48 protein-coding genes are annotated in these 41,525 nt (G+C 43.2%); 35 read left to right on the top strand and 13 right to left on the bottom strand.

The window, feature by feature from the left end:
- Window positions 1-147: 147 nt before the first annotated feature.
- Together RIN81_RS15285 and vrrA are read right to left on the bottom strand one after the other, a co-directional pair.
- A complete protein-coding gene (locus RIN81_RS15285; RefSeq protein WP_309091625.1) occupies window positions 148-1,104 on the bottom strand; it encodes a 4-hydroxy-3-methylbut-2-enyl diphosphate reductase in 957 nt (318 codons plus the stop codon).
- 61 nt (window positions 1,105-1,165) lie between these two features.
- On the bottom strand, window positions 1,166-1,531 hold the full coding sequence (vrrA, locus tag RIN81_RS15280; RefSeq protein WP_309091623.1) for a VrrA/YqfQ family protein: 366 nt from the start codon (window positions 1,529-1,531) through the stop codon (window positions 1,166-1,168).
- 139 nt (window positions 1,532-1,670) lie between these two features.
- Here vrrA and RIN81_RS15275 point away from each other — a divergent pair, with 139 nt between their 5' ends.
- Both RIN81_RS15275 and RIN81_RS15270 read left to right on the top strand, forming a co-directional pair.
- A complete protein-coding gene (locus tag RIN81_RS15275; RefSeq protein WP_309091621.1) occupies window positions 1,671-2,984 on the top strand; it encodes a DEAD/DEAH box helicase in 1,314 nt (437 codons plus the stop codon).
- A gap of 14 nt (window positions 2,985-2,998) precedes the next feature.
- A complete protein-coding gene (locus tag RIN81_RS15270) occupies window positions 2,999-3,901 on the top strand; it encodes a deoxyribonuclease IV (RefSeq protein WP_309091619.1) in 903 nt (300 codons plus the stop codon).
- On the opposite strand, the gene RIN81_RS15265 is transcribed toward RIN81_RS15270, so the two are convergent.
- The gene (locus RIN81_RS15265) at window positions 3,891-4,157 is read right to left on the bottom strand and encodes a DUF2624 family protein (protein WP_309091617.1); all 267 of its coding nucleotides are present in this window, start codon (window positions 4,155-4,157) and stop codon (window positions 3,891-3,893) included. The two genes, RIN81_RS15270 and RIN81_RS15265, sit on opposite strands and share 11 nt — an antisense overlap.
- Window positions 4,158-4,262: 105 nt before the next feature.
- Here RIN81_RS15265 and RIN81_RS15260 point away from each other — a divergent pair, with 105 nt between their 5' ends.
- From RIN81_RS15260 to RIN81_RS15250, 3 genes are read left to right on the top strand one after another with little or no spacing between them, the layout of a single operon-like run.
- Window positions 4,263-5,030, top strand: a complete 768-nt coding sequence (locus RIN81_RS15260; protein ID WP_309091615.1) for a metal ABC transporter ATP-binding protein — start codon at window positions 4,263-4,265, stop codon at window positions 5,028-5,030.
- A 13-nt stretch (window positions 5,031-5,043) separates the two neighbouring features.
- Entirely contained in the window at window positions 5,044-5,874 is an 831-nt protein-coding gene (locus RIN81_RS15255) for a metal ABC transporter permease (RefSeq protein WP_309091613.1), read from the top strand.
- A gap of 16 nt (window positions 5,875-5,890) precedes the next feature.
- Window positions 5,891-6,307, top strand: a complete 417-nt coding sequence (locus tag RIN81_RS15250; protein ID WP_242233443.1) for a Fur family transcriptional regulator — start codon at window positions 5,891-5,893, stop codon at window positions 6,305-6,307.
- Between the two features lie 29 nt (window positions 6,308-6,336).
- On the opposite strand, the gene RIN81_RS15245 is transcribed toward RIN81_RS15250, so the two are convergent.
- The 3 genes from RIN81_RS15245 to RIN81_RS15235 form a co-directional block, all read right to left on the bottom strand.
- Window positions 6,337-6,933, bottom strand: coding sequence for a hypothetical protein (locus tag RIN81_RS15245; RefSeq protein ID WP_309091611.1), 597 nt, complete (start codon window positions 6,931-6,933; stop codon window positions 6,337-6,339).
- A gap of 5 nt (window positions 6,934-6,938) precedes the next feature.
- Window positions 6,939-8,033 carry a flavodoxin-dependent (E)-4-hydroxy-3-methylbut-2-enyl-diphosphate synthase gene (gene ispG / locus RIN81_RS15240; protein WP_242233492.1) on the bottom strand — a complete coding sequence of 365 codons (1,095 nt, stop codon included), beginning with the start codon at window positions 8,031-8,033 and terminating at the stop codon, window positions 6,939-6,941.
- A 95-nt stretch (window positions 8,034-8,128) separates the two neighbouring features.
- Window positions 8,129-8,662 carry a DUF1189 family protein gene (locus tag RIN81_RS15235; protein WP_309091609.1) on the bottom strand — a complete coding sequence of 178 codons (534 nt, stop codon included), beginning with the start codon at window positions 8,660-8,662 and terminating at the stop codon, window positions 8,129-8,131.
- Window positions 8,663-8,889: 227 nt separating this feature from the next.
- Here RIN81_RS15235 and RIN81_RS15230 point away from each other — a divergent pair, with 227 nt between their 5' ends.
- The 7 genes from RIN81_RS15230 (at window position 8,890) to pstB (ending at window position 17,724) form a co-directional block, all read left to right on the top strand.
- Window positions 8,890-10,524, top strand: coding sequence for a Na/Pi cotransporter family protein (locus RIN81_RS15230; protein ID WP_309091607.1), 1,635 nt, complete (start codon window positions 8,890-8,892; stop codon window positions 10,522-10,524).
- A gap of 246 nt (window positions 10,525-10,770) precedes the next feature.
- The gene (locus RIN81_RS15225) at window positions 10,771-11,379 is read left to right on the top strand and encodes a superoxide dismutase (protein ID WP_050180865.1); all 609 of its coding nucleotides are present in this window, start codon (window positions 10,771-10,773) and stop codon (window positions 11,377-11,379) included.
- 159 nt (window positions 11,380-11,538) lie between these two features.
- A complete protein-coding gene (locus RIN81_RS15220; RefSeq protein WP_309091632.1) occupies window positions 11,539-13,683 on the top strand; it encodes a peptidoglycan D,D-transpeptidase FtsI family protein in 2,145 nt (714 codons plus the stop codon).
- 293 nt (window positions 13,684-13,976) lie between these two features.
- Window positions 13,977-14,945, top strand: coding sequence for a PstS family phosphate ABC transporter substrate-binding protein (locus RIN81_RS15215; protein ID WP_309091605.1), 969 nt, complete (start codon window positions 13,977-13,979; stop codon window positions 14,943-14,945).
- A gap of 96 nt (window positions 14,946-15,041) precedes the next feature.
- Complete coding sequence (gene pstC, locus RIN81_RS15210) at window positions 15,042-15,986, top strand: phosphate ABC transporter permease subunit PstC (protein ID WP_251271042.1); 945 nt, start codon at window positions 15,042-15,044, stop codon at window positions 15,984-15,986.
- Window positions 15,986-16,870, top strand: a complete 885-nt coding sequence (gene pstA / locus RIN81_RS15205) for a phosphate ABC transporter permease PstA (protein WP_242233449.1) — start codon at window positions 15,986-15,988, stop codon at window positions 16,868-16,870. Before pstC ends, pstA begins: the two co-directional genes overlap by 1 nt.
- Window positions 16,871-16,914: 44 nt before the next feature.
- Window positions 16,915-17,724: a phosphate ABC transporter ATP-binding protein PstB gene (gene pstB / locus RIN81_RS15200; protein ID WP_251271041.1), complete on the top strand. Its 810-nt coding sequence runs from the start codon at window positions 16,915-16,917 to the stop codon at window positions 17,722-17,724.
- A gap of 45 nt (window positions 17,725-17,769) precedes the next feature.
- Here the strand turns inward: pstB and RIN81_RS15195 are convergent, their stop codons facing one another.
- Window positions 17,770-18,201: an endolytic transglycosylase MltG gene (locus tag RIN81_RS15195; protein ID WP_309091602.1), complete on the bottom strand. Its 432-nt coding sequence runs from the start codon at window positions 18,199-18,201 to the stop codon at window positions 17,770-17,772.
- Window positions 18,198-18,566 (bottom strand): helix-turn-helix domain-containing protein, encoded by a 369-nt coding sequence (locus RIN81_RS15190; protein WP_309091600.1) that lies wholly within the window; start codon window positions 18,564-18,566, stop codon window positions 18,198-18,200. The genes RIN81_RS15195 and RIN81_RS15190 overlap by 4 nt, the downstream gene beginning before the upstream one ends.
- Window positions 18,567-18,720: 154 nt before the next feature.
- Here RIN81_RS15190 and RIN81_RS15185 point away from each other — a divergent pair, with 154 nt between their 5' ends.
- The 9 genes from RIN81_RS15185 (at window position 18,721) to RIN81_RS15145 (ending at window position 28,113) form a co-directional block, all read left to right on the top strand.
- Window positions 18,721-19,287, top strand: coding sequence for a DUF4912 domain-containing protein (locus tag RIN81_RS15185; RefSeq protein ID WP_309091598.1), 567 nt, complete (start codon window positions 18,721-18,723; stop codon window positions 19,285-19,287).
- A gap of 30 nt (window positions 19,288-19,317) precedes the next feature.
- On the top strand, window positions 19,318-21,585 hold the full coding sequence (locus RIN81_RS15180; protein ID WP_309091596.1) for a glycosyltransferase: 2,268 nt from the start codon (window positions 19,318-19,320) through the stop codon (window positions 21,583-21,585).
- The gene (locus tag RIN81_RS15175) at window positions 21,582-22,445 is read left to right on the top strand and encodes a nucleotidyltransferase family protein (RefSeq protein ID WP_242233455.1); all 864 of its coding nucleotides are present in this window, start codon (window positions 21,582-21,584) and stop codon (window positions 22,443-22,445) included. Before RIN81_RS15180 ends, RIN81_RS15175 begins: the two co-directional genes overlap by 4 nt.
- A gap of 51 nt (window positions 22,446-22,496) precedes the next feature.
- Window positions 22,497-22,646, top strand: coding sequence for a 50S ribosomal protein L33 (gene rpmG, locus RIN81_RS15170; protein ID WP_045850975.1), 150 nt, complete (start codon window positions 22,497-22,499; stop codon window positions 22,644-22,646).
- Between the two features lie 43 nt (window positions 22,647-22,689).
- Window positions 22,690-23,253 carry a 5-formyltetrahydrofolate cyclo-ligase gene (locus tag RIN81_RS15165; protein WP_309091593.1) on the top strand — a complete coding sequence of 188 codons (564 nt, stop codon included), beginning with the start codon at window positions 22,690-22,692 and terminating at the stop codon, window positions 23,251-23,253.
- Window positions 23,254-23,307: 54 nt separating this feature from the next.
- The gene (locus tag RIN81_RS15160) at window positions 23,308-24,852 is read left to right on the top strand and encodes a rhomboid family intramembrane serine protease (RefSeq protein WP_309091591.1); all 1,545 of its coding nucleotides are present in this window, start codon (window positions 23,308-23,310) and stop codon (window positions 24,850-24,852) included.
- Between the two features lie 16 nt (window positions 24,853-24,868).
- Entirely contained in the window at window positions 24,869-25,084 is a 216-nt protein-coding gene (locus tag RIN81_RS15155) for a YqgQ family protein (RefSeq protein ID WP_309091589.1), read from the top strand.
- A 1-nt stretch (window position 25,085) separates the two neighbouring features.
- Window positions 25,086-26,015, top strand: coding sequence for an ROK family glucokinase (locus tag RIN81_RS15150; RefSeq protein WP_309091587.1), 930 nt, complete (start codon window positions 25,086-25,088; stop codon window positions 26,013-26,015).
- Between the two features lie 229 nt (window positions 26,016-26,244).
- The gene (locus RIN81_RS15145) at window positions 26,245-28,113 is read left to right on the top strand and encodes an LTA synthase family protein (protein ID WP_309091585.1); all 1,869 of its coding nucleotides are present in this window, start codon (window positions 26,245-26,247) and stop codon (window positions 28,111-28,113) included.
- A gap of 31 nt (window positions 28,114-28,144) precedes the next feature.
- Here the strand turns inward: RIN81_RS15145 and RIN81_RS15140 are convergent, their stop codons facing one another.
- Entirely contained in the window at window positions 28,145-28,321 is a 177-nt protein-coding gene (locus RIN81_RS15140; RefSeq protein ID WP_242233461.1) for a DUF2759 domain-containing protein, read from the bottom strand.
- 169 nt (window positions 28,322-28,490) lie between these two features.
- Here RIN81_RS15140 and RIN81_RS15135 point away from each other — a divergent pair, with 169 nt between their 5' ends.
- Window positions 28,491-29,120: an MBL fold metallo-hydrolase gene (locus RIN81_RS15135; protein WP_251271031.1), complete on the top strand. Its 630-nt coding sequence runs from the start codon at window positions 28,491-28,493 to the stop codon at window positions 29,118-29,120.
- A 37-nt stretch (window positions 29,121-29,157) separates the two neighbouring features.
- On the opposite strand, the gene RIN81_RS15130 is transcribed toward RIN81_RS15135, so the two are convergent.
- Window positions 29,158-29,538 carry a Spx/MgsR family RNA polymerase-binding regulatory protein gene (locus RIN81_RS15130; protein WP_309091582.1) on the bottom strand — a complete coding sequence of 127 codons (381 nt, stop codon included), beginning with the start codon at window positions 29,536-29,538 and terminating at the stop codon, window positions 29,158-29,160.
- A 174-nt stretch (window positions 29,539-29,712) separates the two neighbouring features.
- On the opposite strand from RIN81_RS15130, the gene RIN81_RS15125 reads away from it, so the two are divergent.
- The 10 genes from RIN81_RS15125 to RIN81_RS15080 all read left to right on the top strand — a co-directional run bounded on the left by RIN81_RS15125 (window position 29,713) and on the right by RIN81_RS15080 (window position 34,636).
- Window positions 29,713-29,979, top strand: a complete 267-nt coding sequence (locus tag RIN81_RS15125; RefSeq protein WP_309091580.1) for a helix-turn-helix domain-containing protein — start codon at window positions 29,713-29,715, stop codon at window positions 29,977-29,979.
- Window positions 29,980-29,992: 13 nt separating this feature from the next.
- Window positions 29,993-30,253: a helix-turn-helix domain-containing protein gene (locus tag RIN81_RS15120; RefSeq protein ID WP_309091578.1), complete on the top strand. Its 261-nt coding sequence runs from the start codon at window positions 29,993-29,995 to the stop codon at window positions 30,251-30,253.
- A gap of 87 nt (window positions 30,254-30,340) precedes the next feature.
- Window positions 30,341-30,586, top strand: coding sequence for a DUF2626 domain-containing protein (locus RIN81_RS15115; RefSeq protein WP_242233465.1), 246 nt, complete (start codon window positions 30,341-30,343; stop codon window positions 30,584-30,586).
- 125 nt (window positions 30,587-30,711) lie between these two features.
- A complete protein-coding gene (gene comGA / locus RIN81_RS15110; RefSeq protein WP_375164559.1) occupies window positions 30,712-31,791 on the top strand; it encodes a competence type IV pilus ATPase ComGA in 1,080 nt (359 codons plus the stop codon).
- Window positions 31,718-32,785, top strand: coding sequence for a competence type IV pilus assembly protein ComGB (comGB, locus tag RIN81_RS15105; protein ID WP_309091573.1), 1,068 nt, complete (start codon window positions 31,718-31,720; stop codon window positions 32,783-32,785). The genes comGA and comGB overlap by 74 nt, the downstream gene beginning before the upstream one ends.
- A gap of 17 nt (window positions 32,786-32,802) precedes the next feature.
- Complete coding sequence (gene comGC / locus RIN81_RS15100) at window positions 32,803-33,123, top strand: competence type IV pilus major pilin ComGC (RefSeq protein ID WP_309091571.1); 321 nt, start codon at window positions 32,803-32,805, stop codon at window positions 33,121-33,123.
- Window positions 33,089-33,556: a competence type IV pilus minor pilin ComGD gene (gene comGD / locus RIN81_RS15095; protein WP_309091569.1), complete on the top strand. Its 468-nt coding sequence runs from the start codon at window positions 33,089-33,091 to the stop codon at window positions 33,554-33,556. Before comGC ends, comGD begins: the two co-directional genes overlap by 35 nt.
- Before the next feature lie 7 nt (window positions 33,557-33,563).
- On the top strand, window positions 33,564-33,854 hold the full coding sequence (locus tag RIN81_RS15090; protein ID WP_309091567.1) for a hypothetical protein: 291 nt from the start codon (window positions 33,564-33,566) through the stop codon (window positions 33,852-33,854).
- Window positions 33,838-34,278, top strand: coding sequence for a competence type IV pilus minor pilin ComGF (gene comGF / locus RIN81_RS15085; RefSeq protein WP_309091565.1), 441 nt, complete (start codon window positions 33,838-33,840; stop codon window positions 34,276-34,278). Before RIN81_RS15090 ends, comGF begins: the two co-directional genes overlap by 17 nt.
- Window positions 34,279-34,291: 13 nt before the next feature.
- Entirely contained in the window at window positions 34,292-34,636 is a 345-nt protein-coding gene (locus RIN81_RS15080; RefSeq protein WP_309091563.1) for a hypothetical protein, read from the top strand.
- Here the strand turns inward: RIN81_RS15080 and RIN81_RS15075 are convergent, their stop codons facing one another.
- From RIN81_RS15075 to RIN81_RS15065, 3 genes are all read right to left on the bottom strand, one after another.
- On the bottom strand, window positions 34,637-35,404 hold the full coding sequence (locus RIN81_RS15075) for a YqhG family protein (protein WP_309091561.1): 768 nt from the start codon (window positions 35,402-35,404) through the stop codon (window positions 34,637-34,639). It lies immediately after the preceding gene.
- A 9-nt stretch (window positions 35,405-35,413) separates the two neighbouring features.
- The gene (locus RIN81_RS15070) at window positions 35,414-36,994 is read right to left on the bottom strand and encodes a DEAD/DEAH box helicase (RefSeq protein ID WP_309091559.1); all 1,581 of its coding nucleotides are present in this window, start codon (window positions 36,992-36,994) and stop codon (window positions 35,414-35,416) included.
- A gap of 112 nt (window positions 36,995-37,106) precedes the next feature.
- Complete coding sequence (locus tag RIN81_RS15065) at window positions 37,107-37,427, bottom strand: rhodanese-like domain-containing protein (RefSeq protein WP_309091630.1); 321 nt, start codon at window positions 37,425-37,427, stop codon at window positions 37,107-37,109.
- Between the two features lie 218 nt (window positions 37,428-37,645).
- Here RIN81_RS15065 and RIN81_RS15060 point away from each other — a divergent pair, with 218 nt between their 5' ends.
- The 3 genes from RIN81_RS15060 to RIN81_RS15050 form a co-directional block, all read left to right on the top strand.
- Window positions 37,646-38,482 (top strand): lipoate--protein ligase family protein, encoded by an 837-nt coding sequence (locus RIN81_RS15060; RefSeq protein WP_309091557.1) that lies wholly within the window; start codon window positions 37,646-37,648, stop codon window positions 38,480-38,482.
- Window positions 38,483-38,678: 196 nt separating this feature from the next.
- Window positions 38,679-41,240 carry a vitamin B12-dependent ribonucleotide reductase gene (locus RIN81_RS15055; RefSeq protein WP_309091555.1) on the top strand — a complete coding sequence of 854 codons (2,562 nt, stop codon included), beginning with the start codon at window positions 38,679-38,681 and terminating at the stop codon, window positions 41,238-41,240.
- Window positions 41,241-41,371: 131 nt separating this feature from the next.
- The coding region (locus RIN81_RS15050; RefSeq protein WP_309091627.1) for a helix-turn-helix domain-containing protein at window positions 41,372-41,525 on the top strand (154 nt) is incomplete at its 3' end.

Below are 41,525 nucleotides of genomic sequence, written 5' to 3'. Positions count from 1 at the left end.
GAAAATGGGGTTTTCGTCTTTTTGTTTTAGCTTATTTAGTTGACTTGTAACTAAAACAACACAAAACCTTGATTGCTCATTCAATATTAAAAAGGACTGTCGACTTTGTCGACAGCCTGAAGCAGCTCCTTAAACGGAGCTGCTTTTTTAACGTGAGGTTAACGTCGATTTTTTTACTTTAGGCAAAATTTTCTCAAGCGGTACTTTTCGCTCGCGTACCCAGGTTGATTCATCTTCGGGGTCAAATGCTTCTAAAAACTGAATCACTTCTTTTACGATAGGTGTTGGTGTAGAAGCGCCGGCGGTGACAGCCACTGTTTCGGCATCTTTAAGCCAGTCAATATTAATTTCAGAAACATCAGACACCCGGTATGCACTGGTGCCGGCAATTTCAATAGACACCTGCGCAAGTCGATTGGAGTTATTGCTTTTCGGATCTCCTACGACAATCAGTACGTCTGCTTCACCGGCTTGTTCAGCCACTGCTTCCTGCCGCACTTGCGTCGCAAGGCAGATTTCTTTATGCATTTCTGCATGTGGATACTTTTCTTTGATCGCATCCATAATATCAATAACATCCCATTGGCTCATGGTTGTTTGGTTTGTAACGATAATTTTATCATTTTTCATGTCCAGCGCCTTAACATCGTCTGCATTTTCCACAAGGTGAACAATTTCCGGTGCCACACCAACGGCGCCTTCCGGTTCCGGATGCCCTTTTTTGCCGATGTAAATCACATGATAGCCTTCTGCTTTTTTAGCCCGGATTAAATCATGGGTAACGGTAACATCCGGACAGGTTGCATCGATTGTCGTTAAGTTTTTTTGGCGGGCAATTTCCCGTACTTCCGGCGACACACCGTGAGCCGTGAAAATGATTGTGCCTTCTGATACCTGCTCAATAATGTCTTTTCGGTTTTTTCCGTCAAGGGTAATGATGCCTTCCGCTTCAAAAGCATCTGTAACATGTTTGTTGTGTACAATCATGCCTAAAATATAGATCGGACGCGGCAATGTTTTATCAAGAGCGGCGTTACGGGCAATAACCATTGCATCAACAACACCGTAACAGTAACCGCGTGGTGAAATTTTTATTATTTTCATACAGCATCCTCCTCCAGCTTCTCACTTTATTATAAAGGAGAAAGCAGGGAAAACAAAGCGATCAATCAAGCCGGCCCGGAAACCAGGGCACAGACTCAGCTGTCCGCATTTTTTCACGCTGTGGAGGCAGAGTGCTTGCCGCTTCTTTTACTTCTTGCTGTGGATCGCTTTCAGGGTCCGGCATGGATTGTACGGTCCGGTAAAGCCTCCACATAGCCGGAAGGTTTTTAACAAGCGGGCCGTACTGTTCAATCAACGGCCTCATCTGTTCAGCAGTCGCCATGACCTGTCTGGCTTGTTCCAGCCACCGTCCCGATTTTGCGGCTGTACCGAAGAACGGAGGCATTGGCGGCTGAACAGGCGGGTGGGTAGGGGGAGGAGTATAAAAAAATCCACGTCTGGCATTCGGTGCATATCGAGGCAGCAACGTAGTCACCCTTTCCTTTTTCTCTATCGTATTCATATTGGAAAGATCATGTGCGTAAACCTTCTTTTGCTTTCTTGACGCTTTTAGTATATTATCGTAACGTGCATAAACTTTGAACGTGAAAGGAATTTGATGCCATATGGCAAACTATACATTTGAACAATACGGTCTAAAGCCGTTTATTTATAAAGGAATCGAAGCGTTGCGCTTCAAAGAGCCTACGCCGATTCAACGTAATATGATTCCGCTTATCCTAAAAGGAGAAAGCGCAATTGGACAATCCCAAACGGGCACAGGAAAAACCCATTCATATGTACTGCCTATTTTAAACCGTATTGAAATCGACAAAAAAGAAGTGCAGGCTGTAATTACAGCTCCAACGCGCGAACTAGCCACGCAGATTTATCAGGCATTCCAAAAAGTGGCAAAAGAATCAGAGGAAGAGATTTCTATCCGTCATTTTGTCGGGGGAACGGATAAAAAACGGGATATAGAGCGATTGAAAAACCCGCCACACATCATGGTTGGGACACCGGGAAGAATTGCTGACCTTATTGGCGATAATGCGATTTCTGTTCACAAAGCGGAAATGCTTGTTGTAGATGAAGCTGATTTAATGCTTGATATGGGCTTTATCAATGATGTAGATCGAATTGCATCCGGTATGCCAGAAGAGCTTGGCATGTTTGTTTTTTCTGCTACTATTCCGCAGAAACTAAAACCTTTTTTGAAAAAATACATGGAAAATCCGGAATACGTACACATTGAGCCTAAACGCGCATCTGCTGCTAACATCGAACATTTGCTTGTAGCGGCAAAGAGCCGTGATAAAGTAGACGTTGTGTATGATCTACTGCAAGCCTTTAATCCGTATCTGGCTGTTGTATTCACAAACACGAAGCAAAAAGCGGATGAAGTAGCGGATAAGCTAGCGGCAAAAGGCTTGAAAACCGGTCGTATCCACGGTGACCTGCCGCCTCGTGAACGGAAAAAAATGATGAAGCAGGTTCATGACCTTGAGTACCGTTATATTGTCGCCACAGACCTTGCTGCCCGCGGGATTGATATTGAAGGCGTCAGCCATGTGATTAACTATGAGCTGCCAGCAGATCTTGACTTTTACATTCACCGGGCAGGCCGTACAGCTCGTGCCGGTGCATCCGGCATTTGTGCAACAGTTTATCTTCCAGCTGATGAAGATGCGATCGCAAAACTGGAAAAACGCGATATTACGTTTTCGAATGGTGATATCAAAGGTGGAGAAATGGTTGAAACAGCCGATCGTAATCGCCGTAAAAAACGGGAGAAAAAAGAAGATACGATCAATCCGAAAGTCAGAGCGGTCACAAGCCGCCCGCAAAAAGTGAAGCCGGGCTATAAAAAGAAACGGAAAATGGAAGTAGCAAAAATTGAAAAACGCCAGCGCCGTATTGACGCCCGCAATAAAAAGTAACAGGGAGTTTAAGAATGTTGAAAATAGGATCACACGTTTCAATGAGCGGCAAAAAAATGCTGCTTGGTGCTAGTGAAGAAGCAATTTCTTACGGCGCATCTACCTTTATGGTGTATACAGGCGCCCCTCAGAACACGCGCCGAAAGCCAATTGAGGACCTGAATATCGAGGCCGGGCGCCGCCATATGGAGCAAAACGGAATCAGCGAAATTGTCGTTCACGCTCCTTATATCATTAACCTTGGCAATACCATCAAGCCGGAAACATTCGAGCTGGGAGTAGATTTTCTTCATATGGAAATCGAACGGTCAACAGCAATTGGTGCGAGCCAGATTGTGCTTCATCCAGGCGCCCATGTTGGAGCTGGAACCGAAGCAGGGCTGGAAAAAATTGCGGAAGGTTTGAACGAAGTGCTTCAGCAAAACCAGTCCGTGCAAATTGCGCTGGAGACGATGGCTGGAAAAGGAACAGAATGCGGCCGCCAATTTGAAGAAATCGCGATGATTATGGATATGGTCCATCATAACGATAAATTATCGGTCTGCTTTGATACGTGCCATACACATGATGCGGGTTATCCAATTCGAGAGGACTTTGACGGAGTTTTAGATCAATTTGATCGAATGATCGGTGTGGACCGCCTTAAAGTGCTGCACATCAATGACAGTAAAAATGAGCGCGGCGCCGGTAAAGACCGGCACGAAAATATTGGCTTTGGCTATATTGGCTTTGATGCGCTGTCTTATATCGTGCATCATCCTCAGTTGACCGATATTCCTAAAATCTTGGAAACACCTTATATAGGAGAAGATAAAAATACAAAAAAACCCCCATACCTTCAGGAAATTGCCATGCTTCGAGGCAAGCAATTTGATGAAGGCATAAGGGAAAAAATTGTAGCAGGCGTTATAACTTAAGGAAGTGCATATATGGACGGAGCATTTTTTCAAGCGCTGCGGCTTCTCGTTTGCCGAGAATCCTTTCAGCTGCTTGAAAAAGCTCGGTCCTTTTTGTTTCGGAAAACAAATCCACTTCGTGGCGGGCGAGCCAGTCGATAAACTGATTCGCCTGCTTTTCGGTCAAGGAAACTTGGAATTTTCTTGCTTGCTCCATCAGCTCAGCTTTTGTGATGGTTTGAACACGGCGATTGATCATTTGATGAAGAGGCTGCATACCGGGCTCCTTTCTTAAGGTCACTTCATTTACTTGAGAGCGGCCATCCTGTATACTGGATAGTGTTTAAATCGTAATCATTCTTACCTTAAAGGAGTTCTATATATGAAGGAAAAACCGCCTGTCATTGATATACGCGACGTGAACTTTCGTTATGACCGCGAAAATGTTCTCGAGCGGATCAATCTGTCGATTCCAAAAGGTTCCTTCGTCGGCCTGGTCGGCCCAAACGGATCTGGGAAATCAACATTATTAAAAATTATATTAGGCTTATTAAAAGCCAAAGAGGGGCACGTAGAACTTTTTGGTGTTCCGCAAGATAAATTTAGGGAATGGGACCGGATTGGTTTTGTTTCGCAAAAAGCGAATTCTTTTAATACCGGTTTTCCGGCAACTGTTTTTGAAGTCGTCATGGGCGGACTCGTAAAAAAAATGGGATTGTTCCGTCGTCCGGGTTCTAAAGAAAAGGAAGCGGTAGAACAGGCTGTTCGCGCTGTTGGAATGGAGTCTTTTTTAACACGCAATATCGGTGATTTATCCGGCGGCCAGCAGCAGCGTGTATTCATCGCCCGGGCTATCGTATCTAATCCATCTGTTTTAATTTTGGACGAGCCAACGGTTGGGGTAGACAGCCAAAATGTCGAATCATTTTACCATATGTTGACGCATTTGAATCAAGACCTGGGGATGACGCTGCTGCTTGTCACGCATGACATTGGCGCCATTACCGACAAAGTGACACATGTAGCCTGCTTAAATAAGTATCTGCATTTTCACGGCAGTATGCAGCAATTTGTAGAACTTGATGAGCAAGAACTGTCCGATTTATATGGACACGGCATCCGCCTGCTTGATCATCATCACGATCACTGAAGGGAAGACCATTATGATAGAAGCTATTTTCACCTATGAGTTTTTGCAGAATGCATTTTTATCCGGCGCAATTATTGGTATTATTGCGCCACTGCTCGGCGCATTCATAGTAGTACGCCGTTTGTCTCTCATTGCAGATGCGCTAAGCCACGTTACGCTGTCAGGCATTGCGGCAGGCCTGCTTCTTGGACAAACCTTTCCGGCGCTTTCCGCTGTAAACCCGCTTTATTTTGGAATGGTATTTTCCGTTGGGGGCTCCCTGCTGGTGGAACGGCTGCGAAACGTGTATAAACATTATCAAGAGCTGGCCATCCCGATTATGATGTCCGGAGGAATTGGACTTGGCGTTATTCTGATTTCCATTGCAAACGGGTTTAATACAGATTTGTTCAGCTACTTATTCGGCAGTGTCAGCGCGGTGAGCCGAAATGATTTATATGCTGTTATCGGAATCAGCATCATTGTTCTTGTTACAGTGTACTTACTGTATAAGGAATTGTTTGTTTTATCGTTCGATGAAGAGTATGCAAAAGCCTCAGGCATCCCATCTAAGGCCGTACATCTCGCATTTATTATTTTAACAGCTCTTGTGATTGCCGTTTCAATGAGAATTGTCGGTGTTTTGCTTGTATCGGCTTTAATGACACTTCCTGTTGCGGCTGCTATGCGGATTGCGAAAGGATTTAAGCAAACCATCTGGCTGTCTGTTTTATTTGGAGAAGTTTCCGTGATTGCCGGCTTAATCAGTGCTTTTTATCTTGACCTGGCACCGGGCGGTACGATCGTTGTAACGTCTATTATTATTTTGTTAGGAGTAATTTTTTGGAAAAAAGAGAAAAACTAGTAAAGAGGGGTCCATCATGAATTTAACAAAAGCGATGGAAATCATGAAAGAAAAAGGCTATAAGCAAACAGGAAAGCGGGAGGAAATGCTGGCACTGTTTGCAAGACAGGATAAATACTTAACAGCAAAGGATGTTCTCGAAGAAATGAAACATGACTATCCGGGCCTGAGTTTTGATACGATTTACCGTAATTTGGCTCTTTTTGCTGAAATGAATATATTGGAAGAAACCGAGCTGTCGGGCGAGCGTCATTTCCGCTTTGCCTGTTCTCACAATCATCACCATCATCACTTTATTTGCATGGAATGCGGAAAAACAAAAGAAATAGATATGTGTCCCATGAACGAAGTGAGGGAGCTCGCAGGCTGCGAGATCACCGGACACAAGTTTGAAGTATACGGCAAGTGTGAAAAATGCATGAAAAAAGCGTGACCAAAAGAATTTCTTCTGGTCACGCTTTTTTATGTGTGTATAAGCGGACGGATTTCGCCTTGCTCAAGCCACTGTTGCACCCATAAATCCGCTTCATGCCAATTGTTCACGCGAACGACATGATCAGGAACGGGATCTTGATTATAAGGTGTGTTAAATAAAACAACGGGAATATGCAGCTCTTCCGCCAGCGTAACGGCATTGTCGTGTTTATCCTCAAAGAAAATATCCACCTTGTGCCGTTTTGCTGCTTCCACTTTATCGTGAGAGCCGATTAATTCAATATGATCATAATAAATTTGCTTATCTTGAAACCACTGCTCGGTGACATCAAAAAGATGCTGGCGTCTTGCGCTTATAAAAAGCAGGTGAAACTGTTTCTGCCATTTTGCTAAAATGCTGTCCGCTCCCTCCGCCAAAGGGGAAGCGGCATAAATAGCAGGCTCTGTTTGATCAAACCAATCCCGCATTTTGTCTGGCGGAATGTTCAAAGCAGCCGATAAATCATACTGTTTGATATCCTCAAGAGTAATATTAAGCGAGAAAGCTTCGTTAATAAAAGGAACAAGGCTTGCTGGACAAGTGACTGTACCGTCAATATCTATACCGAACCGTTTTTGTGACATTGCAATCACTGCTCGACCGCAAGCGCTTGTTTCCGGTGATACTCTTCCGCAATCAAATCGATCTCTTTTTTCAATTCTTCAACCATTGTTTCTTCCGGTACTTTTCGGACTGTTTTACCGTGGCGGAACAGGAGGCCTTCACCGCGGGCGCCCGCAATACCGATGTCCGCTTCGCGTGCCTCACCTGGCCCATTTACTGCACAGCCAAGTACCGCGACTTTAATAGGTGCTTTAATCTTGGAAATATACTCTTCTACTTCATTTGCAATCGAAATCAAGTCGATTTCAATTCGACCGCATGTTGGGCATGAAATAAGTGTAGCCGCATTGGCAGCCAGGCCAAATGATTTCAGCAGTTCGCGTGCTACTTTCACTTCTTCAACCGGATCGGCACTTAGTGAGATACGGAGCGTGTTCCCAATTCCTTTGCTTAAGATGGCACCAAGGCCCGCCGCACTTTTTACAGTTCCTGCAAAAAGAGTGCCGGATTCTGTGATCCCCAGGTGCAGCGGGTAATCAAATGCTTTTGCTGCTTTTTCGTATGCTTCAATGGCTAAGTTTACATCCGATGCTTTCATGGAAACAATGATGTCATGGAAATCAAGATCTTCTAAAATTTTAATGTGATGAAGAGCACTTTCAACCATGCCGTCTGCTGTCGGATAGCCGTACTTTTCAAGAATTTTGCGCTCTAAGCTTCCGGCGTTAACGCCAATTCGAATCGGCACACCTTTCGCTTTTGCTGCGTTTACAACAGCCTCCACTTTCTCACGGCGTCCAATGTTGCCCGGGTTGATACGGATTTTATCAACGCCTGCTTCAATCGCCTTGAGTGCTAATTTATAATCAAAATGAATATCCGCAACGAGCGGAATGTTAATTTGGCTCTTGATCGCCGCAAGCGCGTCTGCAGCACGCTCGTCCGGAACGGCAACGCGTACAACTTGGCAGCCCGCTTCTTCAAGGCGGTTTATTTCAGCAACTGTTGCTTCAACGTCGTGTGTTTTTGTTGTGGTCATACTTTGAATAACAACCTGGTCGTTTCCGCCAATCGTTAAATTGCCAACTTTCACTGGACGGGTTTTCGTGCGGTGGGTGATTTCACTCAATGGTGATTCGCTCCTTTAAAAGTTAATCTGACTATCATATCTGTTTCATTCTATCAGAGGAGCGGCTGTTCAGACAACAATTCCGTTCACTGCATTGCGGGAGGAAGATAGTGTGTGGAAAAAAGAACCATACTAAGAACAAGCAGCCAATCAAACCAATAAGTGTGTAAGAAGGTTAGGCTGCTTATATCAGCTGCTGCCATTATACAAAGCGGTAAAGTCAAAGAGTAAGCTGCCATCCTAAATAGATGGCGGTATTCGCCGCGCTTTTTTAAGAATAAGACAAGTATTAAAGCAATTAAAGCAAACGACGTTGTTTTTAGGAATAATGTAAATGAAAGAAAAAGATAATAGAAAAAAAGTACAGTGAGCAAAAAAATGGCCTCATTTACCGGCTGATTCCGGTGAATGGATATGAAAGGAAAAAGCTCTTTTACTTTATCTGCTGCCCAGTCGGCATTTGTAAATATATAAACGAAAGATGGCCAAAAAGCCGGCAGAAACATGATAAATGAAAGAAAAAATATATAGGTGATTGTTTTACCGATGCTTTCAAATCGAAAAGATGCAATATGTTTCGGAGAGTATAAACTTTTACTAAATCTTTTGAATAATGTCATGTGAGCGAGATCCTTTCTACACGAAATTACCATTTATTATATAGAAGGAAGACTTAGGAATCTATCATATTTTAGTTATAACGGTCATTGTTTGTAATGTTATTGTAACAATAGGGGAGTTTTTTTAATCAAATGTAAATTTTGAAGGTAGAGGCTTTACTTTTATAATATATTTTCTTAATAATTAGTGAGGAATTTGTCGAAAACATCTGAGTGGAGCTGAAGAAATGGAAATTAATGTCCAAGAAATTCTTTTTCAATTTTTTGGAGGTTTAGGTATATTTTTATACGGTATTAAGCAAATGGGGGATGGACTCCAGGCTTCGGCCGGCGACCGCCTTCGCGATATTTTAGACCGATTTACCACAAACCCCTTAATGGGCGTTTTAGCCGGAATTTTAGTAACAATCTTAATCCAAAGTAGTTCTGGCACAACGGTAATTACGGTTGGGCTGGTCAGTGCTGGCTTTATGACGCTTAAACAAGCGATAGGAGTAATTATGGGTGCTAATATCGGCACGACTGTGACAGCATTTATCATTGGTATTGATATTGGTGAATATGCGCTTCCAATTATTGCTCTTGGATCCATACTCATTTTCTTTTTCAAAAGCAAAAAAACAAACAATGTGGGCCGGATTATTTTTGGTTTTGGTGCGCTTTTCTATGGCTTGGAGCTAATGAGCGGAGGAATGAAGCCGCTTCGCAGTCTTGAAGCATTCCACGATTTAACGGTTAGCATGGCGTCGAACCCTGTTTTAGGTGTTGTTATCGGCACGTTGTTTACGGTGCTTGTTCAAAGTTCCAGTGCCACAATTGGTATTCTCCAAGGCCTTTTTGCTGAAGGGCTTCTTAACCTGGATGCAGCTCTTCCTGTTTTGTTTGGAGATAACATCGGGACAACAATTACAGCGGTACTTGCTTCGGTTGGTGCATCTATTGCGGCTAGACGAGCTGCTGCAACCCATGTGCTATTTAATATTATTGGTACGATAATCTTCTTGGTTATCCTGCCGCTGTATACAGCTTTGATTAGTTATTTGCAGCAATCTTTAGGGCTCAATCCGGAAATGACGATTGCCTTTGCACATGGGACCTTTAACGTAACCAATACGATCATTCAATTACCATTTGTGGCAGTGCTTGCAGCGATTGTAACAAAGCTTATTCCTGGCGATGATGCAATTATTGAATACAAGCCGAAGCATTTAGATCCGATTTTTATTGAACAATCTTCCTCGATCGCGCTAAGCCAGGCGAAAGAAGAAGTTGTTCGTATGGGGAACTTTGCGGTTAAAGGCATGGAAGAAACACACGAATATTTAAAAACGAGACAGCAAAAGCATGCTTCAAATGCAGAGCAAATTGAGCAAGCGATTAATAACCTTGATCAAAAAATTACTGATTACCTTGTGCAAGTCGGCGCAAAGCAATTGAGTTCTACAGATTCAGAGCGGCATTCCAGTTTATTAGATGCTGTTCGTGATATTGAAAGAATCGGGGACCATGCAGAAAATATATGCGAGTTGGTGGAATATCAACAAGCCAATAAAGTAGTTATTTCAGGACAGGCGGCAGCAGATCTTAATGAAATGTTTGAACTGACTACAGAAACTGTTTCAAAAGCAATTCGTGCCTTGGATGCTAACGACTTAGCTCTTGCACGCGAAGTAGCAGAACAGGAAGAATTGATTGATAAGATGGAACGGAAACTTCGGAAACAGCATATTCTGCGTTTAAATGAAAGAAAATGCACAGGACAGGCAGGCGTCGCTTTTGTAGATATGATCTCAAACTTAGAACGTATGGGTGACCATGCTGTAAATGTAGCAGAAGCTGTTTTAGGCACTCGTGATTTATAAGTAATAAGCCGCCGTTATGGCGGCTTTATTTTATGTATGAGCATAGGGCTGTTATTGGCACGGAAGTAATTCGTTGAAAGACTTTGTTTAATAGCTTTTAGAGGCGTGGGAAGAAGCATGTTGATTGTTGGCTTGTCCCGCCTTCGCTTTGCTTTTTGTTATGGGCATAATCATTGCGCCGTGTTCACAATTTTGTTAATCTTAGTTATGTTAGGTAAATCACTTTATTTTGGGAGGAATTAAACAATGGCTTTTGAATTACCACAGCTACCTTATGCGTATGACGCACTAGAACCCCACATCGATAAAGAAACGATGAACATCCATCACACAAAACATCACAACACGTACGTTACAAACTTAAACGCAGCCCTAGAGGGAAATGAAGAGCTTCTTTCTAAATCAGTAGAAGAAGTGATTGCAAACTTAGATGCAGTTCCTGAATCTGCACGTACTGCGGTACGCAACAACGGCGGCGGCCATGCAAACCATTCTCTTTTCTGGCAGCTTCTTTCGCCAAACGGCGGAGGCGCGCCAACTGGAAAGCTTGCGGAAGCAATCGATGCAAAATTCGGAAGCTTTGACGCGTTCAAAGAAGAATTTGCAAAAGCGGGAGCTACACGCTTCGGTTCAGGCTGGGCATGGCTTTCTGTTGCAAATGGCGAACTTGACCTTTCGAGCACACCAAACCAGGACTCCCCAATTATGGAAGGCAAAACACCAATCCTTGGCCTTGACGTATGGGAGCATGCGTACTACTTAAATTACCAAAACCGTCGCCCAGATTACATAGCTGCATTCTGGAATGTAGTAAATTGGGATGAAGTTTCAAAACGCTACGAAGCAGCTCTTTGATATAAGTGCTCATAAAGCCGGTCCGATTATCGGGCCGGTTTTTTGGTGGAAAAAACCCATTGATTTCGATACAATGAATAATAGAGTAAATGAAACGAAGAAAGGGTTAGGCGGTTGAAAAAAGCGAATAAGAAGAAAAAAACGCATGTACCGTTTCGGATGAACATGCTGTTTTTTGTGGTTTTCCTATTGTTTTCGGCTCTGATATTCCGGCTTGGTATTGTCCAAATTGTACAGGGAGAAGATTATCAGCGCAAAATTGAGCGGACAGAAGATGTAACAGTGAACACAAGCGTGCCGCGCGGGAAAATTTATGACCGGTACGGGAAAGTCGTAGTAGATAACAAGCCGCAAAATGCAATTACGTATACACGTTCTTCCAATGCGGATCCAGAAGAAATGATGAAAACAGCAGAAAAACTTGCCCAGTTAATTGAAAAAGAGACGGATCAAGTGACGGAGCGTGATAAAAAAGATTTTTGGATCACGAAACACCCGAAAAAAGCAGAAGCAAAAATTACCAATGCAGAATGGGCTGCTTACAAAGAAGACAAGCTTACAGAAGATGAAATTTATGACATGCAGCTGGATCGAATTTCAGAAACAGATTTAAGTGAGCTGACAGCGGCAGAACTTGAAGTATTAGCCATTTACAGAGCGTTTACAGCGGGTTACGCGCAAACACCGCAAATTGTTAAAAATGAAAATGTAACGGATGTAGAATACGCTGTAGTGAGTGAGAACTTATCATCCCTTCCGGGTGTGAATACCACTACCGACTGGGAACGTGCGTATGCATACGATGGTACGTTAAAAACGGTGCTTGGCAATATTTCTTCTTCTAAAGAAGGACTGCCAAGGGAAATGGCGGACTACTATCTGGCACGTGGTTACAGCCGCAATGACCGGGTAGGGAAAAGTTATCTGGAATATCAATATGAAGATATTTTGCGCGGCCAGAAAACAAAGATGAAAAATGTGACCGATAAATCAGGAAATATCCTTGATTCGGAAATCATTACGGAAGGCCAGCGTGGAGACGATCTTGTTTTAACCATTGATATGGACCTTCAAACAGCCGTAGAAAAGATCATTGAAGAAGAGCTGACAAAAGCAAAATCAAGTTATCATCCATTTTTAGACCGGGCATTCGTTACCATGATGGATCCAAACACGGGTGAAATTCTTGCCATGGCAGGGAAACAATACACGACATCTGATGGGAAACCGAAAATTGTCGATTTTGCACTCGGTAACATGACCACATCTTATGCAATGGGCTCGGCTGTAAAAGGAGCGACTATTTTAACAGGGTATATGACCGGGGTCAATGAACCGGGTGAACGCATCGTTGATGAGCCGCTTTATTTTGGCGCAACGAAAAACTCAAAAAGTTCGTGGTTTAACAGAAATGGCGCCATGAGTATTAGTGACACCTATGCACTGATGCGTTCTTCCAATGTATACATGTTTAAAACAGCAATGGAAATCGGTGGAACGAGCTATGTACCGTATGGAAGATTGAAAATTGACTTTGACGCGTTTACAACGATGCGCAAATACTTTAGTCAATTTGGCCTCGGCGTAAAAACAGGTATTGACCTACCGGGTGAACAACAGGGGTACAAGGGAATCATTAATGAAACCGAACCCGGTAAGCTTCTGGACTTCTCCATTGGCCAGTTTGATACGTATACGCCGCTTCAGCTTGCGCAATATGTATCGACCATTGCAAACGGCGGCTACCGCATGCAGCCGCATATTGTAAAAGAAATTAGGGAGCCGATTTCTTCAACCAATAAAATTGGTCCGATCGCGGAAGAAATTGAGCCTAATGTATTAAATACGCTGGAGCTTGAACCTGGATGGATCGAACAAGTGCAGGAAGGGTTCCGCCTTGTTGTTCACGGATCCGAAGGAACAGCGGCAAGCTATTTTGGGGATGCCCCGTATAAAATGGCAGCCAAAACAGGAACAGCTGAAGGTGTATATGACGGTCCTTTAAAAGAAAAAAATAAAAACCAAATGACCTGGAATGTGACCCTTGTTGGATACGCTCCTTATGACAACCCGGAAGTAGCGATGGCCGTTGTCGTTCCGTGGGCATATGAGGACAGCTCCAGTTCGATTCCGATCAACCATTATATCGGCCGCCGGGCAATGGACAAGTATTTTGAGCTAAAAGAACAAAGAGCCAGTGAGAAACCAGCCCAGGCCGTGATTGATCAGGATATTGTGCCAAAAACAGGTACAGAAACATCTGATGCAGACGAATCTGAAACAGAGGAATCTGAAGACGAATAAAAAACAGCCTTTCCGCTTACTTTAACGGAAAGGCTGTTTTTTGTTGAAAAGATTATACCTGTTTTGATGGGTTCAACGAATGTATAAAAACGATAAGAAGGGATGTCAGAAAATTTTTAAAATAATTATTTTTCATAGTAATCGCTTTCAATGATAAAAATCAACATTTATTTCTTTAAATCGCCTGCGATTTACAAAACCTTAACATTTCATTAAAACCTTATTAATACTCATCCTTTATTGTATTCAATGTAGCAGATAACAAAAAACAAACTCGCAGGGGGAAATCAAGAATGAAACCAGTTAAAGTTCTCACACTATCAGCACTAGTAGGATCAGCGCTTGTAATGGGTGCATGCGGCAATAACAATGCTGATAATGGAGCAGGAGGAAATGGCGAAGAAGGACAAGATGCACAGCTTCAAGGCCAAATCTCGATCGATGGTTCATCAACAGTTTATCCGATTGCTGAAGCAGTAGCAGAGGAGTTTATGCTTGAACAGCCGGATGTAAAAGTAACAGTCGGATTGTCTGGTACAGGCGGTGGATTTGAAAAGTTTATCGCTGGCGAAACACAAATGAGCAACGCATCTCGCCCGATTAAGGATGAAGAAGCACAAGGCCTTAAAGATGCGGGTATTGATTACACAGAACTTCAACTTGCTTATGATGGACTATCTGTAGTCGTTAACAAAGAGAATGAGTGGGTAGACCAATTAACAATAGACGAACTGAAAAAGTTATGGCTTGATAATGGCAAAACAAAAAAATGGTCTGATATTCGTGAAGGCTGGCCGGCTGAAGAAATTAAATTCTACTCTCCAGGTACAGATTCCGGAACATTTGATTATTTCGATGAAGTAATTCTTGACGGAGGTCAAATCGACAAGTCCGCTACACTTTCTGAAGATGATAACGTTCTTGTACAAGGTGTAACAGGAGACAAAAACTCAATTGGTTACTTTGGTTATGCATACTACCTTGAAAACAAAGACAACTTGAAAGTGGTACCAATTGTAAATGGAGAAGGAAAAGCCGTTACACCAGACGCTGAAACAATTAAGAGCGGCGAGTATGAGCCACTTTCACGTCCATTGTACACATATGTAAGCAACTCGGCTGTTAAAGAAGATGAAGCAGTAAAGGCTTATACACAATTTACACTTGAAAATGCAGCAGCTCTTGCAGAGGATGTAGGATATGTAGCTCTTCCTGAAGAGGAGTATACAAAGCAGCTTGAAACAATTGAAGGCTTAAAATAATTGTCACTGGATTAAAAAAAGCGGATAAAGAAAAATACACCAATAGAGGGCAGAGCCCTCTATTGGTGTACATGGGTTGAAAGGAGCAAGATTGGGTTGAAAACAACAAACAAAGAACTCAGTCCTGTTCAACAGCTGCTTGAAAAAAAATATAATAGCGGCTTTTTGAACAGAAGTGAAAAAATTATTCCGGTGGTTTTGTTTCTTATGGCTGCCGTTTCAGTGTTAACCACACTCGGAATCGTTTTAACACTGATTTTTGAAACGATCACTTTCTTCGGTGATGTTTCGATCGTTGAATTTTTTACAGCTAAAGAGTGGTATCCATTCTCAGGAACAGATCCTGTTTACGGTATTTGGCCGCTTGTATTGGGTACATTAAAAATAACAATAATTGCTTCATTATTTGCTATCCCCATCGGGCTTGCAGTAGCTTTGTATTTAAGTGAATATGCAAGTGCGCGCACACGTAAAATTATGAAGCCAATTCTTGAAGTGCTTGCAGGTGTTCCAACGATTGTTTACGGATTTTTTGCCTTAACATTTATTACTCCGGTTTTACGCGGTATTTTCCCTTCGCTTGAAATGTTTAATGCGATCAGCCCGGGAATCGTAGTTGGAATCATGATTATTCCAACAATTGTTTCCCTGTCTGAAGATGCTCTTTCTTCGGTTCCAGAATCTGTTCGCCAAGGTGCGCTTGCACTCGGGTCAACAAAATGGGAAACCGCATCAAAAGTTATTTTCCCGGCAGCTCTTTCCGGTATTCTTGCATCGATTGTGCTTGGTGTCTCCCGCGCTATCGGGGAAACGATGATTGTATCCATTGCAGCAGGATCAACGCCATCTGCTTCCTTGGATTTAACAACATCCCTACAAACAATGACATCCTACATTGTACAAGTTACGACTGGTGATGCAGGATTTGGCACGACGATTTATTACAGTATTTATTCTGTCGGCTTTACATTGTTTATTTTTACCCTTCTGATGAATATACTAGCTCAATTCATCTCGAAGCGTTTCAGGGAGGAATACTAATGGAAAACACTGCACGGGTTAAATCAGAAGAAATGGTAAGCCGTATTGATGGCCGCTTAGCAAAAAATAAAGTCGTCAAAGGAATTTTCTTGACGGCAACGATTTTTACGTCCATTATTTTAATTGTGCTGCTTTACCGTATCATTTCACAAGGTGCTCCTTATTTAACATGGGACTTTTTCCAGAATTTCGCGTCGCGCCGTCCTGAGCAGGCGGGAATTAAAGCAGCTGTTATTGGTACGCTTTGGATGATGAGTGTGGTTATTCCTACAGCCGCTATTTTGGGGGTCGGTACAGCGATTTACCTGGAAGAGTACGCAAAGAAAAACAAGTTAACTCGCTGGATTCAAATGAATATTTCAAATTTAGCGGGTGTACCTTCTGTTGTATTCGGTCTTCTTGGCTTAACTATTTTCGTTCGTGTGTTTGGCTTTGGAAATAGTATTTTAGCTGCAGGCTTTACAATGGCTCTGCTTGTTCTTCCGGTTGTCATAGTAGCAGCCCAGGAAGCGATACGCGCTGTTCCAAAGGAACTTAAGGAAGCATCATTTGGTCTTGGTGCAACAAAGTGGCAGACGATCTACCGAGTAGTTCTTCCGTATGCGATACCGGGTATTGCTACAGGAAGCATCTTAGCTTTTTCACGTGCTATTGGTGAAACGGCTCCGCTTATTGTTGTCGGCATTCCAACATTCGTTGCGTTTCTGCCATCTGGCTACTTGGATTCATTTACAGCACTTCCAATGCAAATTTACAACTGGACAAGCCGTCCGCAAGTTGACTTCCATAACCTTGCAGCTGCGGGTATTATCATCCTGCTGGCCGTGCTTATTTTAATGAATTCTGTTGCAGTTTGGATCCGCAACCGCTATCAGGCAAGATAATAAACCTTGGGAAATCGCGATTGAAAACTTGGAGGGAATGTAAAATGGCGTTAACTGCTGTAAATACAACGAAAAACAATCAGTCTGTTCAAAACGAGGAACTGTTCGTATATAACACTAAAAATTTAAACCTATGGTATGGAGAGCACCATGCTCTTAAAAACATCAATTTAGGTATTAAAGAGCGGGAAGTCACAGCGATTATTGGTCCATCAGGCTGTGGAAAATCGACATACATTAAAACATTAAACCGCATGATCGATCTTGTGCCAGGTGTAAAAACAACGGGGCAGATCGAATATCGCAACCGGGACATTTTCAGCAAAGATTTTCTTGTAGAAGAATTGCGGACACGTGTCGGCATGGTATTCCAAAAGCCAAATCCGTTCCCGAAATCTATTTATGAAAATATTGCATTCGGCTTGAAAATTCACGGTATTAAAAACAAGCAAATCATTACTGAAACAGTGGAAAAGAGCTTGCGTGGAGCAGCTCTTTGGGATGAAGTAAAAGACCGCATCCACGAACCTGCTTATGGTTTGTCAGGTGGACAGCAGCAGCGTCTTTGCATTGCGCGCTGCCTGGCTCTTGAGCCGGATGTCATTTTAATGGATGAGCCAACTTCTGCATTAGACCCGGTTTCAACTCTAAAAGTAGAAGAACTTATTCAAGAACTAAAAGAAAAATACTCGATCATTATCGTGACACACAATATGCAGCAAGCTGCCCGTATCTCTGATAAAACAGCTTTCTTCTTAAACGGAGAAGTTGTGGAGTTTGATTCTACGGATACCATTTTTAACAATCCTGCAGATAGTCGTACAGACGATTATATTTCAGGACGCTTCGGATAAAAAAGAAAAGCCGGCGCTTTAGCGCCGGCTTTTTTGTTATGCTGTTTATTTTGTTAGTGCATCAGCCACTTCTTTTTCTGTCATGTCCTTCTTTAAAACAAACGACCCTGTTTGCAGCTTATCTGCGTATCCATTGGCTATTAAAAATTGATTAAAAGCTGTCTGGTCCTGGATGATGCCGGATTCCTTTAATTTGGCCGCAATTTCATTAGAAGACATGCCGGATTCAATTACAACTGTAACGGATTGAACAGCCGTTTTGGGGGCTGTCGTTTCTTTTTGGGCAGAATCAAGCTGTTGTTCTGTCTGTTCGTTTTCTTTTTTTTGAACGACATAATTCTCTGCCTCCAGCCGTTGAATCATCTGTTGTGCTGATAGTTCAATAGGGCGCTCGGGCGCTGTTTGATCAGAAATATACAGGGCTGCTGAAGCCGCAAGAAGACCGAAGCCAAAAGCGCGAATAGGCTGTTTCCTCATATTGATGAACTCTCCGTCTGCATGTTTTCATCCAAAATGCTCTTTACCTGCTCGGTTGAAAGAGAGGATTGTGCAGCAATTTGGGCAATAGGTGTGCCTTGCTGATAAAGGGCAATCACCTGGCTTTGAATAATCTTATTTACAGCAGCAGCCGGCTTTTCGGTATGTACAGCAGGTGTTTCTCCAATGAGCAGCTCTTCCTCAAGCACTTTTAATTTTTTGTTAAATTGATAGTGCTCCTGCAACATTTTCATGGATAATTCCTCAATTTCTTTTTCCAGCTGCCGCTGTTTATCGGGCAGAAAAAAGGACAGCAAAATAAAAAAGGCACCGGCGCAGGCCAATCCGATGGTTAGTTCATTCATAAGAAATCTCCTTTCGTTTTCTTTGTCCATATTGTACCACATCGTATCCGCAGGAAGGGGTGCGTTGGGCAATTGCCGCCTGCTATTGAACGTGATACCATAATGATATAATGATATTTTGATTAGGAAAACTGCCGGATCGAGGTGATACATATTGATTGAGGAGATTGTAAGGCTGAAAAATGAGAATTTCTCTTGGGAACAAATTGCAGCAACATTATCTATTCCAAAGCAGCAGGCAAAACAAGAGTGGCAGTATAGACTAACAGAAAAAGCAAAGCGAGACGTACAGAATAGTCTTCATACTGTATTGTTGTCGAAAGAACGAATTTATTGCAAGTGGCATCTCGATCCTTTTTTATTAAGGGCGGCTTTCTATTGTGAAACTCCGTTAAATCCTGATGTACTGGATCTTCGTATTTTTGACGTAACAGATATTTATTTTAATGGAACGAACGCTCACTCCATGACATGTGTAAAAGTAAACAAGGAGGATGGCTTCTGGATACTAAAAGGGTTAAAGAGCAATCGTTCTTACCTTTGTGAAATCGGCTATTTAACAAAAAACTATTCTTTTTGGCCGATTCTGCAATCACATCCGGTTCATACTTCATACGAGCGCAGTACAGACTATATACTTAAAGCAGGAGAAGCGGAAGCGTTTTATCAACATTCTTTCAACGAGCCAGCCTGGATCGAACATCCAGATTGCTTGCAATAAACCGATACTAGCTGAAGGAGGTAAGGGAAAATGAAATATTCTTTTTCAAATATTATGATGGTTAATCATCCCTTTCGGCCTCTTGCTCTGGCTGGGTCGACAGCAGACAGCGAGGAAATCATCACACTGATGAAGGCATATGGAACCCTGCTTGAAGCAGCAAGCCGTACGGAGCCTGGAAAGCCGGTTACAGGCGTTGTGAATTTATTTACATTGGGCTGGATGAATGGAGCTCGAGGAAAGATGGCTGTCGCTTCTTTTATGAAGCTTCAACCGGACGGGGTACTGCCTGCGGTTTTACGCGCACATAACGGGTCTTTTATTCAAGCTTTTAAAGAGTTGATGACACAGCAAAAGCTTGTGCTGCTGCCTGTGTCTCTCAGCCAGTTTCCTTTGACGGCTTATACATTGAAAGGGGCAGCAAAGGAAGACTTAAAACGAACTTCTGCTATATGGAAAGAACTATTCGGCACTCTGCCTTTATCCATATGGCTTCCGCGTGGCGCTTATACACCTGGGATAGACGAACTTCTTTTGCAGGAAGGCTGTAAGTTCGTATTTCTTCCGCATGATGCTTTTCCTTTAGAGGAACAGGAAGGGGTTCAGTGGGTGTCTCCGCGCGGCCTTGAACTGATTCCGTATCGGAAGGATCATCCAGAAAGCGGAACAACAGGCGTCACGCTTTTTTCTTTAGCTGGGCAGGGCGCCTGCAGGCATTGGGAAGATATTCAAAAAAGGCAGGTATCCTCGTCTGATTGTTCTTCTGCAAAGCGTGTGATTCATTTTCCACTCGTGTATGAAAACTTGAATGAAGGACATACATTGATTACGGCGGAAGAACTTCATCGTTGTGATCCTATTATTCATTTAAAAGAAGAGTGGGACGAAAAGTATGCCCTCGCTATTTCAGAAGCGGCAGGTGTTTTAGATCTGGAATGGGCTTATTGTATTTATGCGGCTGTTCATGGCTTAAAAGAGGAATTAAAAAGCGCTATTGATTCCTTGCGCTATTTATTAGATGGAGCCCATAAAGAGTTTCCGGACCTCGATTATGCACACCAGCGCATGCGTCTTCATTATGGAGTAACGCTTCAATCCAAACAGTTTGTTGGCGGCGTAGAAAGAATGGAAGGAGCTGTCCTGCTGCTTTCATGGGAGTATCCGCCAAACATTGTCGGGGGAATGGCACGGCATGTTCATGGACTTGCAGAAGCACTTGTTGCGTCTGGACGTGAAGTGATTGTTTTGACATCTTCCCACCATGAATCAGCAGAATATGAATGTGTCAATGGCGTTCACATTTATCGATCCGGCCCGCTTCATAAAGGAGAGCAGGATTTTTTAAAGCAAACCTCCGATTTGAATCTGTGTCTTTTTCAAAAAGCGATGGAGCTGATGCATAAGCACGACATTGCTCTTATTCATACCCACGACTGGCTGACAGGAGACGCGGCAATTCTGCTTGCCGAACAAAAGCAGCTGCCGCTCATCTCTACTATTCATGCCACCGAGCATGGACGGAATAATGGGCTGCATAATGAGCTGCAGCATGCGATTGCGTCAAAAGAGAAAAAGCTCATTGAAGCTTCCGATACGGTTATTGTGTGCAGCCAGCCGATGAAGGAAGAATTACGGGTTTACTATGAGGGATCAGGGAAAGATATATACGTGGTGCCGAATGGTGTGGAATTTGAAGAAAGCGTATCAGGCTTGACAAGGTTTCGCTCTATGGAGCCCTTTATTTTTTCAATCGGCCGTATGGTGTTTGAGAAAGGTTTTCAAACATTCTTTGAAATGAACTTAAAAAACTTGAAAAAAGAAAATATTCAGTTTATTATTGCGGGTAAGGGTCCTCTATTAGAAACATGGCGTGAAGAAGTGAAAAAGCGTGGACTTGAGGATACGATTCATTTTGTCGGCTATGTGAGTGACGAGGAAAGAAGGGCTTTGTTTCAATCTTGTAAAGCGGCTGTATTTCCAAGTCTGTACGAACCGTTCGGTATTGTGGCTCTGGAAGCCATGGCGTTCCGAAAGCCTGTAATCGCAGCTGCAACAGGCGGGTTAAAATCGTTTGTTTTACATAAACAAACCGGGCTTTTGTTCGAACCAGGCAATGCCGAAGACTTATCCGAGAAAATAGCGGCTGTTTTGGATCAGCCCGGTTATGCAAATGAACTAGGTTTGAATGGACATGAAATGGCGAAAGAACTTTACAGTTGGGCACACATCAGCGCACAAACAGAAAAGATCTACGATCAGACCGTTTTCATCAAAAAAATGGAGGGAGTTCGTACATGATAGGTATTCTGCTTGCTGGGGGGCGTGGAAAAAGGCTGCGCCCGATAACTGACCACATACCAAAGCCAATGGTCCCATTGTTGGGTAAACCTCTTTTAGATTACAATTTAAATGTTTTTAAAAGAAATAAAATTTACCGCGTGATCATGACGGTTTGTTATAAAAAGGAAGTTATTCAGCAGCATGCAGGTTTCGGCCATCAAAATGGACTTGATATTCAATATATAGAAGAGTGCGAGCCTCTTGGTACTGCCGGAAGCTTATTTGCCTCCAAAGGGTTATTTAAAGAAACACTCGCTGTTTTAAGCGGTGATGCACTGACCAATATACCGCTTCGCCAGGCGTATAATTTTCACAAAGAAAAAGGAGCCCGTGTAACCATTGTTACGGCGAGAGCAGAGCACCCGGAGCATTTTGGTGTCTGCCTCACAGATCAAAGCGGAAAGCTTCTTTCTTTTCTTGAAAAGCCTTCTAACGTGCAATTGTGGACGAATCAAGTAAGCACGGGAATTTATTTGGTTGAACCGTCCTTGTTTGAAGATTACGCACTTTATGGGAAAGCAGATTTCGCCCAGGATGTATTTCCAATGCTTCTGGCCAATCAGGAGCCGGTTTATGTGTATGAAACGAATGCATACTGGCAGGACATTGGCACCCATCCCGCATACAAGCTGGCTGAGAAGCGGCTTAAGCGGGGAATACCAGGAATTACGAACCGTCTGCAGCCTGTTTACCCGCTTTCGAATACATTTCCTGCTTCTATACTGAACGAAAACGATGGACTTGCAGAGCGGTCCGATTGTTATTCAACAATGTTGAAAAAACAGGCTGGCATTTCTGATGAAAAGGTGCTATTATAGTAAAGTCGCAAACGACTTGAAAATAAGCGAGACAAGTTTGGAGGGAAAAACATGCGTGTAAACATTACATTAGCTTGCACTGAGAGCGGTGACCGTAACTATATCACAACTAAAAACAAACGTAACAACCCGGATCGTCTCGAGTTGAAAAAATACAGCCCGCGATTGAAAAAAGTAACAGTGCATCGTGAAACAAAGTAAACAGCAGGAGACTTCCTGCTGTTTTTTCTTTTAGGAGGAACCAATGGATAAAAAGATACTGAGGGATGGGATAAAACAGCAGCTTGCTGCAATGAGCCGGCCCGTGTATGAGCAAAAAAGCTTTCAAATTGCCAGAAGATTGTATGCGCTTCCGGAATGGCAGGAATCAAACAAAATTGCGGTTACGATTTCAGCGGATTTTGAAGTAGACACCTGGCAGATTATCCGGTCTGCTTGGCTTGCCGGCAAAAAAATTTGTGTACCAAAGTGCCATCCGGATACAAAAGCCATGTATTTCTATCAATTGGAGAAGTTTGAAGATCTTGAAACGGTGTATGCGGGGTTGTATGAACCGATTCCTCGAAACACAACATTGACTGACGCGAATGAGATCGAATTAATGCTTGTGCCCGGCCTGCTTTTTAACCGGAAGGGGTTCAGGGTTGGCTTTGGCGGCGGCTACTACGACCGTTTTTTATCTTCATACATAGGACAAACGATTTCATTAGCGTTTTCCATTCAATTACGGCCGGATATTCCTGTTGAAGGGCATGACATCCCTGTTCAGAAAATTTTGACGGATAGTGAAACAATCCTCTGCTCATAAACGTCCTTCTTTCTTTACCGTCTGAATGAGTTCCGTTATAGTGGAATCAACAGGATGGACGAAAGTAGTGATGAAATGACAACGCAAACAAATTTGATATTTTGGCGTCTTGCTTATTTTTTTGTCGTAGAGCAGGAGTATACATTAACAAGGCTGAGCCAGGATCGCAGAGAAATGCTGCTTGAAAATCGTTCAGTAAAAGAAGCGGCCATTATTAGACTTTCTCAGCAAAATCTTGGCTGGGCAGCTTCTCTGGGACGTGACATTGAACAAACGGCCTGGGTCGGTGAGCGCCTCCGAAAGCAAAGAGGGATGAGAAAGCTTAATATGCTCAATGTAATGGTGTCTCCTCATCTGCCCGTTGACGAATTTTCGCAGTTCATGAAACCGGTTCAAAGCGGAAAAACACAAACAGCTGTACTGCTGTTTACTGAAGAAAACCTGGGAGGTCCGCTTCAAGAGCTGGAACAGTTTATGGAGTCTGTACCGGAGCAGCGGGACTTTGAAGGGGCTGAAGATGAAGCGGCTGCTTATGAGCGGGCTGTTTTATCCCATGAAGTAAAACGAAAAGAAGAAGAAAATCGGTTTTTTTACTACGGAAAGCCTTTTTTCACGTATTTTTTTACCGCGGTTAATGTCATCATGTTTTTTTTAATGACGATCGCAGGAGGCAGCACAGCGACTGATGTGCTTATACAATTTGGCGCAAAATTCAATCCTCTTATTCTAGAGGGAGAATGGTGGCGTTTTATCACACCGGTTTTTCTGCATATCGGACTGCTGCATCTTTTAATGAATTCAATGGCTTTGTACTATTTAGGAACAGCGGTTGAACAAATTTATGGCCGGCTGAGATTTTTGTGGATTTATTTGTTTTCCGGCTTTACAGGGAGCCTGCTCAGCTTTTTGCTGACTCCTAATTTGTCAGCAGGAGCGAGTGGAGCTATTTTTGGGCTGTTCGGTGCCCTTCTTTATTTCGGGGTAACCAAGCCAAAGTTGTTTTTTCGGACGATGGGCATGAATGTCCTTGTTGTGATTGGCATCAACCTGGCCTTTGGATTTACAGTTCCCGGAATTGACAATGCCGGACACATTGGCGGACTTGTCGGCGGTTTTTTAGCAACGGGCATTGTTCATTTTCCGAAAAAGCGGCGTATTCTGCAGCAGCTGTTGTTTTTGGCAGCAGCTTCGACATTTGTGGCAGTCGGTTTATTCTTTGGGTTCCAGCACGGGTATGCCGCTCTTGACGCGCGGTCTGTGAATATTCAGGCCGCAGACAAGCTTCAGGACGGAAATAAGCAGGAAGCTGAACAGATCTTGTCGAACTTTATTCAAAAAGGCGGCCAGCCTTCTGCCGAAACGTATTTTTATTTGGGTGTAATTGAAGCAGGGGACGGGCGCTTGGAGGAGGCTGCCTCTCATTTTAAGCAAGCCGTCCGGTTAAGAAGTAATTTTCCTGAAGCACATTATAATCTGGCGCTTATTTATTCTAGCCAGGGACGGCAAGAAGAAGCGCTGCAGGCAGCCGAACAAGCCGCAGCATACGCTCCTAATGAGCAAGCATATGAAGATTTAGTTCGCAAGCTGAATAATGAGTGAAAAGCAGGGTGAAAAGATGGAAACGATTTTTGATGTACAGCAGCTGCTGAAAAGATACGGTGTTTTCGTTTATATCGGCAATCGTGTAGCAGATTTACAATTAATGGAGCTGGAACTGAAAGAACTGTATCAGTCTCAGCTGATAGAGCCAAGAGAATATCAAATGGCGCTGCTTATATTACGACAGCATATTGCAATTGAAAAAGAAAAAGAAAAAGAACAGGGGAAATGACATGGCAGAGAAACGGCTCGCTGCTTTTGATATTGGCGGCACAACGGTTAAATTAGCTTTTTTAACAACAGAGGGAGAAATCATACGAAAATGGTCGATTCCAACCGACCGTACGGACAAAGGAAGTAGAATAGTAGCAGATATTGCTCGTTCTTTTTATAAAGAATTAGAAGCAGATGGATTAACGACTGCCGATGTGCTCGCAGCAGGAGTGGGGGCACCGGGTCCTGCCGACCCAGTATTGGGGACGATTTCTGGTGCGGTAAATATCGGCTGGCCGAATGGATACCCTTTAAAACAGCTTCTAGAAGAAGCGATTGAATTGCCTGTTTTTATTGAAAACGATGCAAACTGTGCTGCACTTGGCGAAATGTGGAAAGGTGCAGGAGGAGGCGCAGGCGACGTAGTTTGCATTACACTTGGCACAGGTGTCGGCGGCGGCGTTGTGTCAAAGGGAATGATTATTACAGGGGTAAATGGAGCGGCGGGAGAAATCGGCCACATTACGGTTGTAACAGAAAATGGATTCCCTTGTAACTGCGGCAAGCACGGCTGTCTTGAAACAGTAGCTTCTGCAACGGGAGTTGTTAATTTGTACAAACAACAAGGCAAAGACGCGCCTGATGCACGCACAGTATTCGAACAAGCTGCGGCAGGAGATGTGGCAGCGCAATATGCGGTTGACCGCTGTGCTTTTTATTTAGGTCTTGCGGTTGGAAACATTGCTAACACCTTGAACCCAGCTAAGATTGTAATTGGCGGCGGCGTTTCAGAAGCAGGTGCCGCTCTTATGCAGCCTTTGGAAAAATACGTAAGAGAGTTCACATTCCCACGGGCGATGGATGTGCTTGCACTTCAAAAAGCACAGCTTGGCAACGATGCCGGTGTGATCGGTGCAGCTTACTTAGCAAAAGTAATGTCAGTTTCATAAAATAAAAAACAGTTCCGCTGGGACTGTTTTTTATTTTATGAAACTTTTTTTAAACGTATGCGTATGAATAAGGGGCGGAATTGTCGCGGAACTATTATAAAGCGTTGCTTTTTCGTTCTGATTGATTTTTTGTAAAAAAAGTATTAAGATTGTGAAAGACAATTTACACTGAGTTAAAGTGTATGCAATTCCCCGATCACTTTTATAGAAGTAACGAGGAGGCTGAAAGATGAAAAGAACAATACGCAGCAACATTTCTCTTATTGCTGTAACCGTTTTGTTCTTATGGATGAAAACATATATCGTCTATAAAACAAGCTTTAACATGGATATTGAAAACTCACTGCAGGAATTTATTTTGCTGATTAACCCGCTGAGCTTTATTATGCTGGCAATGGGAATTGGCTTTTTCTTCAAAAGCGACAAAGCACGCAATCGTTATTTGCTGGGCATGAGCTTTTTCTTAAGTTTTCTGCTTTATGCGAACGTTGTGTTTTATCGCTTTTTTAATGACTTTATTACGCTGCCTCTTTTATTTCAAACAAGCAACTTTGCTGATTTGGGTAACAGTGTTACAGAAGAATTTAGTGTAGCGGATATTTTATATTTCGCCGATGTCATTCTTTTATTCCTCCTGCTTAAGTTCAAACCGTCATTTGTGAAGTTTCGCCCAATGTCAAAAATGAACCGCCGCGCTTATTTTTTATCAGCTGCTGCGCTTATGTTTTTGAACCTTGGACTAGCAGAAGTGGAGCGTCCGCAGCTTTTAACAAGGACTTTCGACCGTGAAATGCTTGTGAAAAACATCGGAACGTTCAACTATCACCTTTATGACATTTTTCTTCAATCCAAATCATCTGCCCAGCGTGCACTGGCAGATGGCAGCGAATTAACTGAAATTGAAAACTATGCTGACGCCAATTATGCCGAACCAAATGCAGAGCTGTTTGGCGCTGCCAAAGGAAAAAACCTGATTATGGTGTCCGTTGAGTCAACACAGGCTTTTGTTTTAAACAATACCGTAAACGGCCAGGAAATTACGCCATTTCTGAATGATTTTGCAAAAGAGAGTTTAAACTTCACTAACTTCTACCACCAAACCGGGCAGGGGAAAACGTCTGATGCGGAATTTTTAACAGAAAATGCACTGTACCCGCTGAGCCGCGGTGCCGTATTTTTTACTCACTCTGGCAACCAATTTAACTCAATGGCTGAAAAGCTTGAGGAAAATGGCTATTTTTCAAATGCGATGCATGCGAACAATAAAAGTTTCTGGAACCGGGACATTATGTATGATTCGATTGGATATGAACGTTTTTACAATGTAAATGATTATAAGGTGAATGAAGACAACAGTGTAAACTGGGGAATGAAAGATATTCCGTTTTTTGAACAATCGGCCGAGCTGATGAAAACCATGCCGCAGCCGTTTTATTCAAAAATGATCACGCTGACCAATCATCATCCGTTCTACTACGATAAAGAAGACCAGATGATTGATGAATTTAATTCATCAAGCGGCACATTAAATCGTTATTTTGTTACCGTTCGTTACACGGACGAAGCATTAAAAACATTTGTGGAAGATTTGAAAAAAGCAGGCCTTTATGAAAACTCTGTGATTGTTTTGTATGGAGATCATTATGGCATTTCAGAGAATCATAATGAAGCCATGTCTCAATATTTAGGTAAAGAAGTGACGCCATACGTATCAGCCGAGCTTCAAAAAGTACCGTTTATGATTCACATTCCAGGCGTTAAAGGCCAGGAAATTGATACGGTCGGCGGACAGGTGGATGTGCGGCCAACACTGCTTCATCTTCTTGGCATTGATACAAAAGGAGATATTCAGTTTGGACAAGATTTACTTTCCAGCGAACATGAAAGCTTTGCCGCATTCCGTGACGGCCGTTTTGTGACAGAGAATTATGTGTATGCCGGCGACATATGCTGGGATAAAAAGACGGGCGAGCAAACGGATGCTTCCTACTGTGCGCCTTATATTGAAAAAGCAGCTGCTGAATTAAATTATTCAGATCGGGTTATTTACGGGGACCTGCTTCGTTTTTATGATCCAGATGCTGCAAGAAAAGAATAAAAAAAGTCCCTGATTTTTATCAGGGGCTTTTTTAATGGGCAGCTGGATAGCCATGATGCAAAACTGTCATGATGGTAAACCAGCCGATTACACCAGCTGTACCTAGACTAAAAACGATGCCGAGCAGATTTTTGTTTTTCACAGCGCTGATGGTACTGAAAACGGCAAGAAGGGCAATAAGGGCAAAAATAATTGTTAACCCGTTCATTTTTCCAGGCCTCCTTATATAAAAATCCATAAAAACCCATGTAAGCGTAAAACACACCCCTATTGTATAAGGTTTTTCCGTATTTGTCGAGATGAAAGCGGATAATTCTTTTAACAGCTGCGGTTTCCTGTTACGATATCAAGTGAATAAAGAAAAAGGTGGAGATGATATGGATTGGACGCAATTGCCGCTTGGTCCTCTGCAAACAAATTGCTACATACTTTCTCATGAGTCAAAATGTATTGTTTTTGACCCGGGTTCAGAAGGGGATCAGCTTGTAAGCTGGCTGAAGGAAAACAAGCTTGATCCGCTTGCTGTTTTGCTGACCCATGCTCATTTTGACCATATTGGGGCTGTTCGCCCGCTGAAAGAAGCTTTTAACATGCCGGTTTATCTGCATGAAAAAGAAGCAGAGTGGCTTGAAAATGCCGATTTGAATGGATCAAGCCGCTTTGGCATGGGAAGCATTACGGCACCGCCGGCTGATGTTTTGATCCGTAATGAAGAAGATTTAACGATTGATCTGTTTACATTCAAACTGCTGCATACACCGGGCCATTCACCGGGCAGCGTATCTTATTATTTTGAAGAAGGCGGCGCTTTGTTTGCCGGTGATACTCTTTTTATGGGGAGCATCGGGCGTACAGACCTTGCTGGCGGCGATCACCAGACACTTCTTACGAGCATTCATGAAAAAATTATGTCACTGCCTGAGGAAACGATTGTGCTCCCGGGACATGGCCCGGCAACATCCGTGATCACGGAAATGGACAGCAATCCTTTTTTAAATGGTTTTTAAAAAAACAGAGAACGCCATTACGGTGTTCTCTGTTTTTTTATCCGGTATATTTCATAACCTGCTTTTTTTTCGTCAGGCTTCTTAGCTTTTCAAGATTATATCCAACCACAAGCGATTCTCCGTCCGTTAAAATCGGACGCCGCAGCAATTTAGGCTCTTCGATAATCAAATCGATAACGGCTGAAAGGGGCATCTCATCGACGCTTACATTTAACGATTTAAACGTTCTGCTTCGGGTGGCAAGCAGTTCATCAAGACCTTCTGAAGTCATGGATAGAAGATTTAGCAGCTCCTGGCGTGTAGGAGTTTCACGGAAAAGGTGGCGTTCCTGAACATCAACTGAATGGGCAGACAGCCATTTTTTTGTTTTTCGGCATGATGTACAGCTTGGATATGTATAAAAGGTAACAGCAGACATAAATACTCCTCCTTTTTTATTCTTAAATATACTATACAATACTTGTACAATTATTGTACAGTTATTGCCGTTTTAATTGTGTCCAATTTCGTAATACGCCTATAGGTATGACTTTTATCATTTTTCACCATAAAATTGTTGCTTATAATAATTAAAAAATGACGAGGGGATAAAATGAATTCTGTTTTAAAAGTAACAGGCGCACTTGCTGATGCCACACGTTATTCCATTTATGAATATATTTTAAAAGAACATAGAGACTTGACAGTACAGGATATAGCCGCTCAATTTGGCATTCATCCGAATGTGGCACGCCTTCACTTAACAAAGCTTGAAGATGTCAAATTAATTGGTTCTTGTCTGCAGAAAACAGGAAAAGGCAGCCGGCCGGCTTTCTGTAGAAGCAGAAACGAAGGGGACTGTTTCCTCCCTTCGAAATAAAGAACGTCCTCAATTGCTTAAAACGTTGACTGCAAGAATTGGTTATACAGCACATGCGGAAGAAACAGAAAAGGGGCTCGTTGTTCAATTTGCTATTTATAACTGTCCATTCAAAGAATTGCTTCAGGAAAAAGCTGCAGCAACATGCCGGATTCATAAAGCGTTTTTACAAGGAGTTATGGACACCCTATTTGGGCCTGCTGTTTTAAGCCAGCATTCTACGATGCTTAATGGATGCAAGGAATGGATCTATCAGTCGGTTGCAGTAAACTGAATAAAAGAAACGCTTACATTTTTGTCTCTTATCCTTTATAATAGTGGTATTAATGGACCAAGCTTTAAAAAAAGGGAGGGATACATAATGGATCGGATGTTTCGCGTTATGGCATTTTGGACCGGTATTTTTTCTTTAATGTTTTACTTGGGCCATATGAATATTACGGCTTTAATTTTTCTTGGCCAAACTGGATTTTTCTTATTACTCGGCTATTTGCGTCTTTCGGAACGAATGTATATTTATGTGTTTGGTGCTTATTTAACCGTTTTTTTTGCCGCCTTTACTTATTGGTCAACCTTTATGATGACGCCGGGAAGCGGAGGGCATTAAAACAAGCAAAGCCTTTAAAGCGGAAAGCTTTAAAGGTTTTTTTGTTAAAGTTTTGTAAATATTTTCAAAAAAACATGTCTAACCTGGCACATTGTTGTATGCTCAAAGGGAGAGAGGGTGATAATTTGCAGGTTGAGCAAAAAATGGAGCAAATCTTAAAAGAAGCTGTTCAAATGCAGGCCACCGACCTTCATTTAATGCCAAAACAAAACGGTTATTTGCTTAAAATTCGTGTCGGCGGCCAGCTGATAAAAAGTGAAACCTTTTCCATACGGGAGGGCGAACGGCTGATTGCTTATTTGAAATTTACGGCTTCGATGGATATCGGTGAAAAACGAAAGCCTCAAAGCGGCTCCTTTCGCCAGACGGTTGATCAATTTCCCCTATCGCTGCGTGTTTCCACGCTTCCCGCTGTACCCCACAAAGAAAGCCTCGTGATCCGCCTTTTGCCACAGGAACATGTTCCATCTCTTTCCCAATTAACGCTGTTTCCCTACACAGCGGTCAAGTTAACCTCGCTATTAAACCATTCAAACGGCCTCGTTCTGCTTAGCGGTCCAACCGGGAGCGGAAAATCCACTACACTTTACTCTATGATTCAGCATTGTGCCTCCCATTTAAACAAACATGTCATTACACTCGAGGATCCCGTTGAAAAACAGCAGGATGCTTTCGTACAAATTCAAGTAAATGAAAAAGCCGGCATTACATATGCAACGGGCTTAAAAGCCATTTTACGCCACGATCCTGACGTAATTATGGTCGGTGAAATACGTGATGAAGAAACTGCACGAGCCGCTGTGAAAAGTGCCCTTACGGGACACTTGGTTCTTTCGACTATTCACGCTCGCGATGCTGCGGGCGTTATCGGCAGGTTAAAAGAGCTTGGTATTACTCAGCATGAAATGATACAGACACTGGTCGGCATTACCGCACAGCGGCTTGTCCGTATCTGCTGTCCGGACTGCGGTGCGGTCTGCAATGAAGAATGTAAGCAAAAAACAAAGCAGGCGATCGTTTGTGAATTACTATTGGGAAAAGCGCTGTTTTCTACACTGGGGAACAAATCATCACATCAGCCGGTATCTGTTTATAAAAAGCTGCAGGATGAGCTGCGAAAGGGGATAGCATATGGGTTTATCACACGCGAGGAATGGGCTCGCTGGTGTTTTAGCGAAACGGACTTCAGCGAAAAATGGAGCTGATTTTATTACAAGGCTCGGGGAAATGATGATAAAAGGTTTTTCCATTGGAGAAGCGGTAGAATTTCTGTTGATGAACATACCGGATATAAATAAACGGCAAACAAACTTGATTCAAAAGCAGCTGCGGGAGGGCGTTCCGCTTCACGAAATTCTGCCGGTGCTTCATGTTCCTTCCCTTATCTGCCTGCAGATTTTCTTTGCTGAACAGCACGGAAATGTTCAAGAAACGCTCGTGTATGCAGGAACACAGTGGAGCAAGACTGAACAGGCGAAAGAAACGCTTGTACGGCTACTGCAATATCCGATCTTCCTGCTGGCTTTGCTTATCGTATTGCTCGCCGTCTTAAATACTTTCGTTCTTCCTCAGTTTCGGGATCTTCACGCTTCAATGGGATATGAACCAAAAGGGATGATCCTGCTCCTGCTTTTTTTTCTTCAATGGGCACCCCCGGCCGTCTTAATTACAGCCCCTGTTCTGACTGGTCTGCTTCTTCTTTTGTATACCCGCTATAAACTTCTTTCTCCCCAAAAAAGAGCGGATATGATCATAAAAATTCCGTATATGAAAACCCTATTTCAGCTTTATTTTACCCGTCTTTTTGCCAGGGAATCTGCTCAACTGTTAAGCAGTGGATTTTCGGTAAACGAGCTTCTCCATGTATTTGAAGAACAAACGATTTATCCCATGCTTCATGAAGCCTCAAAAAAAATAAACAGCCAGCTTATGTCCGGTACTTCTTTGAAAGAAGCCATTGCGAATATCACTTGGTTTGACCGAAAGCTGCCTGCTTTGATCAGCCATGGAGGGGCAAATGGCAGAATGGGAGAAGAGCTGCTTCTTTACGCATCATTCTGTGACCAGCTGATTGAAAACAAAATAAAAAAAGCAACAAGCATTATTCAGCCGGCCGTTTTTTTAATGATTGGCACGGTTGTTATGGCTGTTTATCTGTCGGTGATGCTGCCGATGTTTGAGATGATTGGCTCGGTTTAAAAAAGGAGGAAAAAAGAATGAAGCGATTCTGGAAGAATGAACGAGCATTTACACTGATAGAAATGATGATCGTCTTATTGGTGATTACCGTTTTGCTTTTCATTGCCATTCCAAATGTGGCAAAGCAAAGTAAAAATATCAATGCAAAAGGCTGTGACGCGTTTGTTCATATGGTGCAGGGGCAGGTACAGGCGTACCGGATTGATAATGGATCACTGCCTTCCTCTGTCAGTACACTCGTTACAGATGGGTACTTAAGAGATGATGAAACGACCTGCCCGGGTGGAGGGGCTGTTACGATCGATGCGGAAGGAATTGTGTCAGCCGGTGGGTCATAAAGAAGAAGGCTTTACACTTCTGGAAATGATGATTGTGCTGACGGTTTTTACTGTCTGCTTCGGAGCAGCCCTTATTCCGCTTCGGACGATTGCGGAAGACGTGCGCAATCGTCAGTTTTTTCACCAGGTAGAAAGGGATCTGTTTGCAGCCCAGGCATATGCTGTTTCGAAAAACGCAAATATTGTTGTAGACTTTTTTGAAAATAAAGACCGGTATTATCACATCTACACGTTTGAAATACCGAGAAAAACGATTATCAAGCGTAAGATCCCCGAGCGTTTCATATTTGATGAGAGGGGGTTAGATACGATTACTTTTTTAAAAACGGGTACGATCAGCCGATTCGGCACGTTTTATTTTACAACAAATGAAAAAACCACCAAGCTGATTTTTTTAATTGGAAGGGGACGTTTTTATTTTTCGGAGGAATGAAAGAGGGATGACATTAGCGGAAAGTCTGCTGGCTTTAACCGCTCTTTTTATAGCGGCAGGTGTTTTGCTGCCTTTTAGTTTAAAACTAATGGAGGGCACCTCCTGGCGCTGGGAGCAGCAGGAAGGAATGAGAAAGCTATATGAGGAAGCTGAATCCCGAATTTTTTTGGATGCTTCCTTTTCTTATGAATTGGATGGGCCAGCCGCCAGGGGAAAATTGGTTTGGGAAGAAGAAGGAGGAAGGGCGAAAGCGTGTGTATTCATTCAAGGGAAAAAGAGATGTGTGGAGGAGCAGTAACGGATTTACACTCATTGAATCTCTTATTGCATTAATGGTCTTTTGTGCGTGTGCTGCTTCGGTTCCACTGCTGTATGATGGCGCTTATCGGGCTGTGGAAGCTGGAAAAGCCGAGAAAAACACGGAATGGGAGCTTTTTATCATTCAGCTGCGCAATGAAATGCAGGGATCTTCGAATTGGCATGTGTCTGGGACAAGACTCGCGTACCAAGGAGCAGCTTCTGGTGACATGCTAGTCACGGTTAGTCAATATCGCAACAAAATTAGAAGGCAGATCAACGGGCAAGGACATGAAGTGATGCTGCAAGATGTAAAAACGGCTTCGTTTTCAGAAAAAGGAGGGAAAATGTACATACATGTTACATTTTCAAATGGTGAACAGGAAGGAGCGGTCATGTATCCTTTCTATAAGAAAGTACATTAAACGTCAGCAGGGAATGATTTTTCCGCATGTTTTGCTCATATTGGTACTGATTATGGCAGCGTCTGTGTCAGCTGCAGACGCTGCCGTGACCAAATGGAAAACAGCGGATCATTTAACAAACTATTATGAGCTTCGTGTGGCTGAGCTGATGGCGCTGCGGCGCGTTTTAACCCAGTCAGAGCCTGTCTCTTTTGAGACAAAAACAAATCTGGGCATAACGAGTGCTGCCGTAAAGGAAATAGCCGAACAAAACTGGCAGATTCGAATCACAACAACTCATACTGACGGTTTTTTCCGTGCCACTTATGTATACGATCCCCGCTTGGAATCGTTTCTTAGCCGGGTTGAATACCATTGATTATTTTGGCTGAGCCAGATAGAAAAGCCCGCCATTCAAAACGGAAACACGGATCACTGGTTCAAAACGGCGCATAATGGCTGCTTTTTCCCGTTCATAATGCGTATTGTCCTCTTCCTCCTGATCAAAAAAAGACTGAAGAAGCTTAAGCTCTGCTTTTTGTTTTTTAAGAGCCGTTTGAGCCCAGCCATGCTCTTCTTCCATCAAGTCTCTCCATAATTTTTGCTTTAGCCGGTTCAAGCCGCTTGCGGGTGTAATAAGAGGCGAGAGCACATAATGGTAAGGACTGATCGAGTGGCTAAGAGACAGAGAGACTGCTCGTTCCAAAAATTGATCCGAAAAAGCTCCGTTGATTAAATGAAGAGCAAGCGGAACAAGCTTTTCTTTTTTGCTGTTTGCTTCATAGGAAAGGTGAAAATGAACAAACAGCCAAGGATCAAGCTGAATGGTTCCCGATCCGTTTGTTGTTTCATATAATTTGACAAACGATGCTTTTTTTTGAGCATAGGAAAGAAGCTGATGAAAACGGGGGGACCCGAATGTAATATATTCTTCCTGGTGTTTGAGCGGCCGGCCAGGGTCTTTTGTGAAAAAGGTGACGCTCATCGGGTCGCCTGCCTGGCCGAGCCGGTCTTTGTAATGCCAATAAAAAGGGCGGTTCATCAGGGAACGATCTGCTTCTTCGGTTAACTGAACCTTTAACGAGTGTTCAGATTCTTCAAGAATAGGACATTCACAGGCAGTAAAAAAGGAACGAAGAAAAGACATCAATATTGTTCACTCCAATGCAGCTGCAAGGTTTTGCATTTTTATTTCCCACTCTCTAACACTTTTGGATGAGTGGAATGTATCATGCAAGTGTTCTTCAATCCAGTTTTGATCCAGAATATTATCCAGCTTTCCGATAGCCGTTTGAAAAAGAGCGATCTTTTCGTAAAGCAAAGACAGCATGCGGTCTTCCACTGATTGTTTATAGGCAAGATGATAAATGTGGACGTTCTCAGTCTGGCCGTAACGATGCACACGTCCAATTCGCTGTTCGAGTTTCATCGGGTTCCATGGAAGGTCAAAATTGATAACATGGCGGCAAAATTGAAGATTCAATCCTTCACTGCCCGCTTCCGTAGCAATCAGCACCCGCGCTGGACCTTTGAAAAGTTCAATCATCCAATCTTTTTTTCCTTTTTTGAACTTTCCTTGGAAAGAAACAGCCGGAATTTGATGATAACGAAAAAACAGCTCTAAATATTCCTGTGTTGCCCGATACTGAGTAAAAATAAGCACCTTTTCATTTTCCAGGCTATTCACAATTTCTAATGCTTTTTCAGCTTTGGAATTTCGGTCAACAGCTTGAGCGAGCGCAGCAACTTTTGTTTTGTCAAACCCTTCTTGCTTTTGCAGAGTCGCCAGGGCCGCATACTTGCTGCTGCATGCTTCCCGCTGCAGCGTCAGAAGTGTAATGGAGCTTGGCAGGCATTCGGCCAGCGAGTCATAAAACGCTTTTTCTTCTTTTGACGGGTCGATCCGGATAGTTTGAATAAAGCGTTTTATAGGCTCACTTTCCACATCTGTCCGGGTATTGCGGATCATGACCTGCCTGAGCAGGGCGTGAAAAGCATCATGGTTTTGAACGGAGCGCTTTCCATCTTTAAATTGAGACTGGAAGAACCCATTGCTGCCAAAAAGCCCGGGTCTTAAAAGGGAAACCAAGTGAAACAATTCATCTGCGTTGTTCTGAACCGGTGTCGCTGTCAGCAGCAGGCAGTATGTTTTATTTAAGCGGCTGACAAACTGGTGATTTTTTGTAGCAGGATTTTTCAATCGATGTGCTTCATCGATGATAATCATGTCATATAACGTATCCGCAAATGCATCGGCAAACTTCGGCTGTTTGGCCGAATCAATCGATGCAATCTGAACGCCGTTCCAAGACCAGTCAGGATTTTTCCGCTGGACGAGCGCGAAGATTTGGAATTTTTCACGCAGTTCTTTGGCCCACTGGCTGACCAGGGAAGCGGGTGCTAATATAAGGATGCGGGAAGCAAGGCCCCGCAGCATATATTCTTTTAAAATAAGTCCGGCTTCAATGGTTTTTCCGAGACCCACTTCATCTGCTAAAATAGCGGTTCCGCTCATTTCTTCCATTACGGTTTGGGCCGTTTTCAGCTGGTGGGGAAGAAACTGCATATGCGGCAGAAAATCAGGCGCCAGCAACCCATCAAAGCGGGAAGGTAATATTTGCTTTTTCATCTCGGCTGTTAAATTAAAAAGTGCCCAGCCGCCGGGTGTTGAAGCGGTTTTTAAGTTTTGCTCGAGTGCATCTGCCCAAGTATCATCATACATAATAGCAGGCTTCATTTATCTCGAAGTCTCCTTTCGATTTCATGAGCTGTCCCTAGCCTGCCCGTAAAAAGGGGAGAACATACACAAGCGGACAAACAAAAACAGCCCTGTTTAAACAGGGCTGTTTTTATTTTGTTTTAATTTTTCCGGTCCATTTTTTAAATCCGCCTTGCAGATGGTAAATGTCACGGTATCCTTTTCTGTATAGCATTTGTGCAGCACGGCCGCTGCGAAGGCCGCTCTGGCAATACAAATAAACAGGCTTGTCCGGGCGAATTTCTTTCATTCGCTGCTTCATTTGCGTAACAGGAATGTTCCGGGCTCCTAAAATGTGGCCGCCATTGTATTCATTCGGTTCGCGCACATCAACCAGCTGCGCTTTCCGGTATCCTTTTACAAATTCTTCCTGACTAAGCGGTTTTACTGCACGCTTTTGGGAAAAGTACATAAAGATCGCGTACAAAATAATGGCACCGAGTACCGCGGCAATAGAATAAAGCAACGTTGTGTTCCCCTTTCGAATAAACTGCTCTCTTTATTATATCGATATGGTTATAAGAAGAAAAGAAAATTCTCTTTAAAAAAAGAAGCGTGTTCGCCTTTGAATTTCAGGGTCAATTTGATAGACTGAGTGAGGAAATTTACTAAGAAAAGAAGGCGTATATGATGTCAAAAGAAACATGGGTTTTTCTTGATACTGGAAATCAAAACGCAGCTTATAATATGGCTGTGGATGAGGCGCTGCTTGATTGGCACAGCAAGGGCTTGATCCCGCCTATCGTCCGCTTTTATGGCTGGGAGCCGGCGGCGCTGTCCATTGGATATTTTCAAAAAGCGGAAAAAGAAGTGGATTTTGACGCTGTCCGAAATTATGGGCTTGGCTTCGTACGCCGTCCGACTGGCGGAAGAGGCGTGCTTCATGAGCATGAGTTAACGTACAGCGTGATTGTGAGTGAAGAGCATCCAGACATGCCGACAGGTGTAACAGAAGCATACCGGGTCATTTCTGAAGGCGTGCTTCAAGGATTCCGTAAGCTTGGACTTGCTGCAGAGTTTGCTGTCCCGCGGACAGAGGAGGAAAAAGCAAGTTTAAAAAATCCGCGTTCAAGCGTTTGTTTTGATGCGCCAAGCTGGTATGAGCTTGTCGTTGAAGGAAGAAAAGTGGCGGGAAGCGCGCAGACCCGGCAAAAAGGGGTAATCCTGCAGCACGGCTCTATCCTGCTTGATTTGGATGAAGACAAGCTGTTCAGCTTGTTTCACTATCCAAACGACCGGGTAAAAGAGCGGATGAAGAAGGCGTTTGGAAACAAAGCAGTTGCAATTAATGCGCTGCGGGCTGAACCGGTAACGCTTGATGAAGCACGTGTTGCGTTCAAACAAGGTTTTGAAGAAGGGCTCAATATTGACCTTGAACCGCTCGTTTTAACAGATGACCAAAAACGTCAAATTGAAACAATTCAAAGAGATCGGTATGAAAATCCGGATTGGAATTTTCGTAGATAAAAAGAGGTTCGACAAAATTATTTTTTTATGCTTTTTTCTCTTGGATTTCAAGGCCTGCCAGAGGATGAGCAGAAGGGCGGGCACTTGACAAACCGCAAGATCTAAATCAATATATAGGATATAAAATTGAAAACAAACACAATATATTGTGTTTGTTTTCGCTTTTTTTCAACAGAATATAAAAGGAGTTGTTTCCATGTCTGCTACGTCCGCTAAGGTTATGTCACTGAACGTCGACCAGTTAAACAAGGACATCAGCATTTTCCCGCAGGTTTTCCCGATCACGCCGGAAATGAACATTATACACAAAGGCGTTTCCCGCCTGGTTATGATTGACCGATATTCATTTAAAGATACTGAAAAAATTACCCTGTCTGAAGGCGACTTTGTTGTTTTAACAATTAAAGAAGATCCTAAATTCCCAGCTCGTGGGACAGGCTTTGTCGTATCGCTCGACCGAGAAGCGAAAAGAGCATCGATTTTGATTGATGAAGAATACCGCAGTGCGATCGATGATCCAAAAGAAGCAGAAACAGGTATTATTCACCGCAGTCTTGATGTGATTGAAAAACCGCTTGAAGTTTTTTACGAGCAGATTGCTAAACGCAATGCAGCAGGGCTTTCATCTGTTGAAAAAACAGATGAAAAGAAAAAAGAATGGTTCGATAAATTTTATAACGAACTTGTAAGCTTAAACTTTATTCCGGCGGGCCGTGTGTTATACGGAGCGGGGGCAGACACAGACGTGACGTATTTTAACTGTTATGTGATGCCATTTGTAGCTGATTCACGTGAAGGCATATCCGAGCATCGTAAGCAGGTAATGGAAATTATGAGCCGCGGCGGCGGTGTCGGAACGAATGGCTCCACTCTTCGTCCGCGCAATACCCTTGCCCGCGGCGTAAACGGTAAGTCATCTGGGTCAGTCTCGTGGCTTGACGATATTGCCAAGCTGACACATCTTGTTGAGCAGGGCGGATCGCGCAGAGGTGCTCAAATGATTATGCTGGCAGACTGGCACCCGGATATTGTAGAATTTATTATTTCAAAAATGCAAAACCCGCGTATTTTGCGCTACCTTCTTGAAAATACAGAAGACGAGCAAATCCAAAAAGCGGCAAAGGATAAATTAAACTTTAAGCCGCTGACTGAACGCGAAGAGCAAATGTACCAGGGTGTGGTGAATTACAAAAACATCCCAGGCTATGGCGGCTTCAGTCCTGAAATTATCAAAGAAGCGGAAGAGAAACTTCGCACCGGCGGAACATACAGCGTTCATAACGCTGAGTTTTTAACAGGTGCCAATATTTCGATCTGCCTGACGAATGAATTTATGGATGCAGTGGAAAAAGATGCGGATTATGAGCTTCGTTTTCCGGCTGTAGAAACGTACAACAAAGAAGAAATGGCATATTACAACGAAAATTGGCACAAAGTCGGCGATGTCCGTGAATGGGAGCGCGAGGGATATAAAGTTCGCACGTACCGCAAAATTAAAGCGCGTGAGCTATGGAACTTAATTAATGTATGTGCGACCTATTCAGCAGAACCAGGCATTTTCTTTATCGACAATGCCAATGAAATGACCAATGCAAAAGCATATGGCCAGCAGGTTGTTGCAACAAATCCATGTGGTGAGCAGCCCCTTGCACCATTTTCAGTCTGCAACTTAGCAGCCGTTAACCTTGCTGAAATGGCGGACAAGGATTCGAAAGCGGTGAACTTTGATAAATTAAAACAAACGGTTCGCACAGGTGTCCGTATGCAGGATAACGTTATCGATGCAACGCCGTATTTCCTTGAGGAAAACAAAAAACAGGCGCTCGGTGAACGACGGGTCGGCCTTGGTGTAATGGGACTGGCAGACCTGCTTATTTATTGCGAAAAAGAATATGGTTCTCCAGAAGGAAATGCCCTTGTTGACCAGGTGTTCGAAGCGATTGCTGTAACAGCGTACGAGACGTCTGTAGAGCTGGCAAAAGAAAAAGGCAGTTTCCCATTCCTTGAAGGAGAAACACAAGATGAAACTAATCGTCTTCGTGAAGCATTTATTCATACAGGCTACATGAAAAAAATGCCGGATCATGTACGGGAAGCTATTCTTCAAAACGGTATTCGCAATTCACATTTGTTAACTGTGGCACCAACGGGTTCTACTGGAACGATGGTGGGTGTATCAACGGGATTGGAGCCATATTTCTCCTTTACGTACTACCGCAGCGGACGTCTTGGTAAATTTATTGAGGTCAAAGCGGATATTGTAAAAGATTATCTGGAGCGCAATCCGGAAGCAGATCCGGATCAATTGCCGGATTACTTTGTAACAGCGATGAGCCTGGCACCAGAAGCGCATGCAGATGTTCAGTGTGTGATTCAACGGTGGATTGACAGCTCTATCTCCAAAACCGTAAACGCGCCGCGCGGCTATACAGTTGAGCAGGTAGAAAGCGTATATGAGCGTCTTTACAAAGGCGGGGCAAAAGGCGGCACGGTTTATGTAGACGGAAGCCGTGATTCCCAAGTGCTTACGCTGAAAGCAGAAGAAAACACGTGGGATGAAGAAGAGAAAACAGAACCGAAGCAACATGAAAACCACGTTGTTTTAATTGATACGATTCAGGATCTTCGTTCAACCAATGTGACAATTGGCAGTGAAGTCGGCAATACTTGCCCGGTCTGCCGCAAAGGAACAGTAGAAGAGCTCGGCGGCTGCAATACATGTACGAACTGTGGCGCCCAGCTGAAATGTGGATTATAAGAAAAGAAGGCCTTCAAAAAGCCGCCCTTGAATAAGGGACTGACCCCATAGGGTGAGACAAATAAAAACACCTTTAAGTTGAAAAACGGGTATGTAAGTACCTAAAAAGCCAACTTGGAGGTGTTTTTTCTATGGGTACAAGAATCAGTTATCCATCAGAAGTAAAAATGAAGGCTGTAAAAATGAGATTAGCTGGGGTGCCTGTCAAAGAAGTCTTGAAGGAATTAAATATCCAAAACAGGACGCAGCTTAAAACATGGGTGAAATGGTACAAAGCAGGCGAAC

Source organism: Domibacillus sp., assembly GCF_031181085.1.
In the GTDB taxonomy this organism is placed as follows: domain Bacteria; phylum Bacillota; class Bacilli; order Bacillales; family Domibacillaceae; genus Domibacillus.
Note: the sequence above shows the minus strand (reverse complement) of the source record. Positions and strands in the feature narration are given on the sequence as shown.

What these genes read in the sequence shown, in the direction of transcription:
- RIN81_RS15285 (WP_309091625.1), bottom strand. Translation starts at nt 1,104, where the DNA reads ATGAAAATAATAAAAATTTCACCACGCGGTTACTGTTACGGTGTTGTT.
- RIN81_RS15275 (WP_309091621.1), top strand. Translation starts at nt 1,671, where the DNA reads ATGGCAAACTATACATTTGAACAATACGGTCTAAAGCCGTTTATTTAT.
- RIN81_RS15270 (WP_309091619.1), top strand. Translation starts at nt 2,999, where the DNA reads ATGTTGAAAATAGGATCACACGTTTCAATGAGCGGCAAAAAAATGCTG.
- RIN81_RS15265 (WP_309091617.1), bottom strand. Translation starts at nt 4,157, where the DNA reads ATGCAGCCTCTTCATCAAATGATCAATCGCCGTGTTCAAACCATCACA.
- RIN81_RS15260 (WP_309091615.1), top strand. Translation starts at nt 4,263, where the DNA reads ATGAAGGAAAAACCGCCTGTCATTGATATACGCGACGTGAACTTTCGT.
- RIN81_RS15255 (WP_309091613.1), top strand. Translation starts at nt 5,044, where the DNA reads ATGATAGAAGCTATTTTCACCTATGAGTTTTTGCAGAATGCATTTTTA.
- RIN81_RS15250 (WP_242233443.1), top strand. Translation starts at nt 5,891, where the DNA reads ATGAATTTAACAAAAGCGATGGAAATCATGAAAGAAAAAGGCTATAAG.
- RIN81_RS15245 (WP_309091611.1), bottom strand. Translation starts at nt 6,933, where the DNA reads ATGTCACAAAAACGGTTCGGTATAGATATTGACGGTACAGTCACTTGT.
- RIN81_RS15235 (WP_309091609.1), bottom strand. Translation starts at nt 8,662, where the DNA reads ATGACATTATTCAAAAGATTTAGTAAAAGTTTATACTCTCCGAAACAT.
- RIN81_RS15230 (WP_309091607.1), top strand. Translation starts at nt 8,890, where the DNA reads ATGGAAATTAATGTCCAAGAAATTCTTTTTCAATTTTTTGGAGGTTTA.
- RIN81_RS15225 (WP_050180865.1), top strand. Translation starts at nt 10,771, where the DNA reads ATGGCTTTTGAATTACCACAGCTACCTTATGCGTATGACGCACTAGAA.
- RIN81_RS15220 (WP_309091632.1), top strand. Translation starts at nt 11,539, where the DNA reads ATGAACATGCTGTTTTTTGTGGTTTTCCTATTGTTTTCGGCTCTGATA.
- RIN81_RS15215 (WP_309091605.1), top strand. Translation starts at nt 13,977, where the DNA reads ATGAAACCAGTTAAAGTTCTCACACTATCAGCACTAGTAGGATCAGCG.
- pstA (WP_242233449.1), top strand. Translation starts at nt 15,986, where the DNA reads ATGGAAAACACTGCACGGGTTAAATCAGAAGAAATGGTAAGCCGTATT.
- pstB (WP_251271041.1), top strand. Translation starts at nt 16,915, where the DNA reads ATGGCGTTAACTGCTGTAAATACAACGAAAAACAATCAGTCTGTTCAA.
- RIN81_RS15195 (WP_309091602.1), bottom strand. Translation starts at nt 18,201, where the DNA reads ATGAGGAAACAGCCTATTCGCGCTTTTGGCTTCGGTCTTCTTGCGGCT.
- RIN81_RS15190 (WP_309091600.1), bottom strand. Translation starts at nt 18,566, where the DNA reads ATGAATGAACTAACCATCGGATTGGCCTGCGCCGGTGCCTTTTTTATT.
- RIN81_RS15180 (WP_309091596.1), top strand. Translation starts at nt 19,318, where the DNA reads ATGAAATATTCTTTTTCAAATATTATGATGGTTAATCATCCCTTTCGG.
- RIN81_RS15175 (WP_242233455.1), top strand. Translation starts at nt 21,582, where the DNA reads ATGATAGGTATTCTGCTTGCTGGGGGGCGTGGAAAAAGGCTGCGCCCG.
- rpmG (WP_045850975.1), top strand. Translation starts at nt 22,497, where the DNA reads ATGCGTGTAAACATTACATTAGCTTGCACTGAGAGCGGTGACCGTAAC.
- RIN81_RS15165 (WP_309091593.1), top strand. Translation starts at nt 22,690, where the DNA reads ATGGATAAAAAGATACTGAGGGATGGGATAAAACAGCAGCTTGCTGCA.
- RIN81_RS15160 (WP_309091591.1), top strand. Translation starts at nt 23,308, where the DNA reads ATGGACGAAAGTAGTGATGAAATGACAACGCAAACAAATTTGATATTT.
- RIN81_RS15155 (WP_309091589.1), top strand. Translation starts at nt 24,869, where the DNA reads ATGGAAACGATTTTTGATGTACAGCAGCTGCTGAAAAGATACGGTGTT.
- RIN81_RS15150 (WP_309091587.1), top strand. Translation starts at nt 25,086, where the DNA reads ATGGCAGAGAAACGGCTCGCTGCTTTTGATATTGGCGGCACAACGGTT.
- RIN81_RS15145 (WP_309091585.1), top strand. Translation starts at nt 26,245, where the DNA reads ATGAAAAGAACAATACGCAGCAACATTTCTCTTATTGCTGTAACCGTT.
- RIN81_RS15140 (WP_242233461.1), bottom strand. Translation starts at nt 28,321, where the DNA reads ATGAACGGGTTAACAATTATTTTTGCCCTTATTGCCCTTCTTGCCGTT.
- RIN81_RS15135 (WP_251271031.1), top strand. Translation starts at nt 28,491, where the DNA reads ATGGATTGGACGCAATTGCCGCTTGGTCCTCTGCAAACAAATTGCTAC.
- RIN81_RS15130 (WP_309091582.1), bottom strand. Translation starts at nt 29,538, where the DNA reads ATGTCTGCTGTTACCTTTTATACATATCCAAGCTGTACATCATGCCGA.
- RIN81_RS15125 (WP_309091580.1), top strand. Translation starts at nt 29,713, where the DNA reads ATGAATTCTGTTTTAAAAGTAACAGGCGCACTTGCTGATGCCACACGT.
- RIN81_RS15115 (WP_242233465.1), top strand. Translation starts at nt 30,341, where the DNA reads ATGGATCGGATGTTTCGCGTTATGGCATTTTGGACCGGTATTTTTTCT.
- comGB (WP_309091573.1), top strand. Translation starts at nt 31,718, where the DNA reads ATGGGTTTATCACACGCGAGGAATGGGCTCGCTGGTGTTTTAGCGAAA.
- comGC (WP_309091571.1), top strand. Translation starts at nt 32,803, where the DNA reads ATGAAGCGATTCTGGAAGAATGAACGAGCATTTACACTGATAGAAATG.
- comGD (WP_309091569.1), top strand. Translation starts at nt 33,089, where the DNA reads ATGCGGAAGGAATTGTGTCAGCCGGTGGGTCATAAAGAAGAAGGCTTT.
- RIN81_RS15090 (WP_309091567.1), top strand. Translation starts at nt 33,564, where the DNA reads ATGACATTAGCGGAAAGTCTGCTGGCTTTAACCGCTCTTTTTATAGCG.
- RIN81_RS15080 (WP_309091563.1), top strand. Translation starts at nt 34,292, where the DNA reads ATGATTTTTCCGCATGTTTTGCTCATATTGGTACTGATTATGGCAGCG.
- RIN81_RS15075 (WP_309091561.1), bottom strand. Translation starts at nt 35,404, where the DNA reads ATGTCTTTTCTTCGTTCCTTTTTTACTGCCTGTGAATGTCCTATTCTT.
- RIN81_RS15070 (WP_309091559.1), bottom strand. Translation starts at nt 36,994, where the DNA reads ATGAAGCCTGCTATTATGTATGATGATACTTGGGCAGATGCACTCGAG.
- RIN81_RS15065 (WP_309091630.1), bottom strand. Translation starts at nt 37,427, where the DNA reads ATGTACTTTTCCCAAAAGCGTGCAGTAAAACCGCTTAGTCAGGAAGAA.
- RIN81_RS15060 (WP_309091557.1), top strand. Translation starts at nt 37,646, where the DNA reads ATGTCAAAAGAAACATGGGTTTTTCTTGATACTGGAAATCAAAACGCA.
- RIN81_RS15055 (WP_309091555.1), top strand. Translation starts at nt 38,679, where the DNA reads ATGTCTGCTACGTCCGCTAAGGTTATGTCACTGAACGTCGACCAGTTA.